General features: G+C 64.9%; 51 protein-coding genes, 1 tRNA gene and 1 pseudogene (2 of these 53 running past the window's edge). 30 read left to right on the forward strand and 23 right to left on the reverse strand.

Annotated features, from left to right (window positions below):
• The 4 genes from yedA to ABB29_RS02055 form a co-directional block, all read right to left on the reverse strand.
• A protein-coding gene (gene yedA / locus ABB29_RS02040; RefSeq protein WP_057656954.1) for a drug/metabolite exporter YedA crosses the window boundary here: on the reverse strand, positions 1-44 show its beginning. 856 nt of this gene lie to the left of the window's left edge; the window shows 44 of its 900 coding nt (coding positions 1-44); the start codon lies at positions 42-44; its stop codon lies beyond the left edge, outside the window.
• Positions 45-203: 159 nt separating this feature from the next.
• Entirely contained in the window at positions 204-2,381 is a 2,178-nt protein-coding gene (locus ABB29_RS02045; protein WP_057656955.1) for a carboxy terminal-processing peptidase, read from the reverse strand.
• Positions 2,382-2,571: 190 nt separating this feature from the next.
• Positions 2,572-3,585 carry a lipoyl synthase gene (lipA, locus tag ABB29_RS02050; protein ID WP_057656956.1) on the reverse strand — a complete coding sequence of 338 codons (1,014 nt, stop codon included), beginning with the start codon at positions 3,583-3,585 and terminating at the stop codon, positions 2,572-2,574.
• A 396-nt stretch (positions 3,586-3,981) separates the two neighbouring features.
• Positions 3,982-6,168 (reverse strand): translocation/assembly module TamB domain-containing protein, encoded by a 2,187-nt coding sequence (locus tag ABB29_RS02055; RefSeq protein WP_157062455.1) that lies wholly within the window; start codon positions 6,166-6,168, stop codon positions 3,982-3,984.
• 122 nt (positions 6,169-6,290) lie between these two features.
• On the opposite strand from ABB29_RS02055, the gene scpC reads away from it, so the two are divergent.
• On the forward strand, positions 6,291-7,811 hold the full coding sequence (gene scpC / locus ABB29_RS02060) for a succinyl-CoA:acetate CoA-transferase ScpC (protein ID WP_057656958.1): 1,521 nt from the start codon (positions 6,291-6,293) through the stop codon (positions 7,809-7,811).
• A 10-nt stretch (positions 7,812-7,821) separates the two neighbouring features.
• Here the strand turns inward: scpC and ABB29_RS02065 are convergent, their stop codons facing one another.
• Positions 7,822-8,895 carry a 3-deoxy-7-phosphoheptulonate synthase gene (locus ABB29_RS02065; protein WP_057656959.1) on the reverse strand — a complete coding sequence of 358 codons (1,074 nt, stop codon included), beginning with the start codon at positions 8,893-8,895 and terminating at the stop codon, positions 7,822-7,824.
• Between the two features lie 245 nt (positions 8,896-9,140).
• On the reverse strand, positions 9,141-11,570 hold the full coding sequence (locus tag ABB29_RS02070) for a tetratricopeptide repeat protein (RefSeq protein ID WP_170185835.1): 2,430 nt from the start codon (positions 11,568-11,570) through the stop codon (positions 9,141-9,143).
• A gap of 212 nt (positions 11,571-11,782) precedes the next feature.
• On the opposite strand from ABB29_RS02070, the gene ABB29_RS02075 reads away from it, so the two are divergent.
• From ABB29_RS02075 to ABB29_RS02090, 4 genes are all read left to right on the forward strand, one after another.
• Positions 11,783-12,199, forward strand: coding sequence for a thioredoxin family protein (locus tag ABB29_RS02075; RefSeq protein WP_170185836.1), 417 nt, complete (start codon positions 11,783-11,785; stop codon positions 12,197-12,199).
• The gene (locus ABB29_RS02080; protein WP_057656962.1) at positions 12,199-12,927 is read left to right on the forward strand and encodes a cytochrome c biogenesis CcdA family protein; all 729 of its coding nucleotides are present in this window, start codon (positions 12,199-12,201) and stop codon (positions 12,925-12,927) included. The genes ABB29_RS02075 and ABB29_RS02080 overlap by 1 nt, the downstream gene beginning before the upstream one ends.
• Positions 12,928-13,060: 133 nt before the next feature.
• A complete protein-coding gene (locus ABB29_RS02085; RefSeq protein WP_245622512.1) occupies positions 13,061-14,050 on the forward strand; it encodes a DUF2145 domain-containing protein in 990 nt (329 codons plus the stop codon).
• Positions 14,051-14,124: 74 nt separating this feature from the next.
• Positions 14,125-14,610 carry a hypothetical protein gene (locus tag ABB29_RS02090; protein WP_157062457.1) on the forward strand — a complete coding sequence of 162 codons (486 nt, stop codon included), beginning with the start codon at positions 14,125-14,127 and terminating at the stop codon, positions 14,608-14,610.
• 261 nt (positions 14,611-14,871) lie between these two features.
• Here the strand turns inward: ABB29_RS02090 and groL are convergent, their stop codons facing one another.
• The gene (gene groL, locus ABB29_RS02095; RefSeq protein ID WP_057656965.1) at positions 14,872-16,521 is read right to left on the reverse strand and encodes a chaperonin GroEL; all 1,650 of its coding nucleotides are present in this window, start codon (positions 16,519-16,521) and stop codon (positions 14,872-14,874) included.
• Between the two features lie 57 nt (positions 16,522-16,578).
• Positions 16,579-16,869 (reverse strand): co-chaperone GroES, encoded by a 291-nt coding sequence (gene groES / locus ABB29_RS02100; protein WP_057656966.1) that lies wholly within the window; start codon positions 16,867-16,869, stop codon positions 16,579-16,581.
• A 283-nt stretch (positions 16,870-17,152) separates the two neighbouring features.
• Between groES and cutA the strand changes: the two genes are divergently transcribed.
• The 7 genes from cutA (at position 17,153) to accC (ending at position 23,746) form a co-directional block, all read left to right on the forward strand.
• Positions 17,153-17,476 carry a divalent-cation tolerance protein CutA gene (cutA, locus tag ABB29_RS02105; protein ID WP_057657109.1) on the forward strand — a complete coding sequence of 108 codons (324 nt, stop codon included), beginning with the start codon at positions 17,153-17,155 and terminating at the stop codon, positions 17,474-17,476.
• 4 nt (positions 17,477-17,480) lie between these two features.
• Complete coding sequence (locus ABB29_RS02110; protein ID WP_057656967.1) at positions 17,481-19,853, forward strand: protein-disulfide reductase DsbD family protein; 2,373 nt, start codon at positions 17,481-17,483, stop codon at positions 19,851-19,853.
• 37 nt (positions 19,854-19,890) lie between these two features.
• Complete coding sequence (locus ABB29_RS02115; RefSeq protein WP_057657110.1) at positions 19,891-20,496, forward strand: TlpA family protein disulfide reductase; 606 nt, start codon at positions 19,891-19,893, stop codon at positions 20,494-20,496.
• A gap of 177 nt (positions 20,497-20,673) precedes the next feature.
• On the forward strand, positions 20,674-21,201 hold the full coding sequence (locus tag ABB29_RS02120; protein WP_057656968.1) for a PH domain-containing protein: 528 nt from the start codon (positions 20,674-20,676) through the stop codon (positions 21,199-21,201).
• A gap of 192 nt (positions 21,202-21,393) precedes the next feature.
• Entirely contained in the window at positions 21,394-21,834 is a 441-nt protein-coding gene (aroQ, locus tag ABB29_RS02125; RefSeq protein ID WP_057656969.1) for a type II 3-dehydroquinate dehydratase, read from the forward strand.
• 57 nt (positions 21,835-21,891) lie between these two features.
• Positions 21,892-22,368 carry an acetyl-CoA carboxylase biotin carboxyl carrier protein gene (gene accB, locus ABB29_RS02130; RefSeq protein WP_057656970.1) on the forward strand — a complete coding sequence of 159 codons (477 nt, stop codon included), beginning with the start codon at positions 21,892-21,894 and terminating at the stop codon, positions 22,366-22,368.
• A 10-nt stretch (positions 22,369-22,378) separates the two neighbouring features.
• Entirely contained in the window at positions 22,379-23,746 is a 1,368-nt protein-coding gene (gene accC / locus ABB29_RS02135) for an acetyl-CoA carboxylase biotin carboxylase subunit (RefSeq protein ID WP_057656971.1), read from the forward strand.
• Positions 23,747-23,846: 100 nt separating this feature from the next.
• Here accC and ABB29_RS02140 read toward each other — a convergent pair whose 3' ends face one another.
• Positions 23,847-24,293 carry a hypothetical protein gene (locus tag ABB29_RS02140; RefSeq protein WP_245622513.1) on the reverse strand — a complete coding sequence of 149 codons (447 nt, stop codon included), beginning with the start codon at positions 24,291-24,293 and terminating at the stop codon, positions 23,847-23,849.
• Positions 24,290-25,231: a hypothetical protein gene (locus tag ABB29_RS02145; protein WP_083487354.1), complete on the reverse strand. Its 942-nt coding sequence runs from the start codon at positions 25,229-25,231 to the stop codon at positions 24,290-24,292. Before ABB29_RS02145 ends, ABB29_RS02140 begins: the two co-directional genes overlap by 4 nt.
• A gap of 229 nt (positions 25,232-25,460) precedes the next feature.
• Between ABB29_RS02145 and prmA the strand changes: the two genes are divergently transcribed.
• From prmA to ABB29_RS02170, 5 genes are all read left to right on the forward strand, one after another.
• Entirely contained in the window at positions 25,461-26,378 is a 918-nt protein-coding gene (gene prmA / locus ABB29_RS02150) for a 50S ribosomal protein L11 methyltransferase (protein WP_057656972.1), read from the forward strand.
• Between the two features lie 87 nt (positions 26,379-26,465).
• A complete protein-coding gene (locus ABB29_RS16005; RefSeq protein ID WP_157062458.1) occupies positions 26,466-27,542 on the forward strand; it encodes a DUF3426 domain-containing protein in 1,077 nt (358 codons plus the stop codon).
• A 169-nt stretch (positions 27,543-27,711) separates the two neighbouring features.
• Positions 27,712-27,987: a DNA-binding transcriptional regulator Fis gene (gene fis / locus ABB29_RS02160; protein ID WP_057656973.1), complete on the forward strand. Its 276-nt coding sequence runs from the start codon at positions 27,712-27,714 to the stop codon at positions 27,985-27,987.
• A gap of 175 nt (positions 27,988-28,162) precedes the next feature.
• Positions 28,163-29,749, forward strand: coding sequence for a bifunctional phosphoribosylaminoimidazolecarboxamide formyltransferase/IMP cyclohydrolase (gene purH, locus ABB29_RS02165; protein WP_057656974.1), 1,587 nt, complete (start codon positions 28,163-28,165; stop codon positions 29,747-29,749).
• A 53-nt stretch (positions 29,750-29,802) separates the two neighbouring features.
• Positions 29,803-30,630 carry a DNA-methyltransferase gene (locus tag ABB29_RS02170; protein WP_211260660.1) on the forward strand — a complete coding sequence of 276 codons (828 nt, stop codon included), beginning with the start codon at positions 29,803-29,805 and terminating at the stop codon, positions 30,628-30,630.
• A gap of 10 nt (positions 30,631-30,640) precedes the next feature.
• Here the strand turns inward: ABB29_RS02170 and ABB29_RS02175 are convergent, their stop codons facing one another.
• From ABB29_RS02175 to ABB29_RS02185, 3 genes are all read right to left on the reverse strand, one after another.
• Positions 30,641-32,098 (reverse strand): DUF11 domain-containing protein, encoded by a 1,458-nt coding sequence (locus tag ABB29_RS02175; RefSeq protein ID WP_083487359.1) that lies wholly within the window; start codon positions 32,096-32,098, stop codon positions 30,641-30,643.
• 121 nt (positions 32,099-32,219) lie between these two features.
• Positions 32,220-33,662, reverse strand: coding sequence for an alanine/glycine:cation symporter family protein (locus ABB29_RS02180; protein WP_057656976.1), 1,443 nt, complete (start codon positions 33,660-33,662; stop codon positions 32,220-32,222).
• 74 nt (positions 33,663-33,736) lie between these two features.
• On the reverse strand, positions 33,737-35,878 hold the full coding sequence (locus ABB29_RS02185; RefSeq protein WP_057656977.1) for an ankyrin repeat domain-containing protein: 2,142 nt from the start codon (positions 35,876-35,878) through the stop codon (positions 33,737-33,739).
• A 248-nt stretch (positions 35,879-36,126) separates the two neighbouring features.
• On the opposite strand from ABB29_RS02185, the gene purD reads away from it, so the two are divergent.
• From purD to ABB29_RS02205, 4 genes are all read left to right on the forward strand, one after another.
• Positions 36,127-37,419, forward strand: a complete 1,293-nt coding sequence (gene purD / locus ABB29_RS02190; RefSeq protein ID WP_057656978.1) for a phosphoribosylamine--glycine ligase — start codon at positions 36,127-36,129, stop codon at positions 37,417-37,419.
• Positions 37,420-37,514: 95 nt separating this feature from the next.
• On the forward strand, positions 37,515-39,434 hold the full coding sequence (locus ABB29_RS02195; RefSeq protein WP_057656979.1) for an MFS transporter: 1,920 nt from the start codon (positions 37,515-37,517) through the stop codon (positions 39,432-39,434).
• 112 nt (positions 39,435-39,546) lie between these two features.
• Positions 39,547-39,897 (forward strand): CD225/dispanin family protein, encoded by a 351-nt coding sequence (locus ABB29_RS02200; RefSeq protein WP_057656980.1) that lies wholly within the window; start codon positions 39,547-39,549, stop codon positions 39,895-39,897.
• A gap of 7 nt (positions 39,898-39,904) precedes the next feature.
• Positions 39,905-40,315 carry a DUF2752 domain-containing protein gene (locus ABB29_RS02205; protein WP_425414718.1) on the forward strand — a complete coding sequence of 137 codons (411 nt, stop codon included), beginning with the start codon at positions 39,905-39,907 and terminating at the stop codon, positions 40,313-40,315.
• Between the two features lie 45 nt (positions 40,316-40,360).
• Here the strand turns inward: ABB29_RS02205 and ABB29_RS02210 are convergent, their stop codons facing one another.
• The 6 genes from ABB29_RS02210 to ABB29_RS02235 all read right to left on the reverse strand — a co-directional run bounded on the left by ABB29_RS02210 (position 40,361) and on the right by ABB29_RS02235 (position 44,628).
• A complete protein-coding gene (locus ABB29_RS02210) occupies positions 40,361-41,254 on the reverse strand; it encodes a hypothetical protein (RefSeq protein ID WP_057656981.1) in 894 nt (297 codons plus the stop codon).
• An 81-nt stretch (positions 41,255-41,335) separates the two neighbouring features.
• Positions 41,336-42,277: an NAD(+) diphosphatase gene (gene nudC / locus ABB29_RS02215; protein WP_057656982.1), complete on the reverse strand. Its 942-nt coding sequence runs from the start codon at positions 42,275-42,277 to the stop codon at positions 41,336-41,338.
• A 13-nt stretch (positions 42,278-42,290) separates the two neighbouring features.
• A complete protein-coding gene (gene erpA, locus ABB29_RS02220; RefSeq protein WP_057657116.1) occupies positions 42,291-42,677 on the reverse strand; it encodes an iron-sulfur cluster insertion protein ErpA in 387 nt (128 codons plus the stop codon).
• A 31-nt stretch (positions 42,678-42,708) separates the two neighbouring features.
• Positions 42,709-43,416: a DUF6776 family protein gene (locus ABB29_RS02225; RefSeq protein WP_057656983.1), complete on the reverse strand. Its 708-nt coding sequence runs from the start codon at positions 43,414-43,416 to the stop codon at positions 42,709-42,711.
• 72 nt (positions 43,417-43,488) lie between these two features.
• Positions 43,489-43,893 (reverse strand): bactofilin family protein, encoded by a 405-nt coding sequence (locus tag ABB29_RS02230; RefSeq protein ID WP_057656984.1) that lies wholly within the window; start codon positions 43,891-43,893, stop codon positions 43,489-43,491.
• A 3-nt stretch (positions 43,894-43,896) separates the two neighbouring features.
• A complete protein-coding gene (locus tag ABB29_RS02235; protein ID WP_057656985.1) occupies positions 43,897-44,628 on the reverse strand; it encodes a DUF6776 family protein in 732 nt (243 codons plus the stop codon).
• A gap of 99 nt (positions 44,629-44,727) precedes the next feature.
• On the opposite strand from ABB29_RS02235, the gene ABB29_RS02240 reads away from it, so the two are divergent.
• From ABB29_RS02240 to ABB29_RS02250, 3 genes are all read left to right on the forward strand, one after another.
• Positions 44,728-45,330, forward strand: a complete 603-nt coding sequence (locus ABB29_RS02240) for a DUF4126 domain-containing protein (RefSeq protein ID WP_057656986.1) — start codon at positions 44,728-44,730, stop codon at positions 45,328-45,330.
• Positions 45,331-45,448: 118 nt separating this feature from the next.
• A complete protein-coding gene (locus tag ABB29_RS02245; protein WP_057656987.1) occupies positions 45,449-47,371 on the forward strand; it encodes an EAL domain-containing protein in 1,923 nt (640 codons plus the stop codon).
• Between the two features lie 27 nt (positions 47,372-47,398).
• A complete protein-coding gene (locus ABB29_RS02250) occupies positions 47,399-49,828 on the forward strand; it encodes a hybrid sensor histidine kinase/response regulator (RefSeq protein ID WP_425414712.1) in 2,430 nt (809 codons plus the stop codon).
• A gap of 121 nt (positions 49,829-49,949) precedes the next feature.
• Here ABB29_RS02250 and bfr read toward each other — a convergent pair whose 3' ends face one another.
• From bfr to ABB29_RS02265, 3 genes and pseudogenes are all read right to left on the reverse strand, one after another.
• A complete protein-coding gene (gene bfr, locus ABB29_RS02255; protein WP_057656989.1) occupies positions 49,950-50,420 on the reverse strand; it encodes a bacterioferritin in 471 nt (156 codons plus the stop codon).
• A gap of 116 nt (positions 50,421-50,536) precedes the next feature.
• Positions 50,537-50,746 (reverse strand): (2Fe-2S)-binding protein, encoded by a 210-nt coding sequence (locus tag ABB29_RS02260; RefSeq protein ID WP_057656990.1) that lies wholly within the window; start codon positions 50,744-50,746, stop codon positions 50,537-50,539.
• A 165-nt stretch (positions 50,747-50,911) separates the two neighbouring features.
• Positions 50,912-51,412: pseudogene (locus tag ABB29_RS02265) on the reverse strand (RNA pyrophosphohydrolase); the annotation flags it as partial.
• Between the two features lie 123 nt (positions 51,413-51,535).
• Between ABB29_RS02265 and ABB29_RS02270 the strand changes: the two are divergent.
• The 3 genes from ABB29_RS02270 (at position 51,536) to nadS (ending at position 52,603) form a co-directional block, all read left to right on the forward strand.
• Positions 51,536-51,612: transfer RNA gene (locus ABB29_RS02270), tRNA-Met, on the forward strand.
• Positions 51,613-51,988: 376 nt separating this feature from the next.
• Positions 51,989-52,303 carry a type II toxin-antitoxin system RelE/ParE family toxin gene (locus ABB29_RS02275; RefSeq protein ID WP_057656991.1) on the forward strand — a complete coding sequence of 105 codons (315 nt, stop codon included), beginning with the start codon at positions 51,989-51,991 and terminating at the stop codon, positions 52,301-52,303.
• Between the two features lie 3 nt (positions 52,304-52,306).
• Positions 52,307-52,603, forward strand: coding sequence for a NadS family protein (gene nadS / locus ABB29_RS02280; RefSeq protein ID WP_057656992.1), 297 nt, complete (start codon positions 52,307-52,309; stop codon positions 52,601-52,603).
• A gap of 594 nt (positions 52,604-53,197) precedes the next feature.
• On the opposite strand, the gene ABB29_RS02285 is transcribed toward nadS, so the two are convergent.
• The gene (locus ABB29_RS02285; protein ID WP_057656993.1) at positions 53,198-53,581 is read right to left on the reverse strand and encodes a hypothetical protein; all 384 of its coding nucleotides are present in this window, start codon (positions 53,579-53,581) and stop codon (positions 53,198-53,200) included.
• A 187-nt stretch (positions 53,582-53,768) separates the two neighbouring features.
• Here ABB29_RS02285 and ABB29_RS02290 point away from each other — a divergent pair, with 187 nt between their 5' ends.
• The 3 genes from ABB29_RS02290 to ABB29_RS02300 all read left to right on the forward strand — a co-directional run.
• Entirely contained in the window at positions 53,769-54,773 is a 1,005-nt protein-coding gene (locus ABB29_RS02290; protein ID WP_245622514.1) for a sensor histidine kinase, read from the forward strand.
• On the forward strand, positions 54,770-55,123 hold the full coding sequence (locus ABB29_RS02295; protein ID WP_057656995.1) for a response regulator: 354 nt from the start codon (positions 54,770-54,772) through the stop codon (positions 55,121-55,123). Before ABB29_RS02290 ends, ABB29_RS02295 begins: the two co-directional genes overlap by 4 nt.
• 149 nt (positions 55,124-55,272) lie before the next feature.
• A protein-coding gene (locus ABB29_RS02300) for a DEAD/DEAH box helicase (protein WP_057656996.1) crosses the window boundary here: on the forward strand, positions 55,273-57,234 show its start. It continues 2,409 nt past the right edge of the window; only the first 1,962 of its 4,371 coding nucleotides appear in the window; the start codon lies at positions 55,273-55,275; its stop codon lies off the right edge, out of view.

The raw sequence follows: 57,234 nt of genomic DNA on the forward strand, positions 1-57,234 counted from the left end.
GCCCAGCCGCCGCGTGCGGGCATCGCGGAAACAGAAGAACTCATGGAGGGGGCACCGGCGGGATCGGGGCGGGTATTCTAAATCACCGCCGTGGCGCTGGGCGGATGCCATCACCGTCGCTGGCGGAATGAATCATTCCGCGTCGCAGCGCCGCCGGCGCACGCTCGCATCAAGACGAGCGTGCGCCGGCGTGGTTTGCGGATTCAGTCGGCCCAGCTGCCGATCGAGGTCGATTCCGGCAGTACCAGCGCCGACAGTTTGCGATCCTCACCCAGCACCTGGACGGCATCGCCCAGGATCGCCGCCGATTCACGCAGCAGCGGATCCGGACGCTTGTCGGCCAGCTTCTCGCGCGCGGCATCCTTGACGATGTCGCGTTCGTTGGCACCCAGGCCATCGTCCAGTGAATCGTCAGCCAGCGGATCCAGTGCCAGGCCCAGTTCCTTGCGCTCGGCCTGGCGGCTCTTGCGCTTGGCGTCCTGCTTGTCGCGTTCGGCGCGGCGTTCGGCTTCGTTCAACGAGACATACTTCTTTTCCGCCTCGGCACGGAACTGGGCGACGTCATCGGACCACCACTGGAACTCCTTGTCCTGGGCGATGCGGGAGGCATGCAAAGCCTCCAGCCGCGGCAGCAGGGGCGCGAAGTTCCCGTACTGGGTGTGCGGGACATAGGCGATCTTGGTCCACGGCAGCGCGTTGTCGTAGGTGCTCTCGCCAAACTCGGTGGCATCGACGCTGACCGGGAAGGCGATATCCGGGACCACGCCCTTGTGCTGGGTGCTGCCGCCTTCGACGCGGAAGAACTGGGCGATGGTCAGCTTGACCTGGCCGAAGCGTTCGGTCTCGTTGGCCGGCCAGCGGTCCAGATCGACCATGTTCTGCACGGTGCCCTTGCCGAAGGTGGTCTCGCCGATGATCAGGCCACGGCCATAATCCTGGATGGCGCCGGCAAAGATTTCCGAGGCCGAAGCCGAGCCGCGGTTGGTCAGTACCGCCAACGGTCCGTCCCAGGCCACGCCGGCGTGGCGATCACTGTTGACCGAGACCCGGCCGCCGGATTCGCGTACCTGCACCACCGGCCCCTTGTCGATGAACAGGCCGGTCAATTCCACCGCCTCGTCCAGCGAACCACCGCCGTTGTTGCGCAGATCCATGACCACGCCATCGACCTTGTCGGCCTTGAACTGGGTCAGCAGGCGGGACACGTCACGGGTGGCCGAGGTGTAGTCATTGGGATTGCGGCGACGGCCTTCGAAATCCTGGTAGAACGCCGGCAGCTTGACCACGCCGATGCGACGCTCGGGCTGGCCGTCGTGCGCCGGCAGGGTGATGGTCTCGGCCTTGGCCGCCTGTTCTTCCAGCTTGATCTTGTCGCGGGTGATGGTGACCATCGAATGCTTGCCGTCGACGCCTTCCTCCACCGGCAGGAATTCCAGCCGCACCAGGGTGTCCTTCTTGCCGCGGATCTTGGCGACCACGTCATCGATGCGCCAGCCGATCACGTCTTCCATCGGCCCCGACCCGCCCTGGCCGACGGCAACGATGCGATCGCCCACGCTCAGCTTCTTGCTCAGATCGGCCGGACCACCGGGGACGATTTCGCGGATCGCGACCATGTCGTCCTGGCGTTGCAGCACCGCACCGATGCCTTCCAGCGACAATGACATCGACTGGTTGAAGTTTTCGGCGGTGCGCGGAGTGAAGTAATCGGTGTGCGGATCAATCGAGCTGGTGTACGCATTGAGGAAGGTCTGGAACACATCCTCGCTCTTCAGCTCGTTGACGCTGCGCAGCAGGTTGGCATAGCGCTTGTCGAGGGTCTTGCGGATCTCGGCGGGCTTCTTGCCGGCCAGCTTCAGCCGCAGCCAGTCGTTCATCACCGACTTCTTCCATATGCCGTCGAGTTCGGCATCGCTGGCCGGCCACGGCGCGTCTTCGCGATCGTAGTACCAGCGCTCGTCACCGGTGAAATCGAAGTCCTGCTTGAGCAGTCCGCGCGCATACGCCACGCGCTGATCGACGCGCTGCTTGTAGACCGCGAAGATGTCGTAGGCCGGGGTCAGCGTGCCGCTGCGGATGGCATCATCCAGTTCGGTCTTGTAGGGCGCGAACCTGGCGACGTCGGCGGCGGTGAAGAACTGCTTGCCGCCGTCCAGCGCTTTCAGATAACGGTCGAAGATGTCCGCCGACAGGGTGTCATCCAGCGCCCGCGGCCGGTAGGCGTAGCGGCTGTCCGACAGCAGGCCGTAGACCAGCTTGGAGGCGGTCGACTGGTCGGCGGTCGGACCGGACAGCGGCAGGTTGTCGGCCCGCGCCAGCAAGGCCAGCGGCGACACCAGCGCGAAGGTCAACAGCAGGGGGGAGATGCGCTTCAATTTCATTGTTCACTCACGGCCGTGGCCAGATGGATGCTGCGGAATGCTTGGACAAGCCGACAGTGCCGGAAGTTGCGACGAATGTCATCTTGACCATCGCAGCCTAGCCGCTGGCGCAGAAGGAAACGTGAATATCCGCCGCATCCATCGGCAGGTGTAAAAATCCGGTTATACGACGCGCAATCCAGCGCTGGAATCAGGCGTGCGCCGCGGCCTGCGCGGCCTGCTGATCGGCGTGATACGAAGAGCGCACCAGCGGACCGGAAGCGACGTGGCTGAAACCCAGCTGCATGCCGTAGCTTTCCAGCTCCTTGAATTCTTCCGGCGTCCAGTAGCGCATCACCGGATGGTGGTGGGCGGTCGGCTGCAGGTACTGGCCAATGGTCACCATGTCCACGTCATGCGCACGCAGGTCGCGCAGGGTCGCCTTGACCTGCTCCATCTCCTCGCCCAGGCCCAGCATGATCCCGGACTTGGTCGGCAGGCCAGGATGCTGGGCCTTGAAGCGCTGCAGCAGGGTCAGCGACCACTGGTAATCGGCGCCCGGACGCACGTTGCTGTACAGCTCCGGCACCGTCTCGATGTTGTGGTTGAACACGTCCGGCGGATTGACCGCCAGGATTTCCAGCGCCCGGTCCATGCGTCCCTTGCCGCGGAAATCCGGGGTCAGGATTTCGATCCGGGTGCCCGGCGAGTGTTCGCGGATGGCGCCGATGCAATCGACGAAGTGCTGGGCGCCGCCATCACGCAGATCGTCGCGATCGACCGAGGTCACCACCACGTATTTCAGGCCCATGTCGGCGACAGTGTGGGCCAGGCTCAGCGGTTCGCTGGCATCCGGCGGCTTGGGCCGGCCGTGGGCGACATCGCAGAACGAGCAGCGGCGGGTACAGACCTCACCGAGGATCATGAAGGTGGCGGTGCCGTGGCCGAAGCATTCGTGGATGTTCGGGCAGCTGGCTTCCTCGCAGACGGTGACCAGCCGGTTTTCACGCAACTTGGCCTTGAGCTTGGCAACCGCGCCATCGGACGGAATCCGCACCCGGATCCACGACGGCTTGCGCAGCACCGGGGCATCGGCAAACTGCACCGGCGAGCGTGAAATCTTGTCGCCGCCCAGCTGTTTGGCACCGGCCTGCATGGCCGGAGCGGGGTTGCTGGGGGCGGAAACGACTTGCAGCGGAATCTGGCGGGCGCGGGGTTCGGTCATGTCGGCAATTCTACTCTTCCGCCCCGGATGCCGCTGCCCGCCAGGGTGGAAATCTGTATTGCCTGTCTGCCTGCCGGGCGCATGGCCGGCGCCGATGGCCGTATATCCACGGGCCTTGGGGCATAAAAAAAGCCCGCAATGGCTGGGCCATTAACGGGCTTGCTCCCTCCCCCACGTCGGGATGCAGGTGCATCGTGATCAGCCTCCGTGGTTCTTGCACGCTGCACTGCAAAACAGTACTGGCCGGTTCAGCAGAGGCCTGTCGCACGGCCAGCCTGAAGGCCTTGCACGGCGGCGATGTTACCGATAACAGACCAATTCCAGGGCCCGACCGGGTTGGACACGCAGGTGCTTCTGTGACCAAGCTGAACAGGACACAGTGCGCAAAACCTCAGGTTACGGCCGGAACGGCGGCTGGGCGTCATACCAGCGCCGCGCCCGGACCAGATGCAGGGTGTGCTGCTGATCGCGCACTTCCATGCCCATGCTCAGCACACCCCATTTGGCGAACAGACGGCCCTGCCGCGATTTGCCGCGCAGACGCAGGTTGGCCTCCAGTTCGAAGCGCTGGTTGTTGGCCTTCAGCGGCGCCATGATCAAGGTGTCACCATCCCAGCGCACGCGACCCTCGACCTGGGCCTGGCCGGCATTGATCAGGCGGTCGATCCAGCCGGGGAAATCGCGCTTGCCGGAAAACAGCGCCAGCACCAGGCTGACATCCTTCATCTTGATCTGCGCGCTGCCGGACATGTCGAGTGGCTGCTGCCAGTGCATGCGTGCTTTTGGCAGCAGCAGGGTCGCCCACCAGCCCTGGTGGCGCTGGCCGCCGGCTTCGCTGAAAGCGGCGCGCTTGATGCTCATCCGGGTGCCGTCGAGGACAAAGCTGCGCTGCTTGAGATCCGCGCGTTGCAGGCGGGTCGTCAGGTCGATGTCGGCGCGCATCCGCAGACCGGCTACTTCCAGCGCGGTCTGGCTGCCGGCCACCCGCAGCCAGCCGCTGCCAATGCCGCCACTGCCGTCCAGCGACACATCAGCGGACACCTTGCCTGCGCCATCGACGAATCGCAGCTGCTGCTGCGGCAGGTAACGGTTGTAAATACTCAAGGCTGGAACCCGCGCGTCGGTGAACTGCAGACGCGCCTGGAAGTTGTCCCTGAAGTCGCGAACCTTGCCACCGACCAGCACCGACATGCGCATGTTGTTGCCACGCGCATAGACTGGCGAATCAGGCTGGCTGCCGGCCTGCATCGCGTAATCCTTCATGCTGACTTCCATGCGCGTGACCGGGGTGTCGTCGGCAGCGCGCTCCAGGGTCACATGCGCCTGCGCGCGACCGTTGATGCGGTTGCCCATCACCAGCGCCTGCACGCCGATGTCGGGCACATCGACGCGACTGCCGGCGACCGGCTTGCCATCACGCAGTTGCAGATCGGCATCGACCCGGCCGGCGCCATCCAGCGAGATCCATGGCGCGGCGACGAACATCTCGTCCAGCCAGCGCAGCGAGACGAACTGCCAGCTGCCCTGTAGCTTGCCCGATGCCAATGGCAACAACGCCTGCCACTGGCCATCCAGCGGCAGCCGGTTGCTGGCAATCCGCATGTCGGCATCGAGATACAGTTCCGCCTCGGCACTGCGCGGCAGCCGGGCCGTGAACTGCAACTGCCTGTCCACCCGCGCATCCACCAGCAGAGTATTGCGGTGGGTTCCGCCCAGTGTATCGGTCAGCTGCCACGGCACGTTCAACGACAACAGGCTGCCGGGGCGCAGCACCGCGCCATCCAGGCCGACGTCCAGCCGCAGTTGTCCGTGGCCGGTGCCGGTCGACAACCTCGGCGGTGCGTCGGCCAGTGCAACCGCCTTGACCGCTGGCGTGGTCCCGCGCAGTTTCAGGCGACCGCTGATCGGCTCCAGCTTGCGCATGCCCGGCAGCGCCGATGTGCGGGTGCGCGCCATGCTCATCTGCAGATCCAGTTCGCCGTCGTCGAGCACCACCTGTCCTTTGTGCTGCAGGGTGACCCCGGACAGGGTCAGCTGGCTGGGCGCGATCGCCATTGCGCCACCGCGGAAGTGCTTGTCGAAGCCGCCGCGTAACGTACCCTTTCCGGTCAGCAGCCAGTCACCGGCCTGTACCCGCCGCACCCCACTGGCCTGCACCGCGTCCATCACCACCGCCCATGCATTGGCTGCCGGTGGCGCCGGATCCATACTGGTCGCACCGCGGGCGACCGTCGCATCCACGTCGCTGGCGCTAAGCTCGCTGATCCGGATCTGCTTTTTGAACAACGCCAAGGCCGACAGCGTGCCCTCCGCGCGGCCCGCATTGACCTGCCAGCGCACGCGTTTGTAATGGCCGATGGCCGAGGCATCGCGCAGGTGCATGCGCAATGGCCACAGCGTATAGCCGTGGCTCCATTGCAGCTGGAATCTGTCCGGCTTGCGATTGACGACCCATTCGCCGATGCCGGTGTTGAGGAAGACATTGCCGACCAGCAGATAACCCGCATAGGCCAACAACAGCGTCCATGCCGTCCTGCGCAGCCAGCGCGGCGGCCTCCTTCGTTGCTTCGAGACGGCGTCCATGCAGCCAGCATGCCTGATCGGCGCGGCGACGCAAATGCACAGATGATCCGGCCCTAAACGACGGCCTCACCGGTCAGCGCCAACGGGGCGATAATCAGTGCTCCCCATCCGGAACACCGCCCATGTCCAGCGAACGCATCCTCGACTCGCGCCTGCGCGAGCGGGTGGTCAGCGCCGCCGAGGCCGCCGATTTGATCCAGCCCGGTGAGACCGTGGCGATGAGCGGTTTCACCGGCTCGGGTTATCCCAAGCAGGTGCCGCTGGCGCTGGCCGAACGCATCGACCGCTACCACCAGGCCGGGCAGCCGTTCCAGATACGGCTGCTGACCGGCGCCTCGACCGCTCCGGAACTGGATGGCGTGCTGGCCAAGGTCGATGGCATCGCCCTGCGACTGCCCTTCCAGGCCGACCCGGATGCCCGCAAGCGCATCAATGACGGCCGGCTGGAATACATGGACACCCACCTGAGCCATGTCGCCCAGCACACCTGGTTCGGTTTCTATGGCGACATCGACACCGCGGTGATCGAGGTCTCCAGCATCCGCGCCGATGGTTCGCTGGTACCGGCGACGTCGGTCGGCAACAACAAGACCTGGCTGGACCTGGCACGCAAGGTCATCATCGAAGTCAATGAATGGCAACCGCGCGACGTCGAAGGCATGCACGATGTCTATTACGGCACCGCGCTGCCACCGCATCGCAAACCGATCCCACTGGTCAATCCGAATGACCGCATTGGTGAAACCGCACTCCGCTGTGACCCGGACAAAATCGTCGCGGTGGTGCGTACCGACGCTGCGGATCGCAACAGTCCGTTCAATCCGCCGGATGCGGCCAGCGAACAGATTGCCGCGTACCTGATTGAATTCCTCCAGCGCGAGGTCAGCCGTGGCCGGTTGCCGGCGCAGCTGCTGCCGCTGCAATCGGGAGTCGGCAACATTCCCAACGCGGTGCTGGCCGGACTGGCTGCCAGCGGCTTCCGCGACCTGACCGCCTACACCGAAGTGATCCAGGACGGCATGCTGGATCTGCTGCGCGATGGCACCCTGAAACATGCGTCATGCACCGGCTTTGCACTGAGCCCGGAAGCCAACGAGGAATTCAAGCGCAATCTCGATTTCTATCGTTCACGCATCGTCATGCGCACCCAGGAGATCTCCAATCATCCGGAAATCATCCGCAGGCTCGGCTGCATCTGCATGAACGGTATGATCGAAGCGGATCTGTACGGCAACGTCAATTCGACCCATGTCATGGGCTCGCGGATCCAGAACGGCATCGGCGGTTCCGGCGATTTTGCCCGCAACGGTTATCTGTCGATATTCCTCAGTCCCAGCACCGCCAAACAAGGCAGCATCTCGGCGCTGGTACCGATGGTCAGCCATGTCGATCACACCGAGCATGACGTCTCGATCATCGTCACCGAACAGGGGCTGGCGGATCTACGCGGGCTGTCGCCGAAACAGCGCGCGCGCCTGCTGATCGAACGCTGCACACATCCGGACTATCGCGACCTGCTGGCCGACTACTACGATCGCGCACTGCATCACAGCTATGGCAGGCACACGCCGCATCTACTGGCCGAAGCCCTGTCCTGGCATCAACGCTGGCTCGACACCGGCAGCATGCAGCCGGGCGGCTGAGCCCGGCGGCTCAGGCCGCCTGCGATAGCACCTGCTGGCGACGCGCGCGCACCGCCGCGGCCAGCTCGTGCAGCACCTGCACCGAGGTATCCCAATCAATGCAGCCGTCGGTGATGCTCTGCCCGTAGACCAGCGGCTTGCCGGCTTGCAGATCCTGGCGACCGGCGAGCAGATGGCTTTCGACCATCACCCCGATGATGCGTTGTTCGCCGGCCTGCAATTGCCGGCAGATGTCAGCGACCACCGCCGGCTGGTTGTCCGGGTTCTTGCCGCTGTTGGCATGGCTGGCATCGATCATCAAGCGCGCTGGCAGGCCCGCGTTGGCCAGCACCTGGCTGGCCACCTGGATGCTGTCGGCGTCGTAGTTGGGAGTCTTGCCGCCACGCAGGATGACGTGGCCATCGGGATTGCCGGCAGTGCTGGCAATGGCCGAACGGCCGTCCTTGTTGACCGCCAGGAAATGATGCGGATGCGAGGCCGCGCCGACCGCGTCGACGGCAATCCTGATGTTGCCATCGGTACCGTTCTTGAACCCGACCGGGCATGACAGGCCACTGGCCATTTCGCGATGGACCTGGCTTTCGGTGGTGCGCGCGCCGATCGCGCCCCAGGCGACCAGATCGGAAATGTACTGCGGCGAGATGATGTCCAGGTATTCGCAGCCGGCGGGCAGCCCCATCGCGTTGATGTCACGGAGCAGGCCACGCGCCATCGCCAGGCCTTTGTTGATGTCGAAGCTGCCGTCGAGATCCGGGTCGTTGATCAGGCCTTTCCAGCCGACCGTGGTGCGCGGTTTTTCGAAGTAGACCCGCATGACGATCTCGAGATCTCCGTGCAGTGTTTCACGCATCCCGCGCAGGCGTCGTGCGTACTCCATGGCCGCAGCCGGGTCATGGATCGAGCAGGGGCCGATGACAACCACCAGTCGATCATCCTCGCCGTGCAATATCCGGTGGATCGCCTGGCGTGCCTGGGCGACCACGTCCGATGCGGCCTCCTCGAGTGGCAGTTGCCGGCTCAGTTGCGCTGGCGTCAGCAACGCATCCATCTGGCGGATGCGCAAATCGTCGGTAATCGGGGGCATGGTCAGTCTCGCTTGCAGGTCGTGGGGTAATGGAATCGGCAAAAAAAAACCGCCGGGCTGGCCGGCGGTTTTGAAGAGTGATGTCCTGTTGAATCAGAACGCGTGCACCTCTCCCTCCGCCGGCGGCATCGGAAAGCCGTAATACCAAGCAAAGTAGAGGGCGGCGCGTGTGTTCATGCGATCATTGATAACACAGGTTCCGGGGCGATGCCACGGTTGCAGTTGAAACCGTGGCGTTCGCCACATCAACCATCGGTTTGCATCTGCAGCTGGCGCTGCAGTTCCAGCGCACGCGGGTCATCGGGTGCGGCTTCCAGCAGGCGGGTGGCGAATATCCGCGCCTGCGCCAGATCGCCACTGTCGCGGGCGAATGATGCCCTTGCGAACAGCAGATCCGGCTGGTTGGGACGACGTTGCAGGCCGGCATCCAGCACCGCGTTGCTGGCCTGCAACTGGCCGGCCGAGTGCAGCGCCACTGCGTAGACATAGACAATCTGCATGTTGTCCGGTGCCTGCCGGACCGCACGCTGCAGCAATTGCAACGCGGCCGGGCTGTCGCCGGCGCGCACCCGTTGCAAGGCGTAGGCGTACAGCAGGTCCGGCTGCTCCGGCAATCGTTTCAGGCCCTGTTCCAGTATCTGCTGGCCCTGGCCGTCGCGGCCGCTGGCGCGGTACAGATCGGCCAGGTTGATATAGCTGGCGGCAAAGTCCGGGTTGAGCCGCAAGGCAGTCTGCAAATCGGCTTCGGCCTGCAAGGCCTCACCCTGCCTGGCATGGATGTTGGCCAGGTTGACGTGGGCTTCGGCGCGCGAGGCGGTGGCCTGCTGGCCAGCTTCGTAATCCTTGATCGCCGCCAGCAGCGCGCCATCGCGGCCAGCCGGCAGTTGCGCCGGCGGCGTCCCCGCCAGTGCCTGCCCGGCCGTTGCCCGCACCGCCAGCAGCGGGTCATCCAGCAGCCGGAATGCCGCTGCCGGTGGGCTCGCACCGGCCGGCAATGCATCGATCGCCGCCATCCGCACCAGTGGGCTGGGGTCGCTCAGGCCCTTGTTGATGGCGCGCAGCAATGCGTTGCCGGGATACTGGCGTAGCTCCTGCAATGCGGTCGCACGGGCGATGGCCGGGGTCTGCGGGTTGTCGAATACCGCTGTCAGCTGCGCGGCAGCGTCGGCGGCGCCGTGACGGGCGGCATGGAACGCCGTCGCCCACTGCTGGAAGCCCTTGCGCTGCGGCCCATGCCAGCGTTCGACCGCCTGCGCCGCCCAGCGGTCATCCTTGTCGGCGTGGCAGCTCTGGCAGGCGTTCGGGGTACCGATGCTGACACTCAGATCCGGCCGTGGCACGCGGAAACTATGGTCGCGACGCGGGTCATTGACCATGTAGGTGCGCGCCGGCATGTGGCAGTCCACGCATTGGCTGCCATCGCCTTTGCCGTCGCCGTTCGTGCCGCTTTGGGTGCTTGCCTGGTGGAAATGGTGCTTGGGCGTGTCATAGGTCGCCGGTGCATGGCATTGGGTGCAGGTGGCGTTGCCCTGCAGTTTCAACTGGCCGGTATGCGGATTGTGGCAATCGCTGCAGGTCACGCCCTGCGCATACATCTTCGACTGCAGGAACGAGCCGTGGATGAACACCTCGTCCTTCTGCTGGCCATCGTCGAAATACAGGTCCTCGGTGAGCAGCGAAAGATTGTGGGTATCCAGCAGCTGTCCGGTCGGCCCTGGCTGGCTGCTGATCGAGTAGCGCCGCGAATGGCAGACCGCGCAGGTTTCGGCTTCGGTATGGTTGGCCAGCGGCTGGCTGCGATGGACGTTGCCGGTACCCGCGGTCGGCAGCCAGCTGCCCTGGCGGCGTGCATCCAGGGCAATCGACAGGCCTTTGTCGGCAGTGGCCGCCGGCGCGCCGCCATTGGCCCATGCCAGGTGATTGCTGCCGGGGCCATGGCAGGTCTCGCAGCCGACGCTGATCTCGCTCCAGGTGGTGGCGAAGCGGTTGTCGTCGACATTGAAGTTGCGGCGCAGATTGGTCGAATGGCAGTCGGCGCACATGTAGTTCCAGTTCTGCTGCGGACCGGTCCAGTGCAGCTCATCGCGGAAATCGATTTTCTCGTCCGGGTACATGTGGAACCAGTGTTGCCCGCCCTGCGCCGCATCGCGGGTGTCCCAGGCAATCGGCAACGCCTGTACCCGGCCGTCGGCGAACGCGACCAGATACTGCTGCAGCGGATACAGCCCGAAGGTATAGGCAATCCTGAAATCGGCGAGCTTGCCGTCGGCGCCATCGGTGTTGACCCAGAACTCATCGCCGCGCTTGAAGAAACGACTGGTCACGCCGTTGTGGACGAAGCGGGTGTCGTTGAAATCGGCCAGCACGGTCTGCGCATTGGCGTGCTGCATGGCCTTGGCGTGCTGTGATTGCTGCCAGTCGCGGGTGGCATCGGCGTGGCAGCTGCTGCATTGCTGCGAGCCGACATAATGCGCCGCTTGCGCATTGGTGGTCGCCGGTGTCGTCGCCGGCGGCGATTTGCCCGATCGCCAGTACAACGCCAGTGCGCCCAGCAGCGCCAGCATCAATGCAGCGACCACGATCCACGTGTGGCGCTTCCATCCTGGTTTGCCTGCGGCATCGGTCGCCACGTCCACCGTCGCGGGGTTCGTGGGTGCCGGCTTTTTCCTTTTCATCGTGGCGCTTGTCTGTCGTACGGCGATGACACAGTTTGCCACGCCGGCAACGTTTGACGACCCGCACGATCGCCGGCGACCGGCATTTGTCCTGCCCGCCCGGATTGCCGACCGCCTGAACAGTTTGCCAACCGGCGAAGCCGCCATGCGCACCCTTGGCCAGGCCGCGGCGCTCTTTACAGCGTTCGATAACCTGAAAGGAACCCATGACCATGAAGAAATTTGCAGTTGCCGCACTGCTCGCCCTGTTGGCGGCAGCCCCGGCCGCGTTTGCCGCCGATGCCTTCCAGCCTTATACCCAGGCCAAGTTCGACGCCTTGCAAAGCCAGGGCAAGACCGTGCTGGTCGACGTTTATGCACCCTGGTGTCCGACCTGCCGCGCACAATCTCCGATCCTGGAAAAGCTGCTAAAGGAAAAGCCGCTGCAACAGATCGTCGCCCTGCGCCTGGACTGGGATGATCAGCGCGAGCAGGCACGTGCGATGGGCGCACCGCGGCAGAGTACGTTGTTTGTCTACCGCAACGGCAGCAAGCTGGGCACTTCGGTCGCCGAGACCAACGAAGCGCGGCTGCGTGAGTTCCTGACCAGCAGCGCCGGCAAGAGCGCAGCGAACCGGGACCCGCGCTGATGGATCTGGGCGCCACCACGCTGGGGCTGGCATTGCTGGCCGGACTGCTGACCACCTTGTCGCCATGCGTATTGCCAATCCTGCCGATGGTGGCGTCCTCGGCCAGCGGTCGCAGTCGCTGGGGACTCGTCACCCTGGCACTGGGACTGGCAACCTCGTTCACCGTGATCGGGGTGGTGGTGACCAGCAGTGGCCAGCTGCTGGGCATCGATGAAGCCAACCTGCGCCGCATCGCCGGCATCCTGATGCTGCTGGTCGGCGCGGTGCTGGTGGTGCCGGTGCTGCAGCAGGGGCTGGAGCGCATCACCGGCCGCCTCGGCAACGCCGGTGGCAACGCGATGGCGCGCATACGCAGTGATCATCCCGCTGCGCAGTTCGTGGTCGGTGCGCTGCTCGGCGTCGCCTGGAGTCCCTGCGTCGGCCCGACCCTGGGCGCGGCGATTGCATTGGCCGCCCAGGGCCAAAGCCTTGCCGAAGTGGCGGTGGTGATGGCGGTCTTCAGCCTGGCCGCGGTGCTGCCGCTGGTGCTGATCGGTGCGGCCTCGCGCAGCCTGTTCAATCGTCACCGCGACACCCTGATCAGCGCCGGCCAATGGGGTCGCAAGCTGATGGGCTGGAGTCTGCTGCTGATCGGCCTGATGGTGCTGACCGGATTCGACAAGGTACTGGAAGCCTGGCTGCTGGGCATCACCCCGCAGTGGCTGATCGAATTAACCACGCGGTTCTGAAGCAACGTAGTAGATCAGCGTCTTCTGTCGCTGTTCCCGCAAGAGCGAGGCGCCGAACGACCCGACAACTGTCGGTATTGAAAATGCTCTCGCGGGGACGGCGACGCTTTTCCCCACGTATGCTCCCTGCTACATGCAGCCAGCCTGGTCTGTGGTCAGGCTTTCTTTCTTTGCGATGGCAATCGCCGTTAATTGTAAATTGCCGGAGGGGTCACGGCACTGCTACAACGCCGGGACCGGCCAAGCCCGCCTTGGCGATAGCAGGAATCACCGCGACATGAAACTGCAGCGAAGCATCATCGCCCTTGTGGCGCTCATCTGGCTTTGTCCAGCAGTCCAGGCGGTGGCAGCCCCGTGCGAGCCGCGTTACCCACCGTCACAACAACTGGCGACGATTTACGACAGCGCATTGCTGTTGCAGAAGCAGTTGGAGACACTGCCTGACCACGTACAGGTGGTGTTGCTGGCGCGGGCGGGACAGGATCTGAGCAGATTCAATCTCCGCTACAGTCATATGGGTTTTGCTGTCCGCGCGGGCAACGATTCTCGCTGGCGCAGCATCCATCTGCTGAATCGCTGTGCCAGCGACCGCTCGGATCTGTATGACGAAGGACTGGTCAATTTTGTCGGCGAAAGCGCCCTCCGTGACGGCATACTGTTGGCAATTCCAACCATGGAATTGCAGCAACGCCTGTATCCACTGTTGATACAAAGCGACGGCCTGGCCCGGGCTGTCCATGACCCGCGCTACAGTGCTTTGGCCTATCCGTTTGCCACTGAATTCCAGAATTCCAATCAGTGGATTCTGGAAGTCATCGCCGCCGCACAGATGGGCCTGTCGGCCGATGACAGAAGCAATCCGGAATTGCGGCCACTGCTGCAAAGCTGGCTGAAGGCAAACAAGTACCAACCTTCGCGTCTGCATATCAAATTGCATGAGCGCATTGCCGCGCGCGCAGGTGTCGCCAATGTCGCGGTCGTCGATCACCCGGCCGGCGAACGTCTGTCCGGCGATTACTCGGTGGTCACGGTGAAGTCGGTCATCGATTTTCTGCAAAGCCAGCACTGGCTGGACAGCCAGCAACATGTCGCCAACGTCACCACTGAAGGTTCATCGCCATGAAGCGTCCCTGTCATGCCTGCCTGTGCGGGCTGCTGATCAGCCTGCTGGCGAGTTCACCGGTCAATGCCGGCGAGATGAACGCCTCCGAACAGTCGGCGCTTTCGGTCACGATATTGGTCTCACTGCCGGTATTTGCGGTGATTGGCAGTGCTAGCCTTGCTGTCGAACCGTCTGTCAAAGCCATCGACGACAGTCTGAGCGCTCCCGATCCAACCGGTCCCGAACGGAAAACCGCTACCCGCGCCGCGACCGAGCCTCCAGCGACAATGCAAGTGGTCGAGGTTACCCGTACCGCCGAAGGCAATCGCCAGGTCATCTTGCAAGGCATCGCCGATAACGCCGAACCGGAGCAAGCCCAGGCTGCGGCGGAATACAAAGCCAGCCTGACCTGGCCGGCACTGGACATCGATCCCAGCACGGACTACAAAGCCGGTGAAATCGTCCACTTCAGCGCCAGCAAAGGCGGATCCGGCTGGTTGATCCGCAATGCCGCACAACAGGTGATTGGGTTCATCCCCAACGCTGCGATCCAGAGCCAGGCCTTCAGCGAACGCTGGTAGCCCGCCCCCCCCCCGTAGAGCGGAGCTTGCTCCGCTGCTAGCCGTGCCGCGTTCGCATTTTTATCCTGATGAAGTACTTCAACGGAGCTTGCTCCGCTGTTCTATCCGCCACGTCCACGTCTCTATCGCTTGCTGGATTTTTCAGCGGAGCAAGCTCCGCTCTACGCGGGTGGGGTAATCGGAGCGCTGATGACAGATAAAAAAAACCCCGTCTTGCGACGGGGTTTTTGTGTTGCTTGAGGGTATTGCCGGATGACTGGATTAGAAACCCATGCCGCCCATGCCACCCATACCGCCCATGTCACCACCGGCGGGCATGGCGGGCTCTTCCTTCTTCGGCGCATCGGCCACCATGGCTTCGGTGGTGATCATCAGGCCGGCGATCGAGGCCGCGTTCTGCAGTGCCGAACGGGTGACCTTGGTCGGGTCGAGGATGCCGAATTCGATCATGTCGCCGAATTCACCGTTGGCGGCGTTGTAGCCGAAGTTACCCTTGCCTTCCTTGACCTTGTTGACGATCACGGACGGCTCTTCACCGGCATTGGTGACGATTTCGCGCAGCGGGGCTTCCATCGCGCGCATGGCGATCTGGATACCGTGGGTCTGCTCTTCGTTGTCACCCTTCAGCTGGCCAATGGCCTGCAGCGCGCGAATCAGAGCCACGCCACCGCCGGGGACCACGCCTTCTTCGACTGCCGCACGGGTTGCGTGCAGAGCGTCTTCGACGCGGGCCTTCTTTTCCTTCATTTCGATTTCGGTCGAGGCACCGACCTTGATCACGGCCACGCCGCCGGCCAGCTTGGCCACGCGTTCCTGCAGCTTCTCACGGTCGTAGTCGGAAGAGGTTTCTTCGATCTGCGCCTTGATCTGGCCGATACGGGCCTGGATGCGGTCGGCTTCGCCGGCACCGTCGATGATGGTGGTGTTTTCCTTCGAGACCACGACCTTCTTGGCCCGGCCCAGATCGTTGATGGTGGCCTTTTCCAGCTGCAGGCCGACTTCCTCGGAGATCACGGTGCCGTTGGTCAGGGTGGCGATGTCTTCGAGGATGGCCTTGCGGCGATCACCGAAGCCCGGCGCCTTGACCGCGGCCACCTTGACGATGCCACGGATGGTGTTGACCACCAGCGTCGCCAGCGCTTCGCCTTCGACTTCCTCGGCCACGATCAACAGCGGCTTGCCAGCCTTGGCCACGCCTTCCAGCACCGGCAGCAGTTCGCGCACGTTGCTGACCTTCTTGTCGTGGATCAGGATGAAGGGGTCGTCGAATTCAACCTGCTGGCTCTGCTGGTTGTTGATGAAGTACGGCGACAGGTAGCCGCGATCGAACTGCATGCCTTCGACCACGTCCAGTTCGTTTTCCAGGCCCGAACCTTCTTCAACCGTGATCACGCCTTCCTTGCCGACCTTCTTCATCGCTTCGGCGATGATGTCGCCGATGTTGCTGTCGGAGTTGGCCGAGATGGTACCGACCTGGGCAATGGCCTTGTCGTCGGCGGTCGGCTTGGACAGGCTCTTCAGCTCGGCCACCGCGGCCTTGACGGCCTGGTCGATACCGCGCTTGAGGTCCATCGGGTTCATGCCGGCGGCCACGGCCTTGGCGCCTTCGCGGATCAGGGCCTGGGCCAGCACGGTGGCGGTGGTGGTGCCGTCACCGGCATTGTCGGAGGTCTTGGAAGCGACTTCCTTGACCATCTGCGCGCCCATGTTCTCGAACTTGTCAGCCAGCTCGATTTCCTTGGCGACGGAGACGCCGTCCTTGGTGATGGTCGGAGCGCCGTAGCTCTTTTCCAGTACGACGTTGCGGCCCTTCGGGCCGAGAGTTGCTTTGACGGCGTTGGCGAGCACGTTGACACCGCGCACCATGCGCGAACGAGCGTCTTCACCGAAACGAATATCTTTGGCAGCCATTTGCGATTACCTCAGTAGATCTAACGAATAAGGGATGGAATCGGGGAGCGTCGCGGCTCAGCCCAGCACGGCGAAGATGTCGTCTTCTTTGACGACCAGGTATTCGGTGCCGTCCAGCTTCACTTCGGTGCCGCTGTACTTGCCGAACAGCACCTTGTCACCGACCTTGACCACCGGCGCGCGCACGTTGCCGTTGTCCAGCACCTTGCCGGCGCCGACAGCGACCACTTCACCCTTGATCGGCTTTTCGGTGGCCGAATCCGGAATCACGATGCCACCTGCGGACAACTTTTCTTCTTCCATACGCTTCAGGACCACGCGGTCGAACAGCGGCTTGATATTGCTCATTTCAATCCTCTTCAAGTGATTGATTACATTGGGAAAGTCGGCGCGATTTTGGCAGTCTGCCTGGGCGACTGCCAGCCTCGCTGGCGTCAAAACCCCGGGCCGGACCCGGGGATGCCTAGGATGTTGGGGACCGATGACAGTCATTCAAGGGGGGCGCGAAAAAAATCTTCCGCGGCCAGCGATGGTCGATTGTGAGCCCGGCAGCGGCGCCTTCGCCTGCTTCTTCGGGCATCGGCCAGGGGCCGTTTGGCTGATCGCCGCCGCCATCTGCGACAATGGCCGCATGTCAGTACACCTTGTATTCTGCACCTGCCCGGACAGCCGGGTGGCCACCGGCATCGCCGAAACCCTGGTCAACGAAGGTCTTGCCGCCTGTGTCAGCCAGTTGCCCGGGATGACCTCGATCTACCGCTGGCAGGGCGCCATCTGCCGCAGCCGCGAGGTGCAGCTGCTGATCAAGACCGGCAGCGGGCAGTCGCAGGCGGCGATGGAACGGATCAAGGCCCTGCACCCGTTTGAACTGCCCGAGATCCTGGTGGTCGAAGCGACGTCAGGCCTGCCCGCCTACCTGGACTGGGTACAGGCCGAAACCCGAAAGGACGTTTGATTCCATGAGGCAGCTTTCCCGCGTCTTGTCCGTGGCCGGCCTGTGGCTGGCCTGCCTGTTGTCATCGCCCGTGCATGCGCTGGAACCGGATGACCTGCTGCCGGTCGACCAGGCCTTCGTGCTGAGCGCCAGCGCGCCGGGCCGTGACCGCATCGAGCTGCACTGGAAGATCACCGACGGCTATTACCTGTACCGGCATCGCACCAGCGTCCAGGTCGCCGCGGGTGGCTTTACTGCCGACAAGCTGCAGATGCCGGCCGGTGATCGCCATGTCGACGAGTTCTTCGGCGAGGTGGAAACCTATCGCCAGCAACTGACCGCGGTGCTGCCGGGCAAGGCCGCCAAGGTTGCCGGCGTGGTCACCCTGAAAGTGCGTTACCAGGGCTGCGCGGATGCCGGCATCTGCTACCCGCCGCAGACCCGCAACGTGCAGGTGACGCTGCCGTCGGCGGCAGTCACCGCCGCCGCGGCCAGGGATGAGTCGGCGGCAGCCACGCAGAGCAGCAGCACGGCCACGTTCAATCCGCTGGCGGCGATCGGCGCGGCCAGCAAGCCGGCACTGGCCGCTGGCATGGACGCGTTGCCGCTGCCGGCCGAGCAGGCCTTCCAGTTCGACGCCATCGCCTTCGATGGCAACCAGCTGCTGCTGCGCTTCACCCCGGCCGCCGGCTACTACCTGTACCGCGACCGCACCCGGATGAGTCTGGCTGGCGCCAACGGCATTGCCCTGCAGTCGCCGCGCTGGCCCAGGGGCACTTCGCACCACGATGAGCACTTTGGCGATGTCGTGGTCTATTTCGATCAGGTCGAGGTGCCGGTGCCGCTGCGGCGCGAGCATGCCGACGCCGCCGATGCGACCCTGCAGGTGACCTTCCAGGGCTGCCAGACCAACGGCATCTGTTATCCGCCGATGACCCGCAGCGTGGCGCTGTCGATACCGGCCGGCACCGCCACCGCCGCCAAGCAGGCGACCGCAACGACCGACCCAGGACCAGGCGAAGCCGACACCGTACCCGACAGCAGTCCGGCAACCGCTGCGACGATCCCCGCCACCGGCACGACGAGCGATGCGGCGCCGGTCATTGGCAACGACCCCGGCAATGCCGGCGTGTCGATGCCCGAAATCCCGCGCACGCTGCCACCGGCCAATGCCGGCAAGACCGGCAACCGTGGTGCCGGCAGCCTGTGGCTGGCCCTGCTGCTGGCGCTGGCGGGTGGCCTGATTCTCAACCTGATGCCATGCGTGTTGCCGGTGTTGTCACTGAAAGCGCTGTCATTGGCCAATGGCGACAACGCCCGCCGCGGCGCGCTGTGGTACACCGCCGGGGTGCTGGTCACCTTTGTCGCGGTCGGTGCGCTGGTCATCGCCCTGCGCGCAGCCGGCCAGGCCCTGGGTTGGGGGTTCCAGTTGCAGCAGCCGCTGGTGATCGCGGCGCTGGTCTACATCATCTTCGCGGTCGGACTGAGCCTGTCCGGCGTGTTCGCGGTCGGCTACGGACTGGCCGGCGCCGGCCAGCGCCTGAGCCACCAGTCGGGACCGGCCGGCGACTTTTTCACCGGAGTGCTGGCGGTAGTCGTTGCCAGTCCGTGTACCGCACCGTTCATGGGCGCGGCACTGGCGTTCGCGTTTGCTACTTCGCCGGCGGTCGCGCTGCTGGTGTTCGCGACCTTGGGCCTGGGGCTGGCGCTGCCGTTCCTGCTGATCGGTTTCGTGCCCGCGCTGGCCAACCGCTTGCCACGCCCGGGCGCCTGGATGGAAACGCTGAAACAGGTGCTGGCGTTCCCGATGTACCTGACCGTGGTCTGGCTGTTGTGGGTGCTGGGCAAGCAACGCGGTATCGATGCGGTCGGCCTGGCCCTGATCGGCATGGTATTGCTGGCGCTGGGCCTGTGGTGGTGGCAACGGCTGGCGCTGCGGCGTTCCGGCCTGCAACGCACGTTGGCGGTGCTGGTGATGCTGTCGGCGCTGCTGCCGCTGGCGATGATCCGCACCCTGCCAGCGCCGGCGACCACCACTGTCGCCGACCACGACAATCACGTGCCCTATTCGGCGTCGGCACTGGCGGAATTACGCGCCGACCAGCGGGTGGTGTTCGTCGACATGACCGCCGACTGGTGCGTGACCTGCAAGGCCAACGAAAAAGCCGTGCTCAGCCAACAGGCATTCAAGGACGCCATGCAACAAGCCGACGCGGTCAAGATGGTCGGCGACTGGACCAATGTCGATCCGGCGATCACCGAATTTCTTGAAGCCCATGGCGCGGTCGGCGTGCCGCTGTACGTGGTCTACCCGGCCGACGGTGGCGAGGGCGAGGTACTGCCGACCGTCCTGACCGACGCCATCGTCAGCGATGCGCTGCAACGGGCGCGTCGATGAACTTCGCCTGCGGATCCTGTTGCAGCAACGATCGCTGATGAACGTCACCCCCGCACGCGTGCTGTGGGTCGCGGTCGCCGCCGGTGGCCTTGGCCTGCTGGCCAGCCATTGGTGGGGCCAGCACTCGCCAATCGTCGGCAGCGAGGCTGGCCAGCAGGCGTTGCAGGCGGCACTCGAGGCCAGCGCACCGCCGCCGCCGGCCGGTGTCACCCCGGCCAGGGTCGGGGATCCGATGCCGGCCATCGCGCTGCCGGATCTGCACGGTAACGTCGTCGATCTGGCGACAGCATTTCCGCAACAGCCATTGCTGATCAACGTCTGGGCCAGCTGGTGCGGGCCCTGCATCGAAGAGATGCCGGAACTGCAGCGCTTCGCCAGCCACCAGGGCGCAGACGGCGTGCAGGTGATCGGCCTGGCCCTGGACAACGCCGACGATGTCAGCGCATTCCTGGCCAGGGTGCCGGTCGATTACCCGATCCTGCTCGACAGCCCCGGCCCGGCCGATGCCAGCGTCTGGCTTGGCAATGCCCACGGCGTGTTGCCCTACAGCGTGCTGATCGGCCGCGACGGCCGCATCATCAAACGCAAGGTCGGCCCGTTCGCCCATGACGAGCTCGCTGACTGGACAGCAGCTGCGCGCTGAACCTTCGCGGGTGGACTTGACCCGCCAGTCGCAGTCACGAGCTCGTTATTGTGTGTCAGCTCCCTTGGAACTATCTGGCCTTTTGCGGCTTATTGCAGATAATCTCGGCGCTTCTATTGAAGCAACAGCCTTTGTGCGTGCAACACGCTGGGATTGCCTTAGGCTTGAGGTCGAAATATGAATAAAGTGTTCTCCATTCATGCGTTCAACTGGCAGTCGTCGCTTTTCCTGCTGCTGATGGCGGCATTGCCTGTCGGCATCACCTGGGGCGCGATGCGGCTCGCGCATGCGAGCAAAGCTGGCCCATTGGCGCTGGTGATCCTGCTGCTGATCCTGCCGCTGTTCATCGGTTTGCTCGCACAGCTGTTCTTCGTCAGGGCCAGCATCAAAGGCTCCGTGCTGAGGCTGGGCGGCGGACTTTACTCAATCGATGCACCGTTGGATGCGCTGAAGATTGATCAGATCCGTATCCACCATGGCGCCGATCGTCCCCGTCTGGGTTTACGCAGCAACGGCATTGGCATGCCGGGATTAGCATTGGGTTGGTTCAGAGCAAGCGGCGGACGCAGGATCTTCGCCGTCACCACCAGCCATGCGCCTATCGTCGTCATTCCGACCCATCTCGATTACGACATCTGGGCGAGTCCCCAGCAGGCAGAGCTTTTCGTGGACCGGCTGCAGGTCGCCGCGAGCAAACCGCAATAAGAATGGTTCTTCGTCTTGACGGCCCTGCTCAGGTGCGGAGCGTGTGCCTTTTTTGACCATACCCGATTGCCGAGGCATGTCATGGTAAATCTGGCGAAAATTCAAACGTCCATTTAAAACACCGATAACTTCGGCGATCTGGACAATAACGCCGGCTTCCCGCAGACTGCCGCCCTTCCGCTGGAGTGTTCGATGGCAAAGCTGCTGGTGTTGCATGGCCCCAACCTCAATCTGCTCGGCAGCCGCGAGCCGGAGGTCTATGGCCACGACAGCCTCGCCGATATCGAACAGGCCCTGCAAGTGCAGGCCAGCCAGGCCGGGCATGTGCTGGAAAGCCTGCAATCCAACGCCGAGCATGTGCTGGTGGATCGGATCCAGGCCGCGCGCGCCGATGGCACCGCCTTCATCCTGATCAACCCGGCCGCCTTCACCCACACCTCGGTGGCGCTGCGCGATGCGCTGGCGGCGGTGGCCATCCCGTTCATCGAAATCCACCTGTCCAATCCGCACAGCCGGGAACCGTTCCGCCAGCACAGCTATCTGAGTGACAAGGCCCTCGGCGTCATCTGCGGCTTCGGCAGCGACAGTTACCGTTACGCCCTGGACGCCGCGCTGAAGCGGCTGCACGGCTGATTCCTTCCGTTTTCCGTCCCCGCCCGGCGGGGATAACGCTCAACCCAAGAGGCCATCATGGATCTGCGTAAAATCAAGAAGCTCATCGACCTGCTGGAAGAGTCCAACCTCGCCGAAATCGAAATCAAGGAAGGCGAAGAGTCGGTACGCCTGGCGCGCACGCCCAAGGGCGGTTACCCGCAGGCGCCGGCTCCGGTGCAGTACGTGCAGGAAGCCCGCCAGGCACCGGCAATGCCGATGAGCTCGCCAACCGAAGCCTCCACCGGTGGTGCCCAGAAGCCGGCCAGCAACCTGCCCGAAGGCCATGTGGTGCGCGCACCGATGGTCGGCACCTTCTACACCTCGCCGGCACCGGACAAGCCGCCCTTCGTCAGCGTCGGCCAGGCGGTCAAGGCCGGCGAAACGCTGGCGATCATCGAAGCGATGAAGATGTTCAACCCGATCGAGGCCGATGTGTCCGGCACCGTGTTGGCGGTGTTGACCGACAGTGGCCAGCCGATCGAGTTCGACCAGCCGCTGTTCGTGATCGGCTGAGGCGGCGCTGATGCTGGATAAAATCGTCATCGCCAACCGCGGCGAAATCGCCCTGCGCATCCTGCGTGCCTGCCACACGCTGGGCATCCGCACGGTGGCCGTGCATTCGACCGTCGACCGCAATCTCAAGCACGTGGCCATGGCCGACGAATCGGTCTGCATCGGGCCAGCGGCCTCCTCGGAAAGCTATCTCAACATCCCGGCGCTGATCGCCGCCGCCGAAGTCACCGATGCGCAGGCCATCCATCCGGGCTACGGCTTCCTGTCGGAAAACGCCGACTTTGCCGAACGCGTCGAGCAGTCCGGTTTCATCTTCATCGGGCCGCGTGCCGACACCATCCGCATGATGGGCGACAAGGTCGAGGCGATCCGGGCGATGAAGGAAGCCGGCGTGCCATGCGTGCCGGGCTCCGGTGGTCCGCTCGGCGATGACATCGTCGCCAACACCAAGATCGCCCGCGAAATCGGCTACCCGGTGATCATCAAGGCCGCCGGTGGCGGTGGTGGCCGTGGCATGCGCGTGGTCCATGCCGAAGCCGCGCTGAAGACCGCCATCGAGACCACCAAGTCGGAAGCCAAGGCCGCTTTCAGCAACGACCAGGTGTACATGGAGAAATTCCTGGAGAATCCGCGCCACGTGGAAATCCAGGTGCTGGCCGATGGCCAGGGCAATGCCATCCATCTGGGCGAGCGCGACTGCTCGATGCAGCGACGCCATCAGAAGGTAGTCGAGGAAGCGCCCGCGCCCGGCATCAGTGCCCAGCAACGCGCCGACATCGGCAAGGTCTGCGTCGAAGCCTGCATCCGCATCGGTTATCGCGGCGCCGGCACCTTTGAATTCCTGTACGAAGACGGCCGCTTCTACTTCATCGAAATGAACACCCGCATCCAGGTCGAACACCCGGTCACCGAGATGGTCACCGGCATTGATCTGGTCGCCGAGCAGCTGCGCATCGCCGCAGGCCGCAAGCTGTCGATCAAGCAGGAAGACATCGTCATGGAAGGCCATGCGATCGAGTGCCGGATCAACGCCGAAGACCCGGACACGTTCATGCCCAATCCCGGCCTGATCCAGCATTTCCATGCCCCCGGTGGTCCCGGCGTGCGCGTCGACACCCATATCTACGAAGGCTATCGGGTGCCGCCGAACTACGACTCGATGATCGGCAAGCTGATCGTGCACGGCCCGGATCGGGCAACCGCGATCGCCCGCATGCAGGTGGCGCTGAGCGAGATGGTGGTCGACGGCATCAAGACCAACATCCCGTTGCAGCAACGGATCATGCAGGACCAGGGCTTCAAGTCCGGCGGCCAGAACATCCATTACCTGGAGAAGCGCCTGGCCGAACAGAAGCACAAGAAAATCGCGCTGATGTAGCTCCGCGGTCGCCGCGCGCATTCATCGCCAGCAATGCAAAGGGCGCGTCATCGACGCGCCCTTTCTGTATCCAGGCACTGCCGGCGGCGGCCGGCGCGGGTCAGCGCTGGCCGGACACCGGTTTCAAGTCGACATCGACACTGGCCTTGCCGCTGGCCGCCTGCTGGCTGCCGGGTAACGGCTGGCTGCCGGTGACGGCTTTAGGATCCACCACCACCACGGTCTCGGACGAGCCATCGGGCCAGATGATGCGGAAGCTGCTGCCCGAAGGCAGGGCCGAGAACGGGGTACCGCTGCTGGCGCGATAGACCGCGGCAACCTGGCTGGCGCCGGACATGCGCACGTGGTCGGCGCTGTCGACCGTGGTCAACGCCACCTGCGACAGATCGCGGTAACGCGGATTCAGGGTGTCGATGGCGATGGTGGTGGCAGCGGCCGCGTAGGCGACGAACAACAGTATCCAGAACCAGTGCCGGCTGCGTTCGACCACGCGCTTGCGGTCCCATCGCAGGCGCTTCGTCAGCGGGATGTTTTTCGGCAGGCTCACAGGCCACCTCCGGAACTGTCGATCAATGTATTCACCATGTTGTCCAACCTTTCCGCCCCTTGCCGGGGCACTGCTGCATCAAATACGAACGAGGGGAAATCCTGGCTGGGGTCCTGCGAACAGACCCCGCCATTGGCGCAGTACGAGGTCATCAGGTTGCTGTTGCTGCTGCAGTCCAGCCCCTGCCTGCAGGCCGCCAGTTGCCAGGCCAGCTCGGCCAGGCCGGTGCCGGAAATCTCGCCCATGACCGCCTCGCTGCCGCTGGCACGCAGACCCATCGCCGGCGAGATCGCCAGCAACGCGTCCGGGTCGTGCGAAGTGCGTACCCGCTGCACCAGATCGCGGGTGTAGTCATCGCCGGCCGCCAGTGGCTGGCCCATCGCCAGCAGCGCGGCTTCGGCGGCCAGGTTGCCGGCGCTGGCGGCGCGCCGGCGCTGCTCCAGCACCGCGGTGGCCAGGCCGTCCTCGGGCACGAAGCGACTGCAGCGGCGGCTGACCCGCTGCCGCGCGGCAACCAGTGCGTTGACGCCATCCAGCTCCAGACCCTGCATGGTGCGGGTATCGCGGGCATAACTACCCGGATCGCTGGCGTAGCCACCGCAGTAATCCTGCACCTGGCTGAGCTGCCACAGCGCCTCGGCGTCACCGCGGTCGGCCGCCGGCATCAGCGACTGGGCAAAGGCAAACAGGTCCGGCGCGCGGGCAAAGCCGGTAGCAGGTGCCGCCGGCCGCAAGGCCAGCGCAGGCGCGCCCGGCTGCGGGCCATCGATCGGCACCGCATCAGCCGCCTGTGCGCTCGCTGATGCCGCCATCGGAGCCAGGGCAGCGCCGACCCCGCCGTGCAATCCCTGCGCACCGCGTTGCGTCGTCCACAGCACCGCCAGCAGCGCCAGCGCCGCGATGGCCAGTCCTGTCTTGTGCTGGATCAGTGTCTTCATCGGTGCCAATGGCGTGCGGATTGCAATAGAGCAGCAGCGGTGGAGCCGGCGATACCCGCGGCTGGCGTCGACCACTGCGCCGCGCGTGAGTTTAGACCAAAGCCGGGCCTGCTTCCTGACTATGGCGGTTGCGCGGGTCCGGCGAGCAAAGCGGTGACGGCTCGGGTAATGTTGTCGCCCCCGGGCGCGGCGGTGGACGCCGGAATGCCCTGCCCCAGGTCCGTGACCCATGCCCTATCTGGAACTCACCCTGCGCTGCGCCGAAGCCGAGCAGCCGCGCTACGAAAACGCACTGGAAGACGTCGGCGCACTGTCGGTGACCCTGCTTGATGCCGACGCCGAAACCAGCAACGAGAACGCCATTCTCGAACCCGGGGTCGGCCAGACTCCGTTGTGGAACGCACTGGTGCTGAACGCCCTGTTCCCGGCCGAGACCGACGCGTTGTTGCTGCTGGCGGCGCTGGAATCGTTCGATCCGGGCCTGGACTGGACCCGGGTGGCGTTCCGCAGCGTCGAGGATCAGGACTGGGAACGGGCCTGGCTGGATCAGTTCAAGCCGATGCGGTTTGGCCAGCGCACTTTCATCGTGCCGTGGAACCACGCTTTGCCAGAGGAAGCCGCGCATGCCCAGGCCGCGGTGGTGCGGCTGGATCCGGGACTGGCATTCGGTTCCGGCACCCACCCGACCACCTCGCTGTGCCTGGGCTGGCTTGACCAGCTGGCGCAGGCTGGCGAACTGCAGGGCCGCAGGGTGCTGGATTTCGGTTGCGGCTCGGGCATCCTGGCGCTGGCGGCGATCAAACTCGGCGCCGCCGCCGCGATCGGCGTCGACAACGACCCGCAGGCGCTGATCGCCAGCGCCGACAACGCCGAACGCAACGCCGTCGGCCCGCAGTTGCAGGTCTACCTGCCGCAGGACGAACCGGTCGCCCGCTACCCCATCGTGGTCGCCAACATCCTGGCTTCGGCGCTGGACGCGTTGGCCGACACACTGGCGGCGCGGGTCGAACCCGGCGGCCGCATCGCCCTGTCCGGGATCCTGCACGGCCAGGAGCCGGAACTGCTGCAACGCTACGCCCAGTGGTTCGACCAGCTGGTCGCGAGCCGCGAAGGCGACTGGATGCGGATCGACGGCGTGCGTCGCTGAGTGCGCCGCCCCAACCCACCACGCAGAAGGTTGTCGGGATTACGCTCGCGCCGATCCCGGCCGCGTTCATCCGTGTTTGAATAAGTCATGTTCATCGCCTGCCCCCATTGCCGGGAACTGGTCGCGCCGCATCCGCTGACGCGGCAGTTGCCACCGATCTGTCCGCGTTGCGGCGGCAATCTGCCCGGCGCACGTCCGCTGGCCACCGCGGCACCCGCGCAGGCGCAACCGGTTTCCAGCAAGCCCGACAGCGCCGCCGCGCCCAGCCTGGTGACACTGCTGCGGCCAGCCAACGCCGGTGATCCGGCCTCGGCACCGGCGCTGGCAGGGGAAGGCATTGCCGCCAGCGTCATGGCAGCACATCCCGCATCCGCTGACACGACGACAACAGCAGCGTCGAGTGCCGTGGTCACGCCGGCCGATGAAGCGACGACGGACATCGCAGCCGGCCCTGTCGCAAGCCCTCCAGCGCAGGCGGATATCGCCGCAGACTCGCCAGCACCATCTGCAGCCGCGACCGACACGGATAACACACCGGCCGATGCCGCAGGCACCGACCCGGCCACGGCGGTCGAATCCGCGGCAGTCGTCCCCGCAAGTGAAGCGCCGCCTGCATCGGCGCCCGCCGAGGCGTCCAGGGCCAGCGGGCATCCGGCGTCACCCAGTTTCCTGCAACGCCGGCGCAGCGCCCGGCCATCACCGTCACCGGCACGCTGGCAGTGGGCCGTCGTAGTGGTATTGGCGACGCTGCTGGTGTTGCAGGTGCTGCTGGCCGATCGTGAGCGGCTGGCTGCCGACGCCGCATGGCGACCATTGATTGGCGGCCTCTGCGGCGTGCTGGGTTGCAGCATGCCGGCCTGGCGCGAGCCGCAGGCATTGACCATGATCAACCGTGACGTCAGGCCGCTGCCGCAGGTGCCGGGCGTACTGTTGGCCAAGGCCACGTTTCGCAATGACGCGCGCTGGGCACAACCGTGGCCGGTGCTGCTGCTGACCCTGAAAGATGCCGACGGTCGCAGTCTGGGCGCGCGTGCGCTGCTGCCGGCCGATTATCTGGATGCCGCTGCCAGTGCCGATATCGCGCCGGGCCAGACCGCCGAAATCACGGTCCGGGTACGCGAGCCCAGCGCCAGCGTGGTCGCTTTCGCCTTTGACTTCCACTGACCACGCCGATGTCCGCGCTTGTCCGACGGACAATTGCCAACAATGCGCCTTGCCGATCATGAAAGCTGCAAAAGCAGATGCAGTGACCGCGATCACGCGCTAGACTCGTCCCCCCGCCGACGAACCGATTCGGCCAACGCGTCCGGCCACGCAACACCAGGGGAACCGAGTGAACGCTGCCACCACCCGTCAGGAAAATCCACGCACACCCGGCAATCGCCCACCCTTGCGAGAGCACGTCGCGCTGTCAGTGCGACGCTACCTGCGTGATCTGAACGGATGTGATGCCGACGACGTCTACGAAATCGTGCTGCGCGAAATGGAAATTCCGTTGTTCGTCGAAGTGCTGAATCATTGCGAAGGCAACCAGAGCCGCGCCGCCGCGCTGCTCGGCATTCATCGCGCCACCCTGCGCAAGAAACTGAAAGAGTACGGACTGGCCTGAGACGGACTGGCTTGGGATCCGCGTGGCGACCATTGTCGTCCGGTGTTGGCCCGCGCATCCGCCATCACCCAGCGCTTTGCCATCAGCGTGTTGAAGGCGCGCGGCAACAGCGGCCACGCCAGCGGCCGGCACGGGGCCCGGCTATAATCGCCCGGTCCTCCTGCTTTGCTTCCCCATGACTGCCAATCTCCTGCCCGTGCGTCGGGCCCTGCTTTCCGTTTCCGACAAGACCGGCCTGGTTGAACTGGCCCAGCGCCTGCATGGCCTGGGAGTCGAATTATTGTCCACCGGCGGTACCGCCAAGGCACTGCGCGACGCCGGCCTGGCCGTCCGCGACGTCGCCGAGGTCACCGGTTTCCCGGAGATGATGGACGGACGGGTCAAGACCCTGCACCCGATGGTCCATGGCGGGCTGCTGGGACGCGCCGGCACCGATGACGCGGTGATGGCCGAGCATGGCATCGATGCCATCGATCTGCTGGTGTTGAATCTGTATCCATTCGAGCAGGTCACCGCTGATCCGGATTGCAAGCTCGATGTAGCCGTGGAGAACATCGATATCGGCGGTCCGGCGATGCTGCGTTCGGCAGCCAAGAATTTCGCCCGCGTCGCGGTCGCCACCGACCCGGCGCAGTATTCGGAACTGCTGGCCGAACTGGACGCCAACCAGGGTGCGTTGTCGGCGGCCACCCGCTTCAAGCTGTCGGTGGCCGCGTTCAATCGCGTCGCCCAGTACGATGCGGCGATCAGCAATTACCTGTCGGCGATCACCGATGCTTCCGGCGAAGTGCCGCAGCGCTCGCCGTTTTCGGCGCAGGCCAATGGCAGTTTCATCAAGGTGATGGATTTGCGCTATGGCGAAAATCCACATCAGCAGGCGGCGTTCTATCGCGATCTTCATCCGGCGCCTGGTTCACTGGCCACTTTCGAGCAGTTGCAGGGCAAGGAACTAAGCTACAACAACATCGCCGACAGCGATGCGGCCTGGGAATGCGTGCGCCAGTTCGATGCCCCGGCCTGCGTGATCGTCAAGCATGCCAATCCATGCGGCGTAGCGGTCGGCGCCGCCTGTGGCGATGCCTACGAACTGGCCTATGCCACTGATCCGACCAGTGCGTTCGGCGGCATCATCGCCTTCAACCGGCCGCTCGATGCAGCCACCGCCAAGGTCATCCTTGATCGCCAGTTCGTCGAAGTATTGATCGCACCGGACTACGCGCCCGAAGCCCTGGCCTACGCCAGCAAGAAGGCCAACGTGCGCGTGCTGCGCATCCCGCTGGCAGCGCCATCGGTGGGTTTCATCGACAGCAAGCGGATCGGCTCGGGCCTGCTGATGCAGACCGCCGACGACCGCGTGGTCAGCGTCGCTGAGTTGAAAGTGGTCAGCAAGCTTGCGCCCAGCGACGCACAGCTGCGCGATCTGCTGTTTGCCTGGAAGGTAGCCAAGTACGTCAAGTCCAATGCCATCGTCTACGCCAGGGACAATCGCACCATCGGCGTCGGCGCCGGGCAGATGAGCCGGGTCTATTCGGCTCGCATCGCCGGCATCAAGGCCGCCGATGCGGATCTGGTCGTGGAAGGTTCGGTGATGGCCTCGGATGCGTTCTTCCCGTTCCGCGATGGTATCGACGCCGCCGCCGCCGCCGGCATCAAGGCGGTGATCCAGCCGGGTGGTTCGATGCGCGATGGTGAAGTCATCGCCGCGGCCGACGAGCACGGCATCGCGATGGTGTTCACCGGCGTGCGCCACTTCCGCCATTGACCCGGATGCCGAGCAGCGCGAAGCCACGGCGTGCGTCACAGCGAGTGGCGGCCGTGGCCGTTGATCCTCTGGATCTGGGCGTTTTTCCGCGCAGCCGCCTGTCACCGAACAAGCTGGCCCATGCCGATGCCGACGGCCGCGCATTGCTGTATCACGCCAACTGCCTGGAATTTCTCGACCGGGTGATCGAGCGTCATCCGGAGGGCCTGTTCGACATGGTGTTCGCCGACCCGCCGTACTTTCTGTCCAACGGCGGCGTCACCTGCCATGGCGGCAAGATGGTCAAGGTCGACAAGGGTGACTGGGACAAAAGCCGCAGCCCGGATTTGAACCACGAGTTCAACAGCCAGTGGTTGCAGCGTTGCCAGGCCGCGCTCAAACCCAATGGCACGTTGTGGGTATCGGGTACCCACCACGTGATTTACTCGGTCGGTTTCGCGATGCAGCAGTTGGGGATGAAAATCCTCAACGACATCGTCTGGGAAAAACCCAATCCACCACCCAACCTGGCCTGCCGCAATTTCACCCACTCCACCGAAATCCTGCTGTGGGCAGCCAAGAACGGCAAGAGCAAACACCTGTTCAACTATGCCGCGATGAAAGAAGAGAACGGCGGCAAGCAGATGAAGTCGGTATGGCGCTTCACCGCGCCGGGGGCGGAAGAAAAATCACAGGGCCGCCATCCGACGCAGAAGCCGTTGGCACTGCTGGCGCGCTGCATCGAAGCATCGACCCAGCCGGGGGATCTGGTATTCGACCCGTTCAACGGCTCCGGCACCACCGGTGTCGCCGCACTGCAACTGGATCGCCGCTATGTCGGCTGCGAACTGGACCCCGCCTACGTCGCCTTGAGCAGCAAGCGCCTGCAGGCGATGGGCTGAGGTCCATCTGCTATTCCACCGTGCAGGTATAGGTCAACGATGCGCTCTGCGTTGCCGCCAACGTGCCCATGACAATCCCGGCACCGGTGAGATTGGCGATGGTGTAAGGACCACCGGCAGGTATACCGTCTCCGGTGATGGCCACCGGGTTGCTTGCCGGGCAGTCCAGTCCGGTATCCGGGGTGTCAGTGACCACCGTGCCGGTAACACTGCCCGGACCGTTGTTGGTGATCTGCAATGTGTATTGCAAGGCCGTGCCTGGCGTCACCGGCCCGGGCGGATTGCTGGTTTTTTCGATCGCCATGTCCACGAAATAATCATTGACCAGCGTGCAGATGGTCGGCGCGGCAGCGGCGGTGATACCGGTAATGGTGGCCGTGTTGGTGGCGGTATCGACCGTCGCGGTGCCTCCTCCGCTGCAGTTGGCCTGGGCCAGCCTGAATCCGGGATCCTGCGCCGGGCTCTCAACCACGCTGACCGCCAGCGCGGGGTCGGTCACCAGCAGGGGCTCGACTCCCGCTGACGCATCGAAACCCGACGCCGCATTGTCCGGCCATGCGTCGAACGCGACGGGCACGCCGGGACTGGTGGTGGTGATGGTGGCGGCCGTCTGCGTGCCGGTCGTGCCCAGATCCGTGTCGGCGTTGCCGACCGTGAACGCGAAACTGCCCGAAGCTACGTTGCTCTGCTTCAACAGGCACAACGTCGGTGAAAGAATCTGTGGATTGAATACCTGGTAGTCGTCGGTCTGGCTGCCGGGATCCAGCGTACCCGCGGGCTGGTTGCGGCGCGCCACGAATACCAGCTGGCCGGAAGCAGGCACGCCCGCCGGCAAGGTGATGCTTACCGTTGAATAATCCAGCCCCGGTGCAACCGTGACATCGGGAAAGCTCGACCATGCCGGCGAGGTTGCGATCACTGCGCCGCCGGTGGCAGTGGGCGTCGGCTTCGTGTAATTGACGGCAGCGTACGGCGTGGTGAAGAACGTCGCGTAGAGGACGCCCGCGTAATAAACGCCAAGTTCGGCGGTATTGCCCCCGCCCACCACTCCATTGCCGTTGATCCAGCGGAGCTGGAACTGGATCACGCTGCCGCCGCCGACGCCACCCTGCACGGTCTGCTGGAGCGTGTTGTAGCCGGTCGTCCGGACCGCGCGACCAGCCACGGTATTCGGTGCGAAATCACCACTGATATATGCATTGGCGTCGGCATAGACCCAGCCGTTGACTGCCTGCGAACCGAGCACGGTGGTCGTCACCGCCCAGTACGGTGGCAGATTGAGGGGGCTGCTATTGGTTCCGCCGGCGAACGATGGGTTCTGCACCGGCACCAGCGTATTGCAGCTCTGTGCCCAACCGTCCATCGGCAGCCACATCGACAGCAACAGTGCGATACCCAGGCCGCGCGCGGATCTTGCCGATATCGACATAGGTAATGTGGTCGCTGGCTGCATTGTGTCAAAACTCATTCGCCGTCCTGCGGTTCGGATATTTTCGTCACATTCAACCACGTATCGTCGGCAACGTGCAGCGTTGCTTCAGCACAATCCTGTCACATTTTCCCTGTCGTCATCCACGCACCGCTGATCATCAATCTCGATCTTTCCAGATCCCGCGATCGACGCCATCGGCCAGCTCCGGGTATTTATCGATATGGAATCTCGGTGATTGGCCGGCGGCGAGTTGACGGTCGTAATCGCGGGTCAGTTTGACCACCACGCCGGACAGCAGCACGATTGCGATCAGATTGATGGTGGCCATCACCGCCATCGATGCATCGGCCGCATCCCAGACCAGCTGCACTTTCGAGTACACGCCCCAGACGATCACCGCCAACGCGGCCAGTCGCAGCGCGAGCAGTGATCTGCGGCCGCCACCCAGGTACAGCAGATTGTTTTCGGCGTAGGAATAGTTGCCGAGGATGGTGGTGAAGGCGAAGAAGAACAACGCAATCGCCACGAACCACGCGCCCCAATCACCAAAGAACACGGTCATCGCACGCTGGGTGATCTGCACACCGTTGCCGCCCTGGTCGAGGGTGCCGGAGAGCAGGATGGCGATGCCGGTGGCCGAACAGATCAGCAGGGTATCGATGAATACCCCCAGCGCCTGCACCAGCCCCTGGCTGGACGGATGATGCGGCACCGGTGTCGCCGCGGCAGCGACGTTGGGCGCACTGCCCATGCCGGCTTCGTTGGAATACAGGCCGCGCTTGACCCCTTGCAGCATCGCCACCGCCAGACCACCGAGAATGCCGCCGACCGCCTGATCCAGGCCAAACGCACTGCGCAGCACCAGCGCCAGCATCTCCGGCACCTGCGCCAGATGGGTCAACACCACCCATCCGACCAGTGCCAGATACGCCAGTGACATGAAAGGCACCACCCATTCGGCGAAGCGCGCCACGCTGCGCAGGCCGCCGAAGATGACGATGGCGGTCAACAGCACCAGCACCGCCGCTACCGGCGCATGGCCCAGGCCAAATGCCTCCTGCATCGATTCGCCGATTGCATTGGCGTGCACGCTGCTGAAAATCAGCCCGTAGCTGAGCAGCAGCGCCAGCGCGAACGCCACCGCCATCGGCTTTGATTTCAGACCGCGGGCCATGTAATAGGACGGTCCGCCGCGGTACTGGCCGTTGTCATCCTTGACCTTGTACAGCTGCGCCAGGGTGCTTTCAGCGTACGCCGTGGCCATGCCCAGCGCCGCCGTGCACCACATCCAGAACAGAGCGCCGGCACCACCGAGGCTGAGCGCGATCGCGACCCCGGCCAGATTGCCGGTGCCGACCCGCGCGGCCAGACTGGTGCACAAGGCCTGGAACGGCGAGATGCCGGCAGCATCGCCATCGGTACCGCGACTGATGATGTGGCACATGTGCGGAAACCGCCGCACCTGGATGAAGCGCAGCCGCACGCTGAAATACAGACCGACCGCCAGCAGGCCATAGGTCAGCACGTAATCCCACAACAGGTGATTGATCCCCCCCACCAACGGCGCCAACAGCGCCTCCAACCCTTCCAGCAGCGGCATCGGCCGTTCCCATCAACGTGTCGAGCGCGATGTTAGCAGTGCCTGGGTGGCGGCCGGCAGCGGCCGCGTCGGCTTCAGGGTGAACCAGCGGTCGCGCTGGTGGGACAATCCAGCAGCAGTGCGATCCGTTGCAGGGTCGCCAGCGGCGGACACGCAGCCGGGCCCTGCTGGCACTGCGGCGGGTACGACAGCGATTTGATCCTTGCTGCCAGGTCCTGCGCCGAGCTGCGGTCGGAATTGTACGGCTGGCATCGCTCGGCGCCGGCTTCCAGCAGCAGGCGTACTGCTGCCTCGTTGCCGGCGGCGACGGCATAATCCAGCAACCGCCGCCCCTCGTCGGCGTCGGTCAGTTCCAGATCCGGATGCTGCGCCAGCGCCTGCGCCAGCATCGACGCAACGATGGCGGGATCACGTCGATACACCTCGAACAGGTTCATCAGCGGCGTCCTGCCCGAGCGGTCCTGCTGGTTGATGTTGGCGCCATGGGCCAGCAGCAGGCGCCACATCGCCACGTCCCCGGGACGGCTGGCGGGCACCTCGTACAGGGCATTGCGTCCGTCATTGTTGACCGCATTGATGTCGGCGGGCTTGGCCTGCTCCAGCAGCAGCCGGGCGCTGGCCAGATTGCCGCTGCTGGCGACTTTCATCAGCACCGTGTTTCGATCCCCATCGATCTTGCCGATGCCATAGCGATGCGCACCCGCCTGCAGAAGGTCGCGCACGATCGCGGTGTCATCGGCCTGGCGGGCGGGGTCGCTGCGCTGGCCGGCAGCGACCAGCAGGGGTTGTCGACCGACCACCGGGTTCAGTTCGACATCCTGTTTCAGCAGCAAATCGACCATCTCGCGATTGCCGTTGTTGATGGCCCGTTCCAAAGGCGAAGACGTATAGCCATCGGGGTCGGCAGCGTGCGGCACCGTGATGTCGGGGTCGGCCCCGGCTTCCAGCAATGCCGCCGCGCCGTCAAGCCAGTCGCTGGCAACGGCAACGCCAAGTACCAGCCAGCCGTCGGCGTTGGTTTGCTGCAGGTCTTGCGGATGCGCGGCCAACGCTTGCTGCAACGCAGCCAGATCCTTTGTCTGCACCGCGTTGAACAGACTCATCCGTGGCCGGCATGTCTGCGCGTCCAGCGCCTTTACTTCCAGCATGTCGGCCAGTTGCATGGCGATGTTGCCGGGGATGTTGTCGATACCCTGTCGTTGGCAGTACTGGCGGGCGTTTTCCTGCATGCCGACCTTGTTACCCAGATTCAGCGGGCAGTGTTGCGCTCCCTGCATCGCCTGGGCCAGGTTGAGGTACGCCGGCGTTCGCCCGGGGTCACGCTGCAGTACGTTTTCCAGCAACGCGATCGCATCATTGCTGCTGCCGCAACCGCCCTGCTGCTGCAGCCAGAAGCCGATGTCGTTGAGCATGACGATGTCGGTATCCGGCAGGCTGCGCGGATCGATGCGGAACAGCTCCGGCTCCAGCGCCGCCAGGCTCTCGCCGGCACGTTGCGCACTGTCGATGCCCGCGCGAGGGCGTTGCCAGAGCTTCAGTGCGCGCTGGTATCGTTGCCGCAACAGCGGCGGGCTGGCGGGCGGCTCGACCCGTATTTTCACCTGCCGCGGTGACAGCACCTGCTTCATCCCGGCCGACCATATCCACAACGGCTGCTTGCGCCATTGCGCCATGATCTGCCGGGTCACGTCCTCGGCGGCCGATGCCGATGCCGATGCAAGCAGATGCCAGGTCACCGTCGGCTGGACCAGATCACCATGCGGGGCGTCGGCGCCGGGGTTGGCTTGCACTTTCATCCCGACCAGACTGTGATCCGGCAGCAGCAGCCACTCCAGTATCAATCCATCCGGGCAATGCAGCCTGGGCAGGTTCTGTTCGAGGCCGGTTTCCAGCTGGTAGTAGCCATCATCGGCAGGTCCCCAGCTACCAAGCAGGGCATGACTCCTGCAGATATCGACCCGGAACGGCGGGGATCGCCAGATCCTCTTGCCGTGCTCATCGTAGCGGTTCAGGAAACCCCAGCGGCTGCCGAACACCGAATAGGTGTAACCATCACCCGCACGTGCGCGGGTCACTTCGCCAGGTTCCACGTGGTAGCGCTTCAGCGCCACCTGTTCAATGAATCCCTCGACATCCTGCGCCCGCAGCACGGGAGCAAGCGCCAGCAAAACGATCGCCAGACAGGCACGTAGCTTGATGGCCTTGAAGACCGACATGGGAACACGGAGAGTTGATGGAACGGAGGTGCTCAATCTAGTGCCCGGGCCGGTCCGTGACCATGTAACTTGTTGCAGGTGCACGCGGTTGGCCGCATCGGGCCGGGCAGCGTTCAGATTGGTCGAGAACATCCGCACGCATCAACACCGTTCAACACCGTCGACGGCTGGCCCGGCCATCGGTCGCGGCGCGTAGGGGCCTCACGTAGAATTGCGCCTTTCCCCACGCAACCCCCACGGGAGCAGGCATGAAAATCCTCGTCATCGGTTCCGGCGGCCGCGAGCACGCACTGGCCTGGAAGCTGGCCCAGTCGCCGCGCGTGAGCGAGGTGTTGGTGGCACCGGGCAACGCCGGCACCGCGCGCGAGGACAAATGCCGCAACGTCGAGGTGGCCGCCACCGACATCGACGCCCTGCTGGCGCTGGTCCAGCGCGAGGCGGTGGACCTGACCGTGGTCGGCCCGGAAGCACCGTTGGTGGCCGGCGTGGTCGATCGTTTCCGCGGTGCCGGTCTGCGCGTGTTCGGACCGACCGCCGCGGCCGCGCAACTGGAAGGCAGCAAGGCATTCGCCAAGGATTTCCTGGCCCGGCATGGCATCCCGACGGCCTACTACTCGGTATTTACCGAGGTCGAGCCGGCGTTGGCCTATGTCCGCGACAAAGGCGCGCCGATCGTGATCAAGGCCGACGGCCTGGCCGCCGGCAAGGGCGTGATCGTGGCGATGACGCTGGCCGAAGCCGAAGCGGCGATCCATGACATGCTGGCCGGCAACGCATTCGGCAGCGCCGGCGCACGGGTGGTGGTGGAGGAATTCCTGGACGGCGAGGAAGCCAGTTTCATCAGCATGGTCGATGGCAGGACCGCCTTGCCGATGGCGACCTCGCAGGATCACAAGCGGGTCGGCGATGGCGACACCGGCCCCAACACCGGCGGCATGGGTGCCTACTCGCCGGCACCCGTGGTCAGCCCCGCGATCCATGATCGGGTGATGCGCGAGGTGGTCAACCCGACCGTACAGGGCATGATCACCGATGGCGTGCCGTTCACCGGCTTCCTGTATGCCGGGCTGATGATCGACGCCAGCGGCGCGCCGAAGGTGATTGAATTCAACGTCCGCTTCGGCGACCCGGAAACGCAACCGGTGATGCTGCGCCTGCAGTCGGATCTGCTGCAGCTGATCGAAGCGGCACTCGACGAGAAACTGCACGAAACCCGTGCCGACTGGGATCCACGGCCTTCGCTGGGAGTAGTGCTGGCCTCGGCGCCGTATCCGGAAAACCCGATCAGCGGCGAGCCCATCAGCGGCCTGGATCAGGCGCCGGTGGATGGGGTGAAGGTTTTCCATGCCGGCACCCGCCTGCACGGGGACGACGTGGTCACTGCAGGTGGCCGGGTGCTGTGCGTGGCCGCACTGGGCGACAGCGTGGCCGATGCACAGGCACGCGCCTACGCCCGCGTCGGCCAATTGCACTGGCAACACGAATTCCATCGCAGCGACATCGGCTGGCGTGCGATTGCCCGCGAAGAACAGAGCGCCTGAGCTGACCGCTGCCATCGCCGCTAGTGACCGCGGCCAAGCGGTCACCGCCATCGGCTAGACTCGGGGCAACCCAGACAAGGACACCGGCACAGGACATGCCCGAGCAACCCACGACTCCCGATCAGCCGGTTTCCCACAGCCAGTTCGGCCTGCTCCGGCAACGCCGCTTCCTGCCATTCTTCCTGGTCCAGTCGCTGGGCGCGTTCAACGACAACGTCTATCGGCAGGCAATCATCGGCCTGCTGTTCTGGATGGGTGTCAGTGATGCCGACAAGACCCTGTACACCAATCTGGCGCCGGCGCTGTTCATCCTGCCGTACTTCCTGTTCTCGGCGCTGGCCGGACAGGTCGCCGAGAAGCTGGAAAAGTCGCGCCTGATCCGCATCACCACGGCGATGGAAATCGCGATCATGTCGCTGGCCGCGGTCGGCTTCCTGACCCAGAACATGCCGGTGCTGCTGGTGGCGTTGTTCTGCACCGGCCTGCAGTCAACCTTGTTCGGGCCGGTCAAGTATTCGATCCTGCCGTCGGTGCTCAAGCCCGAGGAACTGACCGGCGGCAACGGCCTGGTCGAGATGGGCACCTCGGTCTCGATCCTGATCGGCATGATCAGCGGCGGCCTGATCTTCAAACTGGCCGGTGACCATGGCCCGGTCGCGGCGGCCACCGCGATCATCTGCCTGGCGGTGCTTGGCAACCTGGTCAGCCGGCTGATTCCACGCGTCGATGCCGGTGCCCCGGATCTGAAGATCAACTGGAATCCGATTCCCGAATCCCTGCACATGCTGCGGCTGGTCCGCCGCCAGCTGGCGGTACGCAACTCGGTGCTCGGGGTGTCGTGGTTCTGGTTCGTCGGCACCGTGCTGACCTCGCAACTGCCGACCTATGCGGTGGTCAACCTGGGCGGTGACGAGACCTTGTACATCTTCGCCCTGGCATTGTTCTCGGTCGGTACCGGGGTCGGTTCGATGCTGTGCGAAAAACTGTCCGGGCGCACCGTTGAAATCGGTCTGGTGCCGCTTGGCGCGTTTGGCATGAGCGCGTTCATCCTCGATCTGTATTTCGCCCGCAGTGGCACCGCGCCGGCTGCAGGCCTAGACGTAGCCGGGTTCCTGCAGCAGCCGGGCAGCTGGCGGATCAGCCTGGATCTGCTGGGCATTGGCCTGTTTGCCGGCTTCTTCGTGGTGCCGTTGTTCGCGCTGATCCAGAGCCGCACGCCGCGCAACGAACTGTCGCGGGTGATCGCCGGACTCAACATCCAGAACTCCGGTTTCATCGTGCTGGCGGCGGTACTGGGCTTGTGCGTGCAACGCTTCCTCGGCTGGAGCATTCCGCAGGTGTTCCTGGCGCTGGCGATCCTCAACACGCTGGTGGCGATCTGGATCTTCAGCATCGTCCCCGAGTTCCTGATGCGTTTCCTCAGCTGGGTGCTGGTGCGCGCGCTTTACCGCCTGCGCCTGCATGGCATCGAGAAAAACGTGCCCGACGAAGGCCCGGCGTTGATCGTCTGCAACCATGTCAGCTACATGGATGCGTTGATCCTGGCCGCCAGCATTCCGCGGCCGGTGCGGTTCGTCATGTACTGGAAGATTTTCAACATCCCGGTGATGAGCTGGATCTTCCGCACCGCCAAGGCCATACCGATTGCCGGCGCGCGCGAGAACCCGGCGCTGATGCAGCAGGCCTTCGATGCCATCGACGCGGCACTGGCCGAAGGCGAGATCGTCTGCATCTTCCCGGAGGGCGCGCTGACCCGTGACGGCCAGATCGCGCCGTTCAAGTCCGGCGTCGAGCGCATCCTCGAACAGCGCCCGGTGCCGGTGGTACCGATGGCGCTCAAGGGGATGTGGAGCAGCATGTGGAGCCGGCGCGACAGTCGCTTTGGCCGCATGCGCGTGCCACGTCGTTTCCGCGCCCATGTCGATGTCGTCGCTGGCCCGCCGCTGCCCGGTGCCCAGGTCGACGCTGCACAACTGGAAGCCCGGGTCCGCGCGCTGCGTGGTGACGCGGCCTGAAGCGGGTGCGGGAAAGGTGACAGTGCGGTAGGCTTGCTGCGTCATTCAGGAGCTGGTTGCATGCCGCGGCCATCCATCACGACATATTTCATCCATCACAGGGAGTTCCACGATGAGCGCGATGCCACCGATTCCACCTGCCGCAACGTCGATGCCGCCACCGCCGGCGGCGCACGGTCATATTCCCAACTACCTGGCCTGGTCGATCATCTCGACCGTGCTGGCGACCTGCCTGTGCTGCCCGCTCGGCCTGATCGGCATCGTCGCCATCGTGTTCTCCAGCCAGGTCAACGGCAAGCTCAACCAGGGTGACATCGAAGGCGCACGCCGGGCCTCGGCCAACGCCAAGACCTGGTGCTGGGTGGCCACTGCCTTCGCCATCATCGGTCTGTTGATCAACATTGTCATGCTGGCCACCGGCGGCATGCAGACCTACATCGAGATGATGCAGCAGTACCAGTAAGTCGATGATCGCCGTCAGGCCCATGCCCGCCGTGTTGCTGGCCGGTACCGCTGTCGCGGTGCCGGCCGGCGTCTGGCTGCTGTGGAACTTCGATCCCAATGTCGCCGGCAACCCCTTCGTGCCGTGCATCTTCCACGCACTCACCGGCTATTTCTGCATTGGTTGCGGCATCACCCGTGCCCTGCATGCACTGGTTCACGGCGATCTGCTGCGCGCATTCGGCATGAATCCACTGGCGATGATCGTGCTGCCGCTGGTACCGCTGATGATCGCGTATTCGCGCGGCTGGCAGCCGCGCCTGCTGCAGCCGCTGATGCGCTGGGTGATGGAACCCAGGCTGTGGCTGGTGCTGCTGCCGGGCTACTGGATTGCCCGCAATCTGCCGTGGTTCCCGTTCACCCTGATGGCACCGGGCTGATCAGGCAGCGCGGCGTCATCAACAACGTGCTGAGGCCATGCTGGATCAGCTGACCCAGCCGCCGATCACGAACAGCGCCATCACCGCCAGCCATACCAGCAGGATGCGCCAGACCAGGCTCATCGCATCGCGCAGTTCCGGCAACTCGCGCAATACCGGGACCATCCCCTCTTCGGCATATTCCTCGGCTTCCTCGGCCAGTTCGCCGCGCACGCTGGCGCGGGCAGCGCCGAACAGGAAGGCGGCATTGGCATGCAGCTCGCTGCCACCGCCGGCACGCCATGCGTTGAATACCACGTCGAAATTGCCGACCAGCGCCATCGCCAGCGTCATCAGTTGTGCCACCGGCCAGTTCAACCAGGCAAACAGGGTGGCGGCACCGGCGCGGGTGTCGGCCGGCACATCGTTGGCAAACCTGCCCTGCGCGACCAGCGCCACCAGCCGATAGCCCAGCGCACCCACCGGGCCCAGCAACAGGAACCAGAACAGAGTGCCGAACCAGCGCGTCAGCGCATTAGCGAATACCGCTTCGACCAGTGCGCCACCATCGGTCCGCAGCGGCGCCTGCCCGTTCCACAGATGCAGCAGCGCCTGGCTGCGCGCGACCGGGTTGTGGGCATCGATGATTGCCTCGACGTCGACGTCCAGATCGCGTGGTCCCCACGCATAGACCAGCACGACGATGGCAAACAGCAGCGCGACCAGTCCGAACAGTGTCGAAGCAAAACTCCATTGCAGCAGCGCCACCAGCAGCAGTGGTGGCAACAGCGCCAGCACGATGCCATGGCGACCACGCCAGAAGCTGCCTTCGCCGGACTGCTCGCCCAGCCATTGCAGCCAGCTCTGGTACCAATGGAACCGGCGCAGTGACACCAGTTGCGCCGAAGCCACATGGCCCAGCACCAACGCAATCACCACGGCCAACAATGTCGTCGACATGCATCCTCCGTTTTGGCGATTCTAGCGCGAGCGTGGCAACGATGTCGGCGCGTGGCGGATAAGGCGCCGCGCGGCGGCGGCTCAGCGCCCGGATTGCCGCAGCATCGACTGGTACCAGTGTTCGATCAGCGAACGCGCAATCGAAATCGGCGGCGACAGGCGCAGACCGGGTTGATCGTGGGCGACACCGCCTTCGTCACGTTCGCGCGCGGCGGCGATTTCTTCCAGCGTGAACCAGCGCGCATCTTCCAGTTCGTCGTCGACCTGCGGCGGATCCGGTTCGGCCTCGGCGCTGAAGCCGAGCATCAACGCGCCCGGGAATGGCCACGGCTGCGCGCCCAGGTAGCGGCTGTGGCGCACCCGCACGCGGCTTTCCTCATAGACCTCGCGGGCCACCGTCTGCTCCAGGGTTTCGCCCGGCTCGACAAAACCGGCCAGCACCGAATAGCGCCCGGCCGGCCAACTGGCCTGGCGTCCCAGCAGCAGGCGCTGGCCATCGCTGACCGCGACGATGACCGCCGGATCGACGCGCGGATAATGATCGTTGCCGCAACCGCTGCAATGACCGGTGTAGCCGGCGCGGCGGAATTCGACCGCGCCGCCACAGATGCCGCAGAAACGATTGCGGCTGTGCCAGTACAGCATCGCCCGCGCCAGCGCGAACACCCCGGCCTCGAACGCCGGCCAGCTGGCCGCGGCCCTGCGCAGATCGACCTGGCGTGGTGCCTGCACTGCAACCGCCGCGGCATTGACCGCAAACCAGGCCACATCGTCTTTCAGGCCGAGGAATATCGCCGTGCCCGGGCCACTGCCGGCCAGCTCGTGGCCGCGTGGCGCCAGCAGCTGGCCGTGGGCGTCGGCGTGGGCATTGCCTTGTTCGTCCAGCACCAGCACCCGCGCATCCGGCCACAGGGCGGCTAGTGCCTGGCCGTCGTCGCGTAGATGATCGGCGCGGTCCAGCGGATCCCCGGCAAAGGCGAAGCCGATCAGCGGCGAGGGATTGTTGTCAGTGGCACCGCTCACCGGACGCGGCGGGTCACATGCTGAAACTGCTGCCGCAGCCGCAGGTGGTCTTGGCGTTGGGATTGCGGATCACGAACTGCGCGCCGTGCAGGCTTTCGGTGTAGTCGACCTGCGCGCCCATCAGGTACTGCAGGCTCAGCGGGTCCACCAGCAGGGTCATGCCGTCGGTGTCGACCGCCACATCATCGTCGGCGCGGTTCTCGTCGAATTCGAAGCCGTACTGGAAACCGGAACAGCCGCCGCCCTGGATGTAGACCCGCAGGGCCAACGCCTGGTTGCCTTCCTCGGCGACCAGCTCGCGGACCTTGGCCGCGGCCGCGGCGCTGAAATCCAGCGGCCGGTCCAGCGACTGGTAGTTGGGGGCGGCGCTGGCGCTGGGCAGGGAAACGACGGTAGTCATGGCGGCAGTAATGGGGTCGGAAAGTGAAAAATCAAGCTGGCGGCGCGACCGCGCCATCCTTGCCGGTGGCATCGGCCCAGGTGAACGATTGTTCCACGCTGTCGCCGTTCTGCGGCACCAGCCGCGCGATCACCCGCACCGGCTGGAAACCGGCGGGCAGGAACAGGTCGCCTTCCAGCTCCTGGAAATACTTGAACGAGTAGGCCACGCCGGGCGCGCTGTCCTGCTGCCGCAACTGCGACCAGTCCAGCCGTTGCAGCTTGCCATCGCGGGTACCTTCAACGATCAGCACCAGCCGGCCGGCGTTGACCGCGCCGCGATTGATGTTCTGGGTCAGGGTGGCGCGGAAATGCCAGGCATTCTCGGCCTGCGCGGAGAGCACCAGCTCGTGCACGGCCAGACCATGGCGCTGGGCGGTGGAACCGACGAAGCGCTCGTAGAAGGCGACGTCGGCGCGCAGGCCGGCGATTTCCTCGTCGCGTTCGGCCAGCGTGCGTTGCAGGTCGGCATTGGCGTCGCGGCTGATCTGGTCGGATCGCGACAGCGTGGCATTGCGCTGTTGCAGCTGCTCCAGTTGCTGACGCTCGCTGTGCAGCTGGGCCGCGCTTGGCGCATCGCCGGAGGCCATCACCTGCCACGCGCCCCAGGCGCCGAATATCAGGCATACGCTCATCACGACGATGGCGGCGATCAGCCACATGCGGGTGGCGAAAGCGCTGGCGGCACGGGGCTGGTCCATGCCTCAGCATAGCCTGCCGATGCTTCGGCAACGCTTAATGGATGCCAGCCAGGCCCGGCCGGCGCAACCGCCTCAGGCGCTGGCCTGCGCCAGCTTCTCCGAGACGATGGCCGAGGCCGACTCGGCATGCACCAGCTGCCCGGTCAACTGGGCACCGGCATGCATCTCGACCACCCGGTAATGCAGGTTGCCGTGGACCCGCGCCTTGGCCGCCAGCTCGATGCGCTCGGCCGCATGCACGTCGCCGATCAAACGGCCATTGAGGATCACCACCGGGGCGCGGATTTCGCCTTCGATGCTGCCCTGCTCGGCCAGCGTCACCACCGCCCGTTCGCCCTCTTCGGCCAGCACCTTGCCCTTGATGTGGCCTTCGATGTACAGGCCGCCACTGAACACCACGTCGCCGTGCACGGTCACCTGCGGGCCAATCAGGGTGTCGATGGATTGTCCCTCGCGGGCGGGTTTGTTCCTGAGCATGTCTTATGTTCCTCCGGCTGAGGTGGCAAGGGTCCAATCAAAGGTCTGTTCGACGGCGACGTCACCGCCATGCAGGCGTACCTTCACCCGTTGCGGGGTGAAGTCGGGCGGCAGCATGACGTTGCCGTCCAGCTGCTGGAAATAGCGGAACGAGTAATCCTGGCCCGGCCATTCGCGACGCTGGTGCAGTTGCTTCCAGTCCAGCGTCTGCAGCTTGCCATCGGCGACACCTTCGACCGCGAACTGCATCTGGCCCTGGCTGACCGCGCCACGGTTGAGGGTCTGGGTCAGGACGATGCGATAGCGCCAGGCACCGGCATCGGAAGGGCTGAATTCGGCCTGGTGCACGCTCAGGCCCTTGCGCTGGCCGGTGGCGCCGACCAGCCGTTCGTAGAAGGCGACGTCGGCGCGCAGGCCGGCGATTTCCTCGTCACGCTCGGCCAGGGTCTGCTGGACCTGGCTGTTGGCGGCGCGGCTGATGCGGTCGGACAGGGTCAACGTGGCCTGTTGCTGCTGCAGTTTCTTCAGCGCCTGCGCATCGCGGGCGGCATCGGCCCGGCTCTGGCGCAGCTGCTCGCTGACCCTGCCCAGGCTGGGTGCGGCCCGCCAGCTGGCCAGTTGCCAGGCCGCCAGCAGCGACAACAGCCAGACCAGCGCCAATGCCAGCAGCCACGGCCAGCGGCGCCGCTGGCGGCGTTCGACAATCTGGAAGCGGGAAACCGGGATGGCAGCCATCGTGTGCGGGTGCCGCGGGCCGGCCAGCTCAGCCGGCAGCCAGATGGCACGCCTATACTCTGGATTCAAAGGGTTTGTGAGTCTAAGGGAATCGCCCGCATGTCCGAAGCACATCTTTTCGTAATTGGGATCCTGTTGGCATGGATGGCCGGGATTCGTGTCTATCTGACCGTCTTCGGGCTGGGCGTGGCCGGCGCGCTGGGCTGGGTCGACCTGCCACCGGCGCTGCAGGTCACCACCTCGTGGTGGGTGCTGGGCACCTCCGGCGCGCTGGCGCTGACCGAGTTCTTCGCCGACAAGATTCCAGGCGTGGACTCGGGCTGGGATCTGCTGCAGACACTGGCACGGGTGCCGGCCGGGGCGTTCCTGGCCGCGGCCACGTTGTCGCCGGATGGCAGCTTGGGCGGCGGCGCGCTGGCGGCTGGCGCCGGGGTGGCGCTGACCAGCCACCTGCTGAAAAGCGGCTCGCGCGCCCTGCTCAATACCTCGCCCGAACCGGTCAGCAACCTGACTGCCTCGGTCACCGAAGACGCGGTCGTGGTGGGAGGACTGGCGCTGGCCTATGCCCACCCGGTCATCGCCCTGGTGCTGGTGGTGGTGATGTCGCTGCTGGTGGCGCTTGTGACCTGGTGGATCTGGCGCAAGCTGGCCGGTGGCCTGAAAAGCCTTTTCTCGGCGTTGGACAGGACCGGGACACAGTAGATTCGATCGGACATACAGATATGCGTGGCCGATGGGCCGCCACCGGCAGAATGGTCGCGCAGCCGCGCACCAGCTGCCGTTGTTGACGGCATAATGGGCTACAGCAGGGGGAAGCTTGATGGCAGCGACAGATCCAACCCGATGGCCGGACGACGCGGTGCGCGGTGCGCGCCGGGCCGAGACACCGCCGCCCCACTACTGGCGGCGCTGGGTGGCCGATGCCGAACCGGCGCCGGAGCCCGAGCTGGCGGCGCAGGGAGAACAGGCCGCCGATGCCAGCGCCGGGCCGGCCTCGACACCGCAGCGTCCGTCCGCCGCGAGTGCGCCGGTGCTCGCCTTCAGCGCGCGCTCGCCCGCCGCCCATGAAACCGGCAGCGACGAGCGCTCCACCCCGGAAGCCAATCCCTATCGGATCCTGATCGTCGAGGACGACCGCAGCCAGGCATTGTTTGCGCAGAGCGTGCTGCGCGGCGCCGGCATGCATGCCGACGTGCAGATGGAATCCAGCGGCATGCTGGAAGCGCTGGCCCGGTTCAAGCCCGACCTGGTGTTGATGGACCTGCACATGCCCGGTGCCGATGGCATGGACCTGACCCTGCAGATCCGCCAGCGGCCGGAATACCTGCACCTGCCGATCGTGTTCCTGACCGGCGACCCGGATCCGGAACGCCAGTTCGAAGTGCTGGAGAGCGGTGCCGACGATTTCCTCAACAAGCCGATCCGTCCGCGCCACCTGATTGCCGCCGTCTCCAACCGGATCCTGCGCGCGCGCCAGCGCGAACAGCTCGGCAGCCAGCCGCCGGCGCTCAACCAGGACACCGGCCTGCATACCCGCGCGTACCAGTTGCAGCAACTGGGCGAGGCATTGTCCGCTGGTCAGCATGGCGGCGTGTTCTTCGTCGAGGCTGCCGGCACCCTGAGCCTGCGTGAGCGTTACGGCTATGCCCTGTTCGAACAGCTGATGACCCAGGTCGGCCGGCAACTGGCCAGCGTCGCCGCGCCGCATCCGGTCGCCCGCCTCAACGACAACAGCTACCTGGTGCTGGCGGCCGGCATGGCCGAAGAGCAACTGCACGCGTTCGCCGAACGGCTGCGCGAGCAGCTGGGCCAGCAGCCGATGGCGGTGGCCGGCATCGACGAGCCACTGAAAATCCGCAGCGCGATTGGTTTTGCCGCACTGTCGCACCGCTTTGCCGACGCCGGCAGCGCGCTGGAAGCGACCGAGCGCGCGGTGCTGCAGGCGCGCCTGCAGGCCGATGGGCTGGCCGCGTACCATCCGGCGCAGTTGCAGGACGCCGACAGTCCGCGGCTGTCGCTGGAAAACGGCAGTTTCGAACTCGCCTACCAACCGATCGTGTCGGTCGCCGGCAGCGAGCAGGCGCAATACCAGGTGTTGCTGCGCATGCGCCAGCCCGACGGCCAGCTGTTGCCGGCGGCGCAGGTGATTCCGGCCGCCGAATCAGCCGGCGGCATTGCCCAGATCGATCACTGGGTGCTGGAACACGCCATCTACGTGCTCGCCCAGCGCCAGGTGCAGAGCCCGGCGCTGCGCCTGTTCGTGTCGCAGTCGCCGCGCACCCTGGCGCGTGATTCGCACGCGCAATGGCTGCTCGACTCGCTGGCCGAACACCGCATCGAGGGCACCTCGCTGGTCATCGACCTGCGCCTGTCCGATGCGCTGATCCACAGCGTCACCCTGCGCGATTTCTGCCAGCGGCTGATGCCGGCCGGGGTCCAGTTCTGCCTCAGCCAGTTCGAACCGGGCAGCGAAGCCGACGCATTGCTCAGCCAGTTGCCGCTGGGCTTCATCCGCGTTGCCGGCCGCTACGCCAGCGCCCACGCCCAGCCGGGCAGCCGCGATCAACTGCGGCACATCATCGACATCGCCCATCGCAACGGGCTGCAGGTGATCGGTCCGCAGATCGAGGATGCGCAGGCGGCAGCGGCGATGTGGATGAGCGGCGTGGACTTCATCCAGGGCAACCTGGTGCAGGCAGTGGGCAGCGACCTGGGTTTCGACTTCCACAACGCGGTGCTGTAAGTCATGGCCGCGCCCGGGCGCAGCGCGGTGGCAATCGTTGTAGCGCTGCTGGCGGCGGCGACGGCCAGCGTGGCGGCGGCGCTATGGTTGTTGCGCCTGCCCGGCCCTTGGAGTTGGTTGTGCCTGGGCGGCGCGCTGATGGCGGCACTGGCCTCGCTGGCCGGACTGCTGCAGGCACGCCGCGCCCACCACGCCTACCAGCAGACCCACGAGAAACTGCTCGGACTGCAGGCAGAACACCAGGCCCTGCAGCGCGAACTTCATCAGCATGGCGCGCTGGAACAGGAACTGTTGCGGGCCAAGCGCGCCGCCGAATCAGCCGTGCTGGCCAAGGGCGAGTTCCTGGCCACGATGAGCCACGAGATCCGCACCCCGCTCAATGGCATCGTGCCGATGCTGGACATGCTGGGCCGGGCCAAGCTGGCGCCAGAGCAGCGCGAGCTGCTGGATACCGCCAAGGATTCCTCGCATCAGCTGCTGCGCATCGTCGACGACATTCTCGATTACTCCAAGCTGGAAGCCGACAAGCTGGAGCTGGAAATCACCGCCTTCAACCTGCGCGAACTGCTCGACGGCGTGCTGCAGCTGATGCATCGGCCCGCCGACAGCAAGGGCCTGCGCCTGAGCCTGCAACTGGACCCGGCGGTGCGCCTGCCGGTCCGTGGCGACCCGGTGCGACTGCGCCAGGTGCTGAGCAATCTGGTCGGCAACGCGATCAAGTTCACCGAACGCGGCGGCGTTACCGTGGTGGTAAGGCGAATGGGCGAAACCCCGGCCCAGCACCAGTTGCGTTTCGAAGTCCGCGATACCGGCATCGGCATCGAACCGGCGGCGCAGGCGCGCCTGTTCCGCTCCTTCACCCAGGCCGACACCTCCACCACCCGCCTGTATGGCGGCACCGGCCTGGGCCTGGCGATCTGCAAGCGCATCGTCGATCTGATGGGCGGCAGCATCAATGTCAGCTCGGAACTTGGCCAGGGCTCGACTTTCTGGTTCGAGGTGCCGTTGCTGAAAATCGTCGGTGACCTCAAGCCGCGCGACATGCTGGCCGCCGATGGCGGGCGGGTGCTGCTGGTCACCCACGATGCCCGCCTGCGCCAGCGGATGACCCTGCTGCTGGGCAACTGGGGCATGCAACCCAGCGTGGTCGAGAGCACCCAGGAAGCACTGGACCGGCTGCGCACCAGCCCGGCGGCCGGCAAGCCGTACATGGCGGTGCTGGCGGATCTGGCCAGCGTGCGGACCAGCGCACGGGCACTGCACCGGGCGCTGGCGCGTAGTGGCAATCCACGCACGCCCCGCCTGATCTGGCTGTACGGCGACGAGACCGTCGATGACGAATTGAAAGCCGACACCACCTTGCTGCCCCGGCAGACGCCGGATCAGGATCTGCATTCGGCGCTGCTGGATCGCAGCGTGCAGGCGCGCAGCCAGAGCGAGGTGGATTTCGCCGAACCGGCCAGGCGCACGCCGCCGCTGCTGCGGCCGGTGGCGCCCTTGCCGTCGGCAACCCTGGCGGCACGCAACACCACGACGGCCACCAGCGCCACCGCCGAAGCCACGAGCAACACCGGGGCCGCCCAGTCACCGGCGGCGAGCGTCGATGACACGCCTGCCCGCCTGCTGCTGGTCGAAGACAATCCGGTCAACCTGCTGGTCGCGCAGAAGCTGCTGTCATCACTGGGCTTCGATTGCGTGTCCGAATCCAATGGCGATCGCGCGCTCAAGCGGATGGCTGCCGAGGCCTTCGATCTGGTGTTCATGGATTGCCAGATGCCGGTGCTGGACGGCTATACCGCCACCCGCTTCTGGCGCCAGCGTGAGGCCGAATACGGCAGCCAGCGCTTGCCGATCATCGCGATGACCGCCAATGCCATGGCCGGCGATCGCCAGCGCTGCATCGACGCTGGCATGGACGACTACCTGGCCAAGCCGGTGTCCCGCGATCAACTGGAAAGCTGCCTGCAACGCTGGCTGCCGGGCAAGGTCGAGTTCAGCCTGCGCAGAGCGCCAGCAGCGGACAAGGCCAGCGCATCCAGCGAGACCGCTAACACCGCCAGCAATCCACCGGCGATGAATCCGCAGATCGCGGTTCTGGACCCGGCCATGCTGGAAGAACTGCGCGAGATTGCCGGCGACGAAACGAGCCAGATCATCACCCTGTTCCTGAGTGATGCGCCGCAGCTGATCTCCACGCTGGAACGCGGCGCCGCCAGTGCCAACATGGAACTGATGCGCGAAGCGGCGCACACGCTCAAATCATCCAGCGCCAATGTCGGCGCGATGGCGCTGTCGGCGGCGGCCAAGCGGGTCGAGCTGGGCGCGCGGGCGCTGAAGCTGGAACGTCCGGCGGTGGCGGTGGCGCTGGTCATCGCCGAATACGCACGCGCGCGGATGGCGCTGCAGGGCTATGCCATGGCCCATCTGGGCCAGCCGCTGGGGCAGAAGCAGGTCTAGCGCAATGCGCCAAGCGCCTGCACCGGCGCTCGCTGGCACCCGGCGCGGCGGCGCCGGCGCCGATCAATGACGAACGCCAACCGCCTTGCGGTCGGCAAACAAAAACGCGTCAACTGCGCGCTCAGTCTTCCAGCTTGGTCAGCAGGTAGTTCTGTTCGCCGATGCGGCCGATCAGATCCAGCTGGGTTTCCAGCCAGTCGATGTGTTCTTCTTCCGAATCCAGGATATCGACCAGCAACTGGCGGCTGACGAAATCGCCGGCGCTTTCGCAGTACGCAATCGCTTCGCGCAACAACGGCACTGCCTCGTTTTCCAGCGCCAGATCGCACTCCAGCAGTTCACGCGGGTTTTCACCGATACGCAGCTTGCCCAGCGCCTGGAAGTTGGGCAGGCCTTCAAGGAACAGGATGCGGTCGGACAACTTGTCCGCATGCTTCATCTCATCGATGGATTCCTTGTACTCGTGCTCGGCCAGTTCCTTCAGGCCCCAGTTCTTCAGCATCTTGGCATGCAGGAAATACTGGTTGATCGCGGTCAGCTCGTTGTAGAGCGCCTTGTTGAGGAATTCGATGACTTTGCGATCGCCTTTCATGGCCGGGCTCCGTGGTTGCCGGTAAACAATGGCGCACAGCCTAGCGTTTCACCGGGGTCGGTGACGGAACGCGAATCGTGTTCATTTCGAAGCATGGCGCGGCTGCGCCGGTCGCGTCAGGCCGCGCGCGACAGGTCCAGCACCGGCAGCAATGACTCGCGCCGCGACGGAGCTGGTGCCAGCATGCCGGCGGCAATGTCCAGGCAGCTGCCGCAGTTGGAACCACAACCGGTACGCATGGTCAGTTCGGCGACGGTCGCGCAGCCATTGGCCGCGGCCTCGCGGATTTGCGCTTCGGTGACTCCGTTGCAGATGCAGACGTACACGGTGGACTGGTCCTGGACCGGCCGGATTGGCCCGTGCGCCCAGTTAATCGCGAATGAGAATGATTGTCAATTCTTCGCAGTGCCGCGACCGTCATCCGGTTTGCGCCCGGTACGGCTACGTGAACGGAACCGGGTCGGCCCCTCGTTGCGCAGTTCCGGCAGATGCGGCATCGGCACCGCGTGGGTCCCGGCCAGGCGCCGGGCGACCGGGGCCAGATGGCGCAGGGCGCGGTCATAGACGCTGCGCTTGAACATCACCACGTGCTCCAGCGGGTACCAGAAATCAACCCAGCGCCAGTGGTCGAACTCCGGGCTGTCGGTCAGGTCCAGGCGCAGGTGGGTCTCGTCGCCAACCAGCCGCAACAGGAACCAGACCTGCTTCTGGCCGATGCAGACCTGCCGCTCGTTGCGGCGGATGGCACGCTGCGGCAGCCGGTAGCGGAGCCAGCCAGGGGTGGCGCCCAGGACCTCGACATGCTCGGGCAGCAGGCCGGTTTCCTCGCGCAATTCGCGATACATGGCCTCGACCGGCGTCTCATCGGTGTTCATGCCACCCTGCGGGAACTGCCAGCCGTCCCGGCGCACCCGTCGCGCCCAGAACACCCGGCCATCCGGGCGCATCAACACAATGCCCACGTTAGGTCGGTAGCCGTCCGGATCGATCACGACGCGGACTCCTTGAAAATCTACTGTGACTGACTTTGCCACGGCCTCGGGCGGCCCACAAGCCGCGTGATGGCTGATTGACAGGTAGCTGAATTTGGCTGAAAATGCGCGGCTCAATGCATTGGCTATGTAGCTCAGCCGGTTAGAGCACAGCACTCATAATGCTGGGGTCGGTGGTTCGAGTCCACCCATAGCCACCAATAGCAAATTCGGGACCGTCTTACGGGATTCCGGAAGCATAATAGCCCGCGAATTCGCGGGCTTTTTTGTGCCGATTGTTTCGTGTGATCCCATTGAAACCCGCTTCATTTGAAGAGTATCGTCAAATCGTCCAGTCCAGTTACGGCGAAAACTCCAGGCGCGCCTATGCCAGCGGCCTATGCCACGCTACACCGCTTGGCAGATGCCCTGATGGTCTCGCTTCGAGGCCTTGTCTATCAGCGAACGGTCTCTGCTGGGCTGTTCCTCAATTTGAAACACCACTACCGAAGCGCTTGGGCCAGGCAGAATTCTGCGATATACGTCACTGGCGTAGTACGCCATTGACTTACATGAGGCAGTGGCGCACCATGAGCCATGATCTTCATCGAGACTCCCACGTTCACTCGTCTGATCACGGAGCTGATGAACGACGAGGACTATGGTCGATTTCAGGAAGATCTCGCCGCCTCTCCCGAGTCCGGCCATGTAATCGAGGGAACTGGTGGTCTTAGGAAGATCCGCGTCGCTCTCCCCGGCCGTGGCAAGCGCGGCGGCGCGAGAATCATCTACTACTACTTTTCCTCAGCGTCCCAGATCGTCCTTCTGCTTGCGTACCCGAAGAACGTTCAGGACAACCTGACCGCAGCCCAGAAGAAAGCGCTGCGATCCGTCATTGAGAACTGGAAGTGAGCCATGGACAAGAACCTTTTTGCCGAGCTTATGGGAAGCGTGTCCGAAGCCAACGAAATCCTGAAGGGTGAGCGCAGCCCCTCGCGCGAGGTCTATATCAACGCCGTCGAGGTACGAGCTATTAGAAAGTTGACCGGCCTTTCGCAGCAGAAGTTCGCCAACATTATCCACGTGGAGGTGTCGACCCTTCGCAACTGGGAACAAGGTCGCCGTGATCCGACTGGCCCTGCACGAGCGCTGTTGCGTGTGATCAAGAACAATCCGAAAGAAGCGCTTCGCGCATTGGCTGAAGCGAGCTAGTCGTTATCCCGTGTCATTTCGCAACCGGATAACCGTAGCTTTTCAGCTGTGCTGCGACCAGTGTGGTACAGAGTCCAGTGAGGAAGTCAGGGAGCCGACCACTTCCTCAAAGATTTACGTCAGCTGGTGCTCCTGTACGTCAGCTTGTTCGCCATAAGTAGCTGGTGGGCTTCCATTGACAATGCTCACCGACATTGACGCGCGGCGCACGGCGCTTCGGGAACAGTCGCCCTTACTTCCTCGTCCAATACCAGCCTGGTTGCAGCCACGACCGCGTGCCGCCACCTACGCTATCGAGATCCAGCTTGCAGTGGGCGCCATGCTTCTCCCAGCGATGGCGAACCGTAGCGCGTTAGGGCGGAGCCCATTCGGCTCGCCCAAAAGTCTGCAGAAGCGGAGTGGGCAGCAAACCTGTTGTCGAGAATAGCCTGCAGAAGGGTCGGCCTTCATGATTCAGCCAATTCATCAAACTGCCGCTCCGTAGCCCGATGGGAGTAAGGTCGTGCGGCGATCTACGGCGGTGACTCGTCTGTGAGGCATGCGAAGCTGGCGAGTGCGTTCTGCCTCCCACCAATCTCATGTGCATTTATCACCTCACCCCTTCCCCAACCGCCGCTGATTGGCCTTTGCCGCCCTGCGGTAAGGGCGGACGCCGGCGACGGTCATGCGGGTCAGTGCTTCCTGGGTGGACGGCAGCCGCGTGCGTGGGAAGGTGGCCGGCAGCCAGAAGCCGGCGCAGGCCAGCATCAGGTCGCTGTTGAGGCGGATGGCGTAGCGGGTCATCGCTTCCCAGGATTGCCAGGCGGCAAGGATTTTTTCCGAGGACATGCGCAGGATTTCCTGCTGATCACTGGCCGACCACTGGCCGTCGACCGATGCCAGGCGCAGGCTGCGCTGCAGGACGACGCCGGGCGCGACCACCGCCAGGTCGGCCAGTTGGGCGGTCAGTTCGCGTGTGGCCTTGCTGGGCTTGCGCATAGGGTCATCCTCTTTTCGGCCACTGTCAGGCATGGCGAGTAACGAGCGGGTGAGCATGGAGGGTGCGATGCGATGACCAGCCAGCAAGCGGACTGGCGGTTGCAGACTGAGCGGATCCACGCCCTTCACTGGTCGTGAACGGAATCGCGCTAAAGTATTCACATAGAAGGGGGTAGCAATGGCAGTAGTGAACACCAAGGTTGAGCCGGCACTTGCCGCTGAACGACTGTACGACGCGATCCTGCAGGCAACGCCGGATCTGGTCTACGTGTTCGATCTGGACCACCGTTTCCTGTATGCCAACCAGGCGCTGCTTTCGATGTGGGGGCGCAGCTGGGACGAGGCCATTGGCAAGACCTGCCTGGAACTGGGCTACGAGCCATGGCACGCGGCCATGCACGACGCTGAAATCGAGCAGGTCAAGGCCACCCGCAAGCCGGTCCGCGGTGAAGTGCCATTCCGCCACCATACGCTGGGCATGCGCACCTACGATTACATCTTCACCCCGGTGTTCGGCGCGGACGGCGATGTAGCGGCGGTCGCCGGCAGTACCCGCGACGTCACCGAACGTACCCAGCACGAAGCGCACATGCGGCTGCTGCTGAACGAGTTGAACCACCGGGTCAAGAACACCCTGACCGTGGTCCAGTCGATCAGCCAGCAGACCATGCGCAACAGCACCAGCATGGACGAGGCCCAAGACAAGATCGAATCGCGCATCCTGGCGCTGTCCAAGGCCCATGACATCCTGACCCGGCAGAACTGGCAGGGCGCGGAAATCAGTGAAATCGTCCGCGCTACCACCGCCCATTGCCAGGTCTGCGAACACGCCCGCTTCGACATGCAGGGGCCGGAAATCCTGCTCGATCCGCGGCGCGCGGTGGCCCTGGCCATGGCCTTGCACGAGCTGTGCACCAACGCGCTGAAGTACGGTGCACTGTCGAGTACGAATGGCCGCGTGCAGGTGCAGTGGCGGATAGCCGACGAGCCTTCCATGCTGTACCTGGAGTGGAAAGAAAGCGGTGGCCCGGCAGTCAAGGTACCGACCCGGCGCGGCTTTGGTTCGCGATTGATCGAGAAAGGCCTGGGCTACGAAGCCGGCGGCGAAGCGCGGCTGGTATTCGAGCCGGACGGGCTTGCCTGCTTCATCTCGATGCCGCTGGCCACCACCGCTACCGGTGATGCGCCATGAGCAATCGGGTGATGATTGTGGAAGACGAGCCGCTGATCGCGATGCTGATCGAGGATCTGCTGCCCGAGCTCGGCTTCCATGTGCAGCACACCGTGGCCAGCGTCGAAGCGGCCTTGCAGGCGATCGAGCAGCAGGACATCGACCTGGCGCTGTTGGACGTCAATCTGGCCGGTATCGCCTCGTTCCCGATTGCCGAAGCTTTGTCGGCGCGGCAGCTGCCGTTCCTGTTCACCACTGGCTACGGCCAGCTCGGCATTCCCGAGAAGTTTGCCGACTATCCGGTGCTGCCCAAACCGTTCCGGATGGCCGAATTGCAGGCCGCGCTGCAGGCCTGCGCCAAGGTCGCCTAACCCCGCGTTTCAATGCCGCCATGCGGCAGCCTGGCTGAACGCCGTCGTCGCCGCCTGCGTTCATTGCCGGTGCATGGAAATCGCCGCTTCGCGCCTCCATCTCATCCGTTCTTCACCCATGCCGGGCGCCTGCCCGCTATCGTCAGCCGATGTCGATGGAATCCTTTCATCCCGCCGTTGCGCGCTGGTTCCAGCACGCCTTTGCCGCGCCGACCGCCGCGCAGCTGGCGGCTTGGCCGGCGATCCAGGCTGGCCGCAACACGCTGGTGGCCGCGCCGACCGGTTCGGGCAAGACGCTGACCGCCTTCCTGGCGGCGCTGGACGAGCTGGTCCGGCGCGGGTTGGCCGAGGGCGGGCTGGCCGACCAGACCTCGGTCCTGTACGTGTCACCGCTGAAGGCGCTGTCCAACGACATCCACCTCAATCTGGAAGCACCGCTGGCCGGCATCCGCCAACAGCTCGCCGAGATGGGCCTGGCCGATGTCGACATCCGCACCGCCGTGCGTACCGGCGACACGCCCGCCAGCGAGCGCCAGAAGCATTTCCGCAAGCCTCCGCACGTGCTGGTGACTACGCCGGAGTCGTTGTACGTGCTGCTCGGCTCCGCCTCGGGCCGGGCGATGCTGGGCGGCGTGCGCACGGTCATCGTCGATGAAATCCACGCCGTCGCCGCCAGCAAGCGCGGCAGCCATCTGGCGTTGTCGCTGGAGCGGTTGCAGGCATTGTGTCCGCGACCACTGGTACGGGTTGGCCTGTCGGCCACGCAGAAGCCGATTGATGCGGTGGCGCGTTTCCTGGTCGGCGCCGGCGATGGCGACGTGGTCCCGGACTGCCACATCGTCGACATCGGTTACGACAAGCAGCGCGACCTGGCGCTGGAGCTGCCGCCGACGCCGCTGAGCGCGGTGATGTCGCACGACCAGTGGGGGCAGGTCTACGACCGGGTCGCCGCGCTGGTGCGTGAACATCGCACCACGCTGGTGTTCGTCAACACCCGGCGCATGGCCGAGCGCACAGCTCGCCACCTCGGCGAGCGCTTGGGCAATGAGGTGGTCGCCGCCCACCACGGCAGCCTGGCGCGCGAGGCGCGACTGGAAGCCGAGCAACGACTCAAGCGTGGCGATCTGAAAGTGCTGGTGGCGACCGCGTCGCTGGAACTGGGACTGGATATCGGTGATGTCGATCTGGTCTGCCAGCTGGGCACGCCCGGCTCGATTGCCGCATTCCTGCAACGCGCCGGTCGCTCCGGCCACGCCGTCGGCGGCGTGCCCAAGGCTCGCTTGTTCCCGCAGTCGCGCGATGAGCTGGTCGAATGCGCGGCGCTGCTGGATTGCGTGCGTCGCGGCGAGCTGGATGCACTGGTCATCCCGGTCGCGCCGCTGGACGTGCTGGCCCAGCAACTGGTCGCCGAAACCGCCAGTCGCGAATGGGACGAAGATGCCCTGTATGCGCTGGTCACGCGCGCGGCCCCGTATGCGCAGTTGTCGCGTGACGATTACGCGGCGGTGGTCAAGATGCTGGCCGACGGGTTCAGCAGTCGCCGCGGGCCGCGCGCCGGCTACGTCCATCGCGATGCGGTGCATCGGCGCCTGCGCGAACGCAAGGGCGCGCGGATGACCGCGCTGATGTCCGGCGGCACCATTCCCGACACCGGCGATTACGCGGTCATCCTGGAGCCGGACGCGCACAACATCGGCACCGTCAACGAAGACTTCGCGGTCGAAAGCCTCACCGGCGACATCTTCCAGCTCGGCAATACCAGCTATCGCATCCTGCGGGTGGAACCGGGCCGGGTGCGGGTTGAAGATGCACGCGGCGCACCGCCCAACATTCCGTTCTGGCTGGGCGAAGCGCCCGGCCGCAGCCTCGAACTGTCGCAGGGCGTATCGCGCCTGCGCGAGGAGGTTGCCGCCGCCATCCAGGACGGTGGCGTCGAAGCCGGCGTTCGCCTGCTCACCGGCCAACACGGGCTGGACGGGGAATCGGCACGCCAGCTTTGCGAATACATCAGCAAGACACTGGCCGCGCTGGGGCAGATGCCGACCCAGTCGTGCATCGTCATGGAGCGTTTCTTCGACGAATCCGGCGGCACCCAGCTGATCATCCATTCG

This window comes from Pseudoxanthomonas dokdonensis, assembly GCF_001431405.1.
GTDB classification, from domain to species: domain Bacteria; phylum Pseudomonadota; class Gammaproteobacteria; order Xanthomonadales; family Xanthomonadaceae; genus Pseudoxanthomonas_A; species Pseudoxanthomonas_A dokdonensis.

What these genes read in the sequence shown, in the direction of transcription:
- ABB29_RS02045 (WP_057656955.1), bottom strand. Translation starts at nt 2,381, where the DNA reads ATGAAATTGAAGCGCATCTCCCCCCTGCTGTTGACCTTCGCGCTGGTG.
- lipA (WP_057656956.1), bottom strand. Translation starts at nt 3,585, where the DNA reads ATGACCGAACCCCGCGCCCGCCAGATTCCGCTGCAAGTCGTTTCCGCC.
- ABB29_RS02055 (WP_157062455.1), bottom strand. Translation starts at nt 6,168, where the DNA reads ATGGACGCCGTCTCGAAGCAACGAAGGAGGCCGCCGCGCTGGCTGCGC.
- scpC (WP_057656958.1), top strand. Translation starts at nt 6,291, where the DNA reads ATGTCCAGCGAACGCATCCTCGACTCGCGCCTGCGCGAGCGGGTGGTC.
- ABB29_RS02065 (WP_057656959.1), bottom strand. Translation starts at nt 8,895, where the DNA reads ATGCCCCCGATTACCGACGATTTGCGCATCCGCCAGATGGATGCGTTG.
- ABB29_RS02070 (WP_170185835.1), bottom strand. Translation starts at nt 11,570, where the DNA reads ATGAAAAGGAAAAAGCCGGCACCCACGAACCCCGCGACGGTGGACGTG.
- ABB29_RS02075 (WP_170185836.1), top strand. Translation starts at nt 11,783, where the DNA reads ATGAAGAAATTTGCAGTTGCCGCACTGCTCGCCCTGTTGGCGGCAGCC.
- ABB29_RS02080 (WP_057656962.1), top strand. Translation starts at nt 12,199, where the DNA reads ATGGATCTGGGCGCCACCACGCTGGGGCTGGCATTGCTGGCCGGACTG.
- ABB29_RS02085 (WP_245622512.1), top strand. Translation starts at nt 13,061, where the DNA reads ATGCAGCCAGCCTGGTCTGTGGTCAGGCTTTCTTTCTTTGCGATGGCA.
- ABB29_RS02090 (WP_157062457.1), top strand. Translation starts at nt 14,125, where the DNA reads ATGAACGCCTCCGAACAGTCGGCGCTTTCGGTCACGATATTGGTCTCA.
- groL (WP_057656965.1), bottom strand. Translation starts at nt 16,521, where the DNA reads ATGGCTGCCAAAGATATTCGTTTCGGTGAAGACGCTCGTTCGCGCATG.
- groES (WP_057656966.1), bottom strand. Translation starts at nt 16,869, where the DNA reads ATGAGCAATATCAAGCCGCTGTTCGACCGCGTGGTCCTGAAGCGTATG.
- cutA (WP_057657109.1), top strand. Translation starts at nt 17,153, where the DNA reads ATGTCAGTACACCTTGTATTCTGCACCTGCCCGGACAGCCGGGTGGCC.
- ABB29_RS02110 (WP_057656967.1), top strand. Translation starts at nt 17,481, where the DNA reads ATGAGGCAGCTTTCCCGCGTCTTGTCCGTGGCCGGCCTGTGGCTGGCC.
- ABB29_RS02115 (WP_057657110.1), top strand. Translation starts at nt 19,891, where the DNA reads ATGAACGTCACCCCCGCACGCGTGCTGTGGGTCGCGGTCGCCGCCGGT.
- ABB29_RS02120 (WP_057656968.1), top strand. Translation starts at nt 20,674, where the DNA reads ATGAATAAAGTGTTCTCCATTCATGCGTTCAACTGGCAGTCGTCGCTT.
- aroQ (WP_057656969.1), top strand. Translation starts at nt 21,394, where the DNA reads ATGGCAAAGCTGCTGGTGTTGCATGGCCCCAACCTCAATCTGCTCGGC.
- accB (WP_057656970.1), top strand. Translation starts at nt 21,892, where the DNA reads ATGGATCTGCGTAAAATCAAGAAGCTCATCGACCTGCTGGAAGAGTCC.
- accC (WP_057656971.1), top strand. Translation starts at nt 22,379, where the DNA reads ATGCTGGATAAAATCGTCATCGCCAACCGCGGCGAAATCGCCCTGCGC.
- ABB29_RS02145 (WP_083487354.1), bottom strand. Translation starts at nt 25,231, where the DNA reads ATGAAGACACTGATCCAGCACAAGACAGGACTGGCCATCGCGGCGCTG.
- prmA (WP_057656972.1), top strand. Translation starts at nt 25,461, where the DNA reads ATGCCCTATCTGGAACTCACCCTGCGCTGCGCCGAAGCCGAGCAGCCG.
- ABB29_RS16005 (WP_157062458.1), top strand. Translation starts at nt 26,466, where the DNA reads ATGTTCATCGCCTGCCCCCATTGCCGGGAACTGGTCGCGCCGCATCCG.
- purH (WP_057656974.1), top strand. Translation starts at nt 28,163, where the DNA reads ATGACTGCCAATCTCCTGCCCGTGCGTCGGGCCCTGCTTTCCGTTTCC.
- ABB29_RS02175 (WP_083487359.1), bottom strand. Translation starts at nt 32,098, where the DNA reads ATGAGTTTTGACACAATGCAGCCAGCGACCACATTACCTATGTCGATA.
- ABB29_RS02180 (WP_057656976.1), bottom strand. Translation starts at nt 33,662, where the DNA reads ATGCCGCTGCTGGAAGGGTTGGAGGCGCTGTTGGCGCCGTTGGTGGGG.
- ABB29_RS02185 (WP_057656977.1), bottom strand. Translation starts at nt 35,878, where the DNA reads ATGTCGGTCTTCAAGGCCATCAAGCTACGTGCCTGTCTGGCGATCGTT.
- purD (WP_057656978.1), top strand. Translation starts at nt 36,127, where the DNA reads ATGAAAATCCTCGTCATCGGTTCCGGCGGCCGCGAGCACGCACTGGCC.
- ABB29_RS02195 (WP_057656979.1), top strand. Translation starts at nt 37,515, where the DNA reads ATGCCCGAGCAACCCACGACTCCCGATCAGCCGGTTTCCCACAGCCAG.
- ABB29_RS02200 (WP_057656980.1), top strand. Translation starts at nt 39,547, where the DNA reads ATGAGCGCGATGCCACCGATTCCACCTGCCGCAACGTCGATGCCGCCA.
- ABB29_RS02210 (WP_057656981.1), bottom strand. Translation starts at nt 41,254, where the DNA reads ATGTCGACGACATTGTTGGCCGTGGTGATTGCGTTGGTGCTGGGCCAT.
- erpA (WP_057657116.1), bottom strand. Translation starts at nt 42,677, where the DNA reads ATGACTACCGTCGTTTCCCTGCCCAGCGCCAGCGCCGCCCCCAACTAC.
- ABB29_RS02225 (WP_057656983.1), bottom strand. Translation starts at nt 43,416, where the DNA reads ATGGACCAGCCCCGTGCCGCCAGCGCTTTCGCCACCCGCATGTGGCTG.
- ABB29_RS02230 (WP_057656984.1), bottom strand. Translation starts at nt 43,893, where the DNA reads ATGCTCAGGAACAAACCCGCCCGCGAGGGACAATCCATCGACACCCTG.
- ABB29_RS02235 (WP_057656985.1), bottom strand. Translation starts at nt 44,628, where the DNA reads ATGGCTGCCATCCCGGTTTCCCGCTTCCAGATTGTCGAACGCCGCCAG.
- ABB29_RS02240 (WP_057656986.1), top strand. Translation starts at nt 44,728, where the DNA reads ATGTCCGAAGCACATCTTTTCGTAATTGGGATCCTGTTGGCATGGATG.
- ABB29_RS02245 (WP_057656987.1), top strand. Translation starts at nt 45,449, where the DNA reads ATGGCAGCGACAGATCCAACCCGATGGCCGGACGACGCGGTGCGCGGT.
- bfr (WP_057656989.1), bottom strand. Translation starts at nt 50,420, where the DNA reads ATGAAAGGCGATCGCAAAGTCATCGAATTCCTCAACAAGGCGCTCTAC.
- ABB29_RS02275 (WP_057656991.1), top strand. Translation starts at nt 51,989, where the DNA reads ATGATCTTCATCGAGACTCCCACGTTCACTCGTCTGATCACGGAGCTG.
- nadS (WP_057656992.1), top strand. Translation starts at nt 52,307, where the DNA reads ATGGACAAGAACCTTTTTGCCGAGCTTATGGGAAGCGTGTCCGAAGCC.
- ABB29_RS02285 (WP_057656993.1), bottom strand. Translation starts at nt 53,581, where the DNA reads ATGCGCAAGCCCAGCAAGGCCACACGCGAACTGACCGCCCAACTGGCC.
- ABB29_RS02295 (WP_057656995.1), top strand. Translation starts at nt 54,770, where the DNA reads ATGAGCAATCGGGTGATGATTGTGGAAGACGAGCCGCTGATCGCGATG.